Origin of the sequence: Candidatus Planktophila lacus (genome assembly GCF_002287925.1) — a bacterium.
GTDB classification, from domain to species: domain Bacteria; phylum Actinomycetota; class Actinomycetes; order Nanopelagicales; family Nanopelagicaceae; genus Planktophila; species Planktophila lacus.
Map to the genome: position 1 here is coordinate 287,130 of NZ_CP016769.1, position 55,968 is coordinate 343,097.

At 47.4% G+C, this 55,968-nt stretch carries 59 protein-coding genes, 1 tRNA gene and 1 other RNA gene (2 of these 61 running past the window's edge); 43 read left to right on the forward strand and 18 right to left on the reverse strand.

Annotation, left to right across the window (positions count from 1 at the left end; genetic code table 11):
- The 15 genes from prmC (A1s21148_RS01420) to A1s21148_RS01485 all read left to right on the forward strand — a co-directional run.
- Positions 1-41, forward strand: partial view of a peptide chain release factor N(5)-glutamine methyltransferase gene (gene prmC, locus A1s21148_RS01420; protein ID WP_095670719.1) — the 3' end only. Its footprint begins 772 nt before the window's first position; 41 of the gene's 813 nt are visible here — the last part of the coding sequence; its start codon lies off the left edge, out of view; its stop codon occupies positions 39-41.
- Positions 4-891: a peptide chain release factor N(5)-glutamine methyltransferase gene (gene prmC / locus A1s21148_RS01425; RefSeq protein WP_095670720.1), complete on the forward strand. Its 888-nt coding sequence runs from the start codon at positions 4-6 to the stop codon at positions 889-891. The genes prmC (A1s21148_RS01420) and prmC (A1s21148_RS01425) overlap by 38 nt, the downstream gene beginning before the upstream one ends.
- Before the next feature lie 5 nt (positions 892-896).
- A complete protein-coding gene (locus A1s21148_RS01430) occupies positions 897-1,538 on the forward strand; it encodes an L-threonylcarbamoyladenylate synthase (RefSeq protein ID WP_095670721.1) in 642 nt (213 codons plus the stop codon).
- A gap of 17 nt (positions 1,539-1,555) precedes the next feature.
- Positions 1,556-2,821 carry a serine hydroxymethyltransferase gene (locus A1s21148_RS01435; protein ID WP_095670722.1) on the forward strand — a complete coding sequence of 422 codons (1,266 nt, stop codon included), beginning with the start codon at positions 1,556-1,558 and terminating at the stop codon, positions 2,819-2,821.
- Positions 2,822-2,837: 16 nt separating this feature from the next.
- On the forward strand, positions 2,838-3,941 hold the full coding sequence (locus tag A1s21148_RS01440; RefSeq protein ID WP_095670723.1) for a glycosyltransferase family 4 protein: 1,104 nt from the start codon (positions 2,838-2,840) through the stop codon (positions 3,939-3,941).
- Entirely contained in the window at positions 3,934-4,359 is a 426-nt protein-coding gene (locus tag A1s21148_RS01445) for a Cg1360 family ATP-synthase-associated protein (RefSeq protein WP_095670724.1), read from the forward strand. Before A1s21148_RS01440 ends, A1s21148_RS01445 begins: the two co-directional genes overlap by 8 nt.
- A 20-nt stretch (positions 4,360-4,379) precedes the next feature.
- Positions 4,380-4,583, forward strand: coding sequence for an AtpZ/AtpI family protein (locus tag A1s21148_RS07460; protein WP_125932378.1), 204 nt, complete (start codon positions 4,380-4,382; stop codon positions 4,581-4,583).
- 128 nt (positions 4,584-4,711) lie between these two features.
- Positions 4,712-5,500 (forward strand): F0F1 ATP synthase subunit A, encoded by a 789-nt coding sequence (atpB, locus tag A1s21148_RS01450; protein ID WP_095670725.1) that lies wholly within the window; start codon positions 4,712-4,714, stop codon positions 5,498-5,500.
- Between the two features lie 23 nt (positions 5,501-5,523).
- Positions 5,524-5,727 carry an ATP synthase F0 subunit C gene (atpE, locus tag A1s21148_RS01455; RefSeq protein ID WP_018206788.1) on the forward strand — a complete coding sequence of 68 codons (204 nt, stop codon included), beginning with the start codon at positions 5,524-5,526 and terminating at the stop codon, positions 5,725-5,727.
- 28 nt (positions 5,728-5,755) lie between these two features.
- Positions 5,756-6,289, forward strand: a complete 534-nt coding sequence (locus A1s21148_RS01460) for a F0F1 ATP synthase subunit B (protein WP_095670726.1) — start codon at positions 5,756-5,758, stop codon at positions 6,287-6,289.
- 5 nt (positions 6,290-6,294) lie between these two features.
- Positions 6,295-7,131, forward strand: a complete 837-nt coding sequence (locus A1s21148_RS01465) for a F0F1 ATP synthase subunit delta (RefSeq protein ID WP_095670727.1) — start codon at positions 6,295-6,297, stop codon at positions 7,129-7,131.
- A gap of 59 nt (positions 7,132-7,190) precedes the next feature.
- The gene (gene atpA / locus A1s21148_RS01470) at positions 7,191-8,831 is read left to right on the forward strand and encodes a F0F1 ATP synthase subunit alpha (protein ID WP_095670728.1); all 1,641 of its coding nucleotides are present in this window, start codon (positions 7,191-7,193) and stop codon (positions 8,829-8,831) included.
- Positions 8,832-8,834: 3 nt separating this feature from the next.
- Entirely contained in the window at positions 8,835-9,749 is a 915-nt protein-coding gene (locus tag A1s21148_RS01475; protein WP_095670729.1) for a F0F1 ATP synthase subunit gamma, read from the forward strand.
- On the forward strand, positions 9,749-11,167 hold the full coding sequence (gene atpD, locus A1s21148_RS01480) for a F0F1 ATP synthase subunit beta (protein WP_095670730.1): 1,419 nt from the start codon (positions 9,749-9,751) through the stop codon (positions 11,165-11,167). Before A1s21148_RS01475 ends, atpD begins: the two co-directional genes overlap by 1 nt.
- A 4-nt stretch (positions 11,168-11,171) precedes the next feature.
- Entirely contained in the window at positions 11,172-11,423 is a 252-nt protein-coding gene (locus A1s21148_RS01485; protein WP_095670731.1) for a F0F1 ATP synthase subunit epsilon, read from the forward strand.
- Positions 11,424-11,491: 68 nt separating this feature from the next.
- Here A1s21148_RS01485 and murA read toward each other — a convergent pair whose 3' ends face one another.
- Positions 11,492-12,766, reverse strand: coding sequence for a UDP-N-acetylglucosamine 1-carboxyvinyltransferase (murA, locus tag A1s21148_RS01490; RefSeq protein WP_095670732.1), 1,275 nt, complete (start codon positions 12,764-12,766; stop codon positions 11,492-11,494).
- Between the two features lie 28 nt (positions 12,767-12,794).
- Here murA and A1s21148_RS01495 point away from each other — a divergent pair, with 28 nt between their 5' ends.
- Positions 12,795-13,367 (forward strand): cob(I)yrinic acid a,c-diamide adenosyltransferase, encoded by a 573-nt coding sequence (locus tag A1s21148_RS01495; RefSeq protein ID WP_095670733.1) that lies wholly within the window; start codon positions 12,795-12,797, stop codon positions 13,365-13,367.
- On the opposite strand, the gene A1s21148_RS01500 is transcribed toward A1s21148_RS01495, so the two are convergent.
- From A1s21148_RS01500 to A1s21148_RS01515, 4 genes are read right to left on the reverse strand one after another with little or no spacing between them, the layout of a single operon-like run.
- Positions 13,364-13,684 (reverse strand): hypothetical protein, encoded by a 321-nt coding sequence (locus A1s21148_RS01500; protein ID WP_095670734.1) that lies wholly within the window; start codon positions 13,682-13,684, stop codon positions 13,364-13,366. The two genes, A1s21148_RS01495 and A1s21148_RS01500, sit on opposite strands and share 4 nt — an antisense overlap.
- 2 nt (positions 13,685-13,686) lie before the next feature.
- Positions 13,687-14,328 carry a hypothetical protein gene (locus tag A1s21148_RS01505; RefSeq protein WP_125932379.1) on the reverse strand — a complete coding sequence of 214 codons (642 nt, stop codon included), beginning with the start codon at positions 14,326-14,328 and terminating at the stop codon, positions 13,687-13,689.
- Positions 14,310-15,128 (reverse strand): ABC transporter permease, encoded by an 819-nt coding sequence (locus A1s21148_RS01510; RefSeq protein ID WP_095670736.1) that lies wholly within the window; start codon positions 15,126-15,128, stop codon positions 14,310-14,312. Before A1s21148_RS01510 ends, A1s21148_RS01505 begins: the two co-directional genes overlap by 19 nt.
- The gene (locus A1s21148_RS01515; protein WP_095670737.1) at positions 15,115-15,975 is read right to left on the reverse strand and encodes an ABC transporter ATP-binding protein; all 861 of its coding nucleotides are present in this window, start codon (positions 15,973-15,975) and stop codon (positions 15,115-15,117) included. The genes A1s21148_RS01510 and A1s21148_RS01515 overlap by 14 nt, the downstream gene beginning before the upstream one ends.
- Positions 15,976-16,022: 47 nt before the next feature.
- On the opposite strand from A1s21148_RS01515, the gene A1s21148_RS01520 reads away from it, so the two are divergent.
- On the forward strand, positions 16,023-16,334 hold the full coding sequence (locus A1s21148_RS01520) for a hypothetical protein (protein ID WP_095670738.1): 312 nt from the start codon (positions 16,023-16,025) through the stop codon (positions 16,332-16,334).
- A gap of 33 nt (positions 16,335-16,367) precedes the next feature.
- Here the strand turns inward: A1s21148_RS01520 and A1s21148_RS01525 are convergent, their stop codons facing one another.
- On the reverse strand, positions 16,368-17,846 hold the full coding sequence (locus tag A1s21148_RS01525; protein ID WP_095670739.1) for an aldehyde dehydrogenase family protein: 1,479 nt from the start codon (positions 17,844-17,846) through the stop codon (positions 16,368-16,370).
- Between the two features lie 23 nt (positions 17,847-17,869).
- Here A1s21148_RS01525 and A1s21148_RS01530 point away from each other — a divergent pair, with 23 nt between their 5' ends.
- A complete protein-coding gene (locus A1s21148_RS01530; protein ID WP_095670740.1) occupies positions 17,870-18,580 on the forward strand; it encodes an alpha/beta hydrolase in 711 nt (236 codons plus the stop codon).
- Here A1s21148_RS01530 and A1s21148_RS01535 read toward each other — a convergent pair.
- Positions 18,577-19,692 (reverse strand): AI-2E family transporter, encoded by a 1,116-nt coding sequence (locus A1s21148_RS01535; RefSeq protein ID WP_095671786.1) that lies wholly within the window; start codon positions 19,690-19,692, stop codon positions 18,577-18,579. The two genes, A1s21148_RS01530 and A1s21148_RS01535, sit on opposite strands and share 4 nt — an antisense overlap.
- A gap of 31 nt (positions 19,693-19,723) precedes the next feature.
- On the opposite strand from A1s21148_RS01535, the gene A1s21148_RS01540 reads away from it, so the two are divergent.
- Genes A1s21148_RS01540 through A1s21148_RS01550 form a run of 3 tightly spaced genes read left to right on the forward strand, consistent with a single transcriptional unit; the run spans position 19,724 to position 23,000 of the window.
- The gene (locus A1s21148_RS01540) at positions 19,724-20,956 is read left to right on the forward strand and encodes a DUF4032 domain-containing protein (protein ID WP_095670741.1); all 1,233 of its coding nucleotides are present in this window, start codon (positions 19,724-19,726) and stop codon (positions 20,954-20,956) included.
- Complete coding sequence (locus tag A1s21148_RS01545) at positions 20,953-21,813, forward strand: tetratricopeptide repeat protein (RefSeq protein WP_095670742.1); 861 nt, start codon at positions 20,953-20,955, stop codon at positions 21,811-21,813. Before A1s21148_RS01540 ends, A1s21148_RS01545 begins: the two co-directional genes overlap by 4 nt.
- Positions 21,813-23,000 (forward strand): MFS transporter, encoded by a 1,188-nt coding sequence (locus A1s21148_RS01550; RefSeq protein ID WP_095670743.1) that lies wholly within the window; start codon positions 21,813-21,815, stop codon positions 22,998-23,000. Before A1s21148_RS01545 ends, A1s21148_RS01550 begins: the two co-directional genes overlap by 1 nt.
- Here A1s21148_RS01550 and glgB read toward each other — a convergent pair.
- Genes glgB through aceE form a run of 3 tightly spaced genes read right to left on the reverse strand, consistent with a single transcriptional unit; the run spans position 22,997 to position 29,637 of the window.
- Positions 22,997-24,934 carry a 1,4-alpha-glucan branching protein GlgB gene (glgB, locus tag A1s21148_RS01555; protein ID WP_095670744.1) on the reverse strand — a complete coding sequence of 646 codons (1,938 nt, stop codon included), beginning with the start codon at positions 24,932-24,934 and terminating at the stop codon, positions 22,997-22,999. The genes A1s21148_RS01550 and glgB overlap by 4 nt on opposite strands.
- Positions 24,935-24,943: 9 nt before the next feature.
- Positions 24,944-26,908, reverse strand: coding sequence for an alpha-1,4-glucan--maltose-1-phosphate maltosyltransferase (locus A1s21148_RS01560; RefSeq protein ID WP_095670745.1), 1,965 nt, complete (start codon positions 26,906-26,908; stop codon positions 24,944-24,946).
- Positions 26,909-26,916: 8 nt separating this feature from the next.
- Positions 26,917-29,637 carry a pyruvate dehydrogenase (acetyl-transferring), homodimeric type gene (gene aceE / locus A1s21148_RS01565; protein ID WP_095670746.1) on the reverse strand — a complete coding sequence of 907 codons (2,721 nt, stop codon included), beginning with the start codon at positions 29,635-29,637 and terminating at the stop codon, positions 26,917-26,919.
- A 137-nt stretch (positions 29,638-29,774) separates the two neighbouring features.
- Between aceE and A1s21148_RS01570 the strand changes: the two genes are divergently transcribed.
- The 3 genes from A1s21148_RS01570 to A1s21148_RS01580 all read left to right on the forward strand — a co-directional run bounded on the left by A1s21148_RS01570 (position 29,775) and on the right by A1s21148_RS01580 (position 30,739).
- Positions 29,775-30,155 (forward strand): DUF3052 domain-containing protein, encoded by a 381-nt coding sequence (locus A1s21148_RS01570; protein WP_095670747.1) that lies wholly within the window; start codon positions 29,775-29,777, stop codon positions 30,153-30,155.
- 10 nt (positions 30,156-30,165) lie between these two features.
- The gene (locus A1s21148_RS01575; protein ID WP_095670748.1) at positions 30,166-30,639 is read left to right on the forward strand and encodes a peroxiredoxin; all 474 of its coding nucleotides are present in this window, start codon (positions 30,166-30,168) and stop codon (positions 30,637-30,639) included.
- Between the two features lie 28 nt (positions 30,640-30,667).
- A tRNA-Val gene (locus A1s21148_RS01580) sits at positions 30,668-30,739 on the forward strand.
- A gap of 7 nt (positions 30,740-30,746) precedes the next feature.
- Here the strand turns inward: A1s21148_RS01580 and A1s21148_RS01585 are convergent.
- Both A1s21148_RS01585 and A1s21148_RS01590 read right to left on the reverse strand, forming a co-directional pair.
- On the reverse strand, positions 30,747-31,973 hold the full coding sequence (locus A1s21148_RS01585) for a hypothetical protein (protein ID WP_095670749.1): 1,227 nt from the start codon (positions 31,971-31,973) through the stop codon (positions 30,747-30,749).
- 263 nt (positions 31,974-32,236) lie between these two features.
- Positions 32,237-32,593 (reverse strand): iron chaperone, encoded by a 357-nt coding sequence (locus A1s21148_RS01590; protein ID WP_095670750.1) that lies wholly within the window; start codon positions 32,591-32,593, stop codon positions 32,237-32,239.
- Positions 32,594-32,688: 95 nt separating this feature from the next.
- Here A1s21148_RS01590 and A1s21148_RS01595 point away from each other — a divergent pair, with 95 nt between their 5' ends.
- Genes A1s21148_RS01595 through A1s21148_RS01605 form a run of 3 tightly spaced genes read left to right on the forward strand, consistent with a single transcriptional unit; the run spans position 32,689 to position 35,387 of the window.
- Positions 32,689-33,417 carry a zinc ribbon domain-containing protein gene (locus tag A1s21148_RS01595; protein ID WP_095670751.1) on the forward strand — a complete coding sequence of 243 codons (729 nt, stop codon included), beginning with the start codon at positions 32,689-32,691 and terminating at the stop codon, positions 33,415-33,417.
- Complete coding sequence (locus tag A1s21148_RS01600) at positions 33,418-34,503, forward strand: bifunctional RNase H/acid phosphatase (protein WP_095670752.1); 1,086 nt, start codon at positions 33,418-33,420, stop codon at positions 34,501-34,503. It begins immediately after the preceding gene.
- Positions 34,500-35,387: a TerC family protein gene (locus A1s21148_RS01605; protein WP_190276899.1), complete on the forward strand. Its 888-nt coding sequence runs from the start codon at positions 34,500-34,502 to the stop codon at positions 35,385-35,387. Before A1s21148_RS01600 ends, A1s21148_RS01605 begins: the two co-directional genes overlap by 4 nt.
- On the opposite strand, the gene A1s21148_RS01610 is transcribed toward A1s21148_RS01605, so the two are convergent.
- Positions 35,376-36,497 (reverse strand): Gfo/Idh/MocA family protein, encoded by a 1,122-nt coding sequence (locus A1s21148_RS01610; RefSeq protein WP_190276900.1) that lies wholly within the window; start codon positions 36,495-36,497, stop codon positions 35,376-35,378. The two genes, A1s21148_RS01605 and A1s21148_RS01610, sit on opposite strands and share 12 nt — an antisense overlap.
- Before the next feature lie 42 nt (positions 36,498-36,539).
- Between A1s21148_RS01610 and A1s21148_RS01615 the strand changes: the two genes are divergently transcribed.
- The 5 genes from A1s21148_RS01615 to hutH are packed head-to-tail and all read left to right on the forward strand — an operon-like array spanning position 36,540 to position 43,112.
- Entirely contained in the window at positions 36,540-37,823 is a 1,284-nt protein-coding gene (locus A1s21148_RS01615; protein ID WP_095671788.1) for an amylo-alpha-1,6-glucosidase, read from the forward strand.
- Between the two features lie 3 nt (positions 37,824-37,826).
- Entirely contained in the window at positions 37,827-38,702 is an 876-nt protein-coding gene (locus A1s21148_RS01620) for a sugar phosphate isomerase/epimerase family protein (RefSeq protein WP_095670754.1), read from the forward strand.
- Positions 38,703-38,744: 42 nt separating this feature from the next.
- Positions 38,745-40,406 (forward strand): urocanate hydratase, encoded by a 1,662-nt coding sequence (gene hutU / locus A1s21148_RS01625; RefSeq protein ID WP_095670755.1) that lies wholly within the window; start codon positions 38,745-38,747, stop codon positions 40,404-40,406.
- Positions 40,403-41,578, forward strand: coding sequence for an imidazolonepropionase (gene hutI, locus A1s21148_RS01630; RefSeq protein WP_095670756.1), 1,176 nt, complete (start codon positions 40,403-40,405; stop codon positions 41,576-41,578). Before hutU ends, hutI begins: the two co-directional genes overlap by 4 nt.
- A complete protein-coding gene (gene hutH / locus A1s21148_RS01635; protein ID WP_095670757.1) occupies positions 41,559-43,112 on the forward strand; it encodes a histidine ammonia-lyase in 1,554 nt (517 codons plus the stop codon). The genes hutI and hutH overlap by 20 nt, the downstream gene beginning before the upstream one ends.
- On the opposite strand, the gene A1s21148_RS01640 is transcribed toward hutH, so the two are convergent.
- Positions 43,105-44,004, reverse strand: coding sequence for an agmatinase family protein (locus tag A1s21148_RS01640; RefSeq protein WP_190276901.1), 900 nt, complete (start codon positions 44,002-44,004; stop codon positions 43,105-43,107). The two genes, hutH and A1s21148_RS01640, sit on opposite strands and share 8 nt — an antisense overlap.
- A gap of 44 nt (positions 44,005-44,048) precedes the next feature.
- Between A1s21148_RS01640 and rnpB the strand changes: the two genes are divergently transcribed.
- Positions 44,049-44,402: RNase P RNA component class A (gene rnpB / locus A1s21148_RS01645), an RNA gene on the forward strand.
- 496 nt (positions 44,403-44,898) lie between these two features.
- Complete coding sequence (locus tag A1s21148_RS01655; protein ID WP_223299406.1) at positions 44,899-45,933, forward strand: SDR family oxidoreductase; 1,035 nt, start codon at positions 44,899-44,901, stop codon at positions 45,931-45,933.
- Positions 45,934-45,957: 24 nt separating this feature from the next.
- On the opposite strand, the gene A1s21148_RS07540 is transcribed toward A1s21148_RS01655, so the two are convergent.
- Entirely contained in the window at positions 45,958-47,412 is a 1,455-nt protein-coding gene (locus tag A1s21148_RS07540) for a response regulator transcription factor (RefSeq protein ID WP_223299407.1), read from the reverse strand.
- A gap of 258 nt (positions 47,413-47,670) precedes the next feature.
- Between A1s21148_RS07540 and A1s21148_RS01665 the strand changes: the two genes are divergently transcribed.
- From A1s21148_RS01665 to A1s21148_RS01675, 3 genes are all read left to right on the forward strand, one after another.
- Entirely contained in the window at positions 47,671-47,883 is a 213-nt protein-coding gene (locus A1s21148_RS01665; RefSeq protein ID WP_095671791.1) for a DUF4287 domain-containing protein, read from the forward strand.
- Between the two features lie 25 nt (positions 47,884-47,908).
- Complete coding sequence (locus A1s21148_RS01670; protein ID WP_095670759.1) at positions 47,909-48,235, forward strand: DUF2200 domain-containing protein; 327 nt, start codon at positions 47,909-47,911, stop codon at positions 48,233-48,235.
- Between the two features lie 180 nt (positions 48,236-48,415).
- Positions 48,416-49,417 (forward strand): TerC family protein, encoded by a 1,002-nt coding sequence (locus A1s21148_RS01675; protein WP_095670760.1) that lies wholly within the window; start codon positions 48,416-48,418, stop codon positions 49,415-49,417.
- A gap of 16 nt (positions 49,418-49,433) precedes the next feature.
- On the opposite strand, the gene A1s21148_RS01680 is transcribed toward A1s21148_RS01675, so the two are convergent.
- On the reverse strand, positions 49,434-49,796 hold the full coding sequence (locus tag A1s21148_RS01680; protein WP_190276903.1) for a TipAS antibiotic-recognition domain-containing protein: 363 nt from the start codon (positions 49,794-49,796) through the stop codon (positions 49,434-49,436).
- 64 nt (positions 49,797-49,860) lie between these two features.
- On the opposite strand from A1s21148_RS01680, the gene A1s21148_RS01685 reads away from it, so the two are divergent.
- From A1s21148_RS01685 to katG, 3 genes are all read left to right on the forward strand, one after another.
- A complete protein-coding gene (locus tag A1s21148_RS01685; protein WP_095670762.1) occupies positions 49,861-50,184 on the forward strand; it encodes a YciI family protein in 324 nt (107 codons plus the stop codon).
- Between the two features lie 14 nt (positions 50,185-50,198).
- Positions 50,199-50,366 (forward strand): hypothetical protein, encoded by a 168-nt coding sequence (locus tag A1s21148_RS07500; protein ID WP_190276925.1) that lies wholly within the window; start codon positions 50,199-50,201, stop codon positions 50,364-50,366.
- 100 nt (positions 50,367-50,466) lie between these two features.
- Positions 50,467-52,632 carry a catalase/peroxidase HPI gene (gene katG, locus A1s21148_RS01690; RefSeq protein ID WP_095670763.1) on the forward strand — a complete coding sequence of 722 codons (2,166 nt, stop codon included), beginning with the start codon at positions 50,467-50,469 and terminating at the stop codon, positions 52,630-52,632.
- 1 nt (position 52,633) lies between these two features.
- Here the strand turns inward: katG and A1s21148_RS01695 are convergent, their stop codons facing one another.
- Entirely contained in the window at positions 52,634-53,707 is a 1,074-nt protein-coding gene (locus tag A1s21148_RS01695) for a transaldolase family protein (protein ID WP_095670764.1), read from the reverse strand.
- Positions 53,708-53,753: 46 nt separating this feature from the next.
- On the opposite strand from A1s21148_RS01695, the gene A1s21148_RS01700 reads away from it, so the two are divergent.
- Positions 53,754-54,221 carry a GNAT family N-acetyltransferase gene (locus A1s21148_RS01700; protein WP_095670765.1) on the forward strand — a complete coding sequence of 156 codons (468 nt, stop codon included), beginning with the start codon at positions 53,754-53,756 and terminating at the stop codon, positions 54,219-54,221.
- On the opposite strand, the gene A1s21148_RS01705 is transcribed toward A1s21148_RS01700, so the two are convergent.
- A complete protein-coding gene (locus A1s21148_RS01705; RefSeq protein ID WP_095670766.1) occupies positions 54,214-54,927 on the reverse strand; it encodes a DNA alkylation repair protein in 714 nt (237 codons plus the stop codon). The two genes, A1s21148_RS01700 and A1s21148_RS01705, sit on opposite strands and share 8 nt — an antisense overlap.
- 69 nt (positions 54,928-54,996) lie before the next feature.
- Here A1s21148_RS01705 and A1s21148_RS01710 point away from each other — a divergent pair, with 69 nt between their 5' ends.
- Together A1s21148_RS01710 and A1s21148_RS01715 are read left to right on the forward strand one after the other, a co-directional pair.
- Positions 54,997-55,827 (forward strand): undecaprenyl-diphosphate phosphatase, encoded by an 831-nt coding sequence (locus A1s21148_RS01710; protein WP_095670767.1) that lies wholly within the window; start codon positions 54,997-54,999, stop codon positions 55,825-55,827.
- A protein-coding gene (locus A1s21148_RS01715; RefSeq protein ID WP_095670768.1) for an FAD-binding protein crosses the window boundary here: on the forward strand, positions 55,824-55,968 show its 5' end (the start). Its footprint extends 1,091 nt past the window's final position; only the first 145 of its 1,236 coding nucleotides appear in the window; the start codon lies at positions 55,824-55,826; its stop codon lies beyond the right edge, outside the window. The genes A1s21148_RS01710 and A1s21148_RS01715 overlap by 4 nt, the downstream gene beginning before the upstream one ends.

Here is a 55,968-nt window from a genome sequence, read left to right on the forward strand (position 1 = left end):
TTGATGCGGTCTTGTCTCGCGATTTCACCGAGCGAGATTAAGAGCCTGCTTCGATCAGCTAAAGAGAAGTTAGCTGCGGCCGATATTGCCGAAATTGATGCTGAACATTTATTTGCATATGTCATCGGCATCTCCCGAATGGATCTCCATAATTCGGTTAAGTTGGATGCAACCCTTAAATCACTTGGCGACTTTGGCGTAATTGAAGATACCTTCGCAAAGTTGATTTCTCGTCGCGCAGGACATGAACCTCTGCAATATCTAACTGGCACCGCTTACTTCCGACATCTGGAAATCGAAGTTGGCCCAGGCGTATTGGTACCACGTCCGGAAAGCGAACTACTGGTTGAAGCCGTACTCACACATGTTAAAAACTTAGAAGAAAAAGTCACGGGAGAGATTTCAGTAATTGATCTTGGATCAGGCTCTGGCGCGCTAGCACTTGCAATTGCAACCGAAGCGCCAAGAACCAGAGTCATCGCAGTAGAAAAAAGTCCTGAAGCTACTGAGTGGCTGAAGAAGAATGTGGCGAAGATTTCCGAGAACGTACGCGTTGTTGAAGGCGATGTGGCTGATGTATTGCCGGGCGTTAAATGCGACATCGTTATAGCTAATCCACCATATATTCCTAACACTCAATCGCTTCCTCGCGATGTTGCCGAGCATGAGCCACATATCGCGCTCTTTGGCGGTGAAACTGGGATGGAACTCCCAAAACGTTTTATCGATGCCGCCGCTCGATTGTTAAAGAGCGGAGGAGTCTTAGCGATCGAACATACTGATGAACAAGGCGCCGCCATTGATGCGGTCTTGTCTCGCGATTTCACCGAGATATTTCTACATAAGGATTTAACTGATCGCCCACGTTGGACTTCTGCGGTGAGAAAATAACAGCTATGGCAACGATCGATCTCAATTCAGGTTCGTTAAGCGAGCATTTAGCCAAAGCTACAGCCGCCCTTAAGGATGGCTATGTAATCGTGGCGCCCCTTGAGAATTCATATGCACTAGTTGCAGATGCTTTCTTTCATGATGCGGTGCGCGCACTGCATGTACTTCGTGGAGATGAACTCGGAATATCTGCGCAAGTAATGATTGGTTCAAGCGCTGCAGTAGATGGCATTGCCCGTGAGATTAGCGAACCAGTACGAAAGTTGATTAATAGTTTCTGGCCAGGACAGCTATCAATTAATTTAAAGCCACAGCGCGGACTTAATTGGGATTTAGGTGATGGCCAACAATTAGATTCATTTAGCGTACGAGTGCCAAGTGCGGATTTCATTTTGCAGCTAGCGAAGATGCACGGTCCACTTGCCGTAGCCTCTGCAGCGCCTGCAGGTAATTCTCCAATTACCGATCCATTTGATTTAACATTTACCGAACTTGAAGTGGCGGCAATCTTTTCAGTTGGGTCAATCACCCAAGGACCGGCCACTACGGTGGTATCGGGTGATAGTGAGCCAGCCCGCATCGTGCGCGTCGGGGCGATCTCGGCTGAGCAAATCACAGCGATCGCACCCGACATTTCTGCGCCATAAGGCTTAGGCTTGCCCGCATGAGCGCAGAGACTTTCTATGGCCCGGATTTTGCACTGCTGAGTAAGCAGGATCCAGATATCGCAGCAGTTCTACTTTCCGAGCTAAAGCGTCAGCAGACCAATCTGCAGTTAATCGCATCTGAAAACTTCACATCGCGCGCAGTGTTAGCAGCGCTTGGTTCAACCCTCTCCAATAAATACGCGGAAGGTTATCCAGGCAAGCGTTATTACGGCGGCTGCGAAGAAGTTGATAAGGCCGAAATAATCGCAATTGATCGTGCTAAATCTTTATTCGGTGCAGAACATGCCAACGTACAACCACACTCTGGAGCCAGCGCAAATGTCGCGGTCTATCAAGCATTTACCAAGCCAGGCGATACCGTCCTTGCGATGTCACTTGCTCATGGTGGCCACTTAACGCATGGTTCGCCTGTTAACTTCTCTGGAAAGTGGTTTAACGTCGAGTCATACGGTGTGCGCCAAGATAACGAGTTAATTGATTACGACGAGCTGCGCGATATCGCGATCCGCACTAAGCCAAAGATGATCTGTTCTGGCGCAACCGCTTACCCATCACTAGTCGACTTTGAAAAGATTCGCGCAATCTGCGATGAAGTCGGAGCGATCATGTGGGTCGATGCGGCGCACTTCATCGGACTAGTTGCCGGTAAGGCAATTCCATCACCAGTTCCTTATGCAGATGTTGTTTCATTTACAACTCATAAAGTTCTGCGCGGACCTCGCGGCGGAATGATCTTGACTAAGGCCGAGCATGCGGCAGCGATTGATAAAGCGGTATTTCCAGGTATGCAGGGTGGACCAATCATGTCGGCGGTCGCTGGCAAAGCGATTGCGCTCGCCGAATGTGCCACACCTGCCTATCAAAAGTATGCCAAGGATGTAATTGTTAACGCCCAGGCGCTTGCAGCAGCTCTTGAAAAAGAGGGAATGCGCGCAGTCTCTGGCGGAACCCAAACCCACTTAGCGCTGATGGATATTCGCAGCACTGGCGTAACAGGAAAAGTTGCAGATGAGCGTTGCGGTTTAGCCGGAATTGTTATGAATAAGAATTCAATTCCTTTCGATCCAGAAAAGCCAGGTATCACAAGCGGTATTCGCGTTGGAACTCCTGCGACAACAACTCAAGGAATGGGCGTTGCAGAGATGCAGCAGATCGCAGCCTTTATCGCGCGCGCCATTAAGACTGATGATGAGAAGGCACATGCGGCAATCAAATCTGAAGTACACGCACTTACTGCGCGTTTTCCGATCTACACCGCATAAAGGCAGCGATTAGCGCATGCGTGAATATCTCGTAACGCTCTTACTTGCAGCAGCGCTCTGTTACATCATCACTCCCTTTGTAAGAAAATGGGCTTTGCACTTTGGCGCAGTGGCACAGATTCGAAAGCGCGATATTCACGTCATCCCGACTCCACGTTGGGGCGGGCTTGCGATGTGGCTTTCGATGTCAGCTACCTTCTTAATTGTCGGAAATTTAGAACTCGTTGGAAAATCTTTCGGTAATGATGCGCAAGGAATTTTCTTAGCCGGAACCTTCTTGGTTCTACTGGGAATGGCAGATGATCGATTTGAACTAGATGCGATTACCAAGTTGGCAGGCCAAGCACTTGCTGCCGGAATCTTGTTGTTATACGGAATTCAAATCTTATGGTTGCCGATAAATGGCGTAACCATGTTGCCACCGAGCGTTGGCCAATTGCTTACCGTGCTTATAGTTCTCGTAACAATCAACGCCGTTAACTTTATCGATGGCCTAGATGGCTTAGCCGCTGGAATAGTTGCAATTGCGGGCTCTGCCTTCTTCGCCTTCGCATATTTATTGGCAGTTGTTTACGGCTTTAACCGCGCAGGTGCACCATCGCTTATTACCGCGATCGCAATCGGTGTTTGCTTAGGTTTCCTGCCACACAACTCGCATCCCGCCCGCATCTTTATGGGGGATTCGGGGTCAATGTTCCTTGGCTTAATGCTGGCAGCCTCTGCAATCACTTTAACTGGCCAGGTAGATCCAAATGCAATTAGCGAAGAGAAACTTGGGCCTGCCCTATTGCCGCTACTTCTTCCTTTTGCAGTTCTTGCAATTCCACTTGCTGATTTAACTCTGGCGATCTTTCGCCGTATTCGCGCCGGCAAATCTCCGTTTTCATCCGATAAAGAACATCTACATCACCGCATTATGCGCGCTGGCAATACGCAAATCCGCACGGCTGCGATTATGTATTTGTGGACCGCAACGATTGCCTTTCCTGTCACCGTTTCAGCATTTGCTCCACTTTGGGTGGCGGCGATATTTGCAGGGGCTATGTTGGCGTTCACGATCTTCTTTAGCCGCGGTAAATCTAAGTCGTTACGAATTACAGAAAGTGTGAGCCATGTCTGATACGCAATCAAATGAATCACAACTTCTGCGAGGTGCGGTAAAGCCAACTCTGATTGTTGGCGCAATCGCGATAGTGCTATTTACTTTAACTCGCGGTCTTGCTGGTTTCTATGGCGCCTTGCTTGCGCAATTTATAGTCGCTATTTACTTCATCGTGCATATCTTGGTATCGCGCCTAACTAGAAATCTTGATCCGATAAGCACCATGGCTATGGCGCTATTTTCTTACTTTGCAAAACTTTTCTTCCTCGGCCTCTTCTTATGGGCGCTAGCCAAATACACCGATCGCGATGTAATCGATCGTTTGAGCTTCGGAGTCGCAGCCTGTGCGCTTACGGTCGCCTGGCTCGGGGGAGAGATCGCTAGTTACCTCAAGCTCAAAACTCATCTACCATTACCCCCTCAAGCAAAACCGTAATTACGGCCACGGAGGTCCCAGTGAGTAACAGCAGTCAGAACAAGCGCGATGAAAACGCAATGTGGACCATCTTCGGTTACCTCCTTTCTGGACTACTTTTCTGGGGCGGGGTTGGCTATGCCGCAGATAAGTGGTTCGACACCAGTTACCTAACCTTGGCCGGTCTGCTCGTGGGTATGGGCGGGGCCATTTATTTGGTCTGGCTACGATTCGGCCGCGAATAACGCCTAGATAAGTGACCAGCCCCACCCCTGGAGATCGGTTTTTGGATTTCACAGGTAGAGCCTTTTACCCATAAGGTTGCCCCGTTACAGGCAATTCCCTTATCTCGTCTAAGTAAATTGGAGTTCGTGTGCTCGCGTTAGTTCGTTCAAGCGCTGAAGGCGAAGGCTTTGTCCCGCCAAGTACCAAAGACTTCGAACTTCCTCCCATTTTTGGCGATAACCCTTATACGACTAAACCAATTTTCTTAGTTCTACTCTCTGTAGTTTTGATCTCAGTCTTCTTTATCGCCGCATCACGTAAAGCGGCAGTCGTGCCTTCCAAGCTCCAGTTCGCCGGCGAAAGTGTTTACGCCTTTGTGCGAAATGACCTTGCAAAAGATGTAATCGGCCACGAATTCCTTCGCTTTGTTCCGTACCTATTTACACTCTTTACCTTTATCTTGGTCAATAACTGGTTCGGAATTATTCCGCTTCTCCAGTTCCCAACGATGTCGCACGTTGGCTTCGCATATGTCTTAGCTGCATTTACATTCTTCGTCTTCCACTACATCGGAATTAAAAAGCACGGTGTTTTCAAATACCTCAAGGACATCATGTTCATGCCTGGCGTTCCAAAGGCTGCATACATCTTGATTACCCCGCTTGAAATTCTTACCTTCTTCTTAGTTCGTCCATTGACGCTCTCACTGCGTCTCTTTGCAAATATGTTTGCGGGCCACTTACTGTTGCTCGTATTTATCTTGGGCGGAGAACACCTTGCCCAGGGTGCACTTGCTTTGAAGTTGGTTAGCCCGTTTGCCTTCGGTATCGGCATCGTGTTGACCTTCTTCGAGTTCATGGTTCAATGTCTTCAGGCGTACATCTTTACCCTGTTGACCGCTCTCTACATCGCCGGCGCCCTTGCCGACGAGCACTAACACCTAACGAAAGGCAGTAAAAAATGGAAGGCACACTCAACCTGGTCGGTTTTGGCCTCGCAGCAATCGGTCCTGGTATTGCAACCGGACTTATCTTCGCCGCATATATCAACGGCGTTGCACGTCAGCCTGAAGCACGTAGCGTTCTACAGCCAATCGCGTTCCTTGGATTCGCGCTCGCTGAAGCTCTCGCACTCTTCGGTCTCGTTCTAGCTTTCGTTCTCTAATTAGCCCAGAAAATAATCTGAACTAATTATGAATAAATTCTATTTTGCCGCCGAGGGAGAGACGCTAAACCCTTTGATTCCGCATACATCGGAAATCATCGTTGGTGCGGTTGCGTTCACACTTCTCTTCCTTGTTCTGCGCAGCAAAGTGGTGCCAATGTTCGAAAAGGCATTCACTGCACGCACTGAGGCGATTCAAGGTGGAATGGAGCGCGCCGAAAAGGCGCAGCTCGAAGCGCAACGCGCGCTTTCCCAATACAACGAGCAGCTTTCAAAGGCGCGCGAAGAAGCACAAACTCTTCGTGAAGAAGCTCGCGTACAGGGCGTATCTATCGTTGAAGAACTTCGTGCGAAAGCACAAGAAGAAGCAGCACGAATCACTTCTGCTGCACACGCATCCATTGAGGCAGAGCGCCAACAAGCAATCACATCACTTCGCAACGAAGTCGGTGCGCTTGCAGTTGAACTCGCTTCAAAGATTGTCGGGGAATCTTTAGATGACCAGGCTCGTCAATCACGGATCGTTGACCGTTTCTTGGATGATCTAGAGAAGAGCAAGTAAGGAAAATGAGAATTCACCTCGGAGGCAGTAGCCGTCAGTCACTCGTGGCTGCACGTGCTGCACTCGATGTTGCAGTCAAGGGCGCAAGCGCGGCATCGGCTTCAGAGTTGTCTTCTCACCTCTTCGCAGCAGCAGATCTCTTTGCCGATAACACTTCTGTGCGTCGCGCAATTACAGATCCAGCACGCGATAAGGCAGCAAAGGCTGCACTTGTTAAAGATCTATTTACAAAATCAACCGGAACGCTCGCTGTATCACTTCTCAGCGAACTCTCTGGTCTTCGTTGGTCAGCAACTAAGGATCTGGTCTATGCAACAGAGCAGTTAGCAATTGAGGCAGAAGCATCTGCAGCAAATATTGCTGGCGAACTCGATCGCGTAGAAGATGAGTTCTTCGAAACTTCACGCCTGGTTGCCGATAATTTCGAGCTCCGCAAGGCGCTCGTAAGTGTTGGTTCAACTGAGGCCAAGTCAGCGTTAATCGCTGAAGTACTTGGCAAGAAGGCATCTGCCTCAACAATCAAGATCGCTAGCGCACTTGTTGCCTCCCTTCGCGGACGCAGCATCGAAGCAGCCTTCGCTGATTACCTCTTTGGTTTGGCAAATCGTCGCAACCGCTTAATCGCAGTTGTGCGTACAGCAACTGCTCTAACTGATGCACAGTCAAAGCGACTTGCAACAGTTCTTGAGAAGAACGTCGGTCAGCCAATCCGCATTAACGTACAAATCGACCCAACAATTCTGGGTGGAGTTTCAATCAAGTTCGCAGATGAGTTAGTCGATGGAAGCGTTGTAAACCGCCTGGCAAATGCTGGGCGTGCACTAGTTGGTCAGTCCGCGTAAAAAAAGTAACAAATCAGTAATAGAGAAGATTTAAGAAGAAACGAAAAAGGGAGAACGACATGGCAGAGCTCAAGATCCAACCGAATGAAATTCGGGATGCCTTAGCGAATTTCGTTAAGTCATACGATCCAGGCGCCGCAGCTCGCGACGAAGTAGGAACAGTTAGCCAGGCAGGCGATGGAATCGCTCGCGTTGAGGGACTTCCTTCAACAATGGCAAACGAACTTCTACAGTTCGAGAACGGAACACTAGGTCTTGCACTTAACCTCGATGTGCGCGAGATCGGCGTTGTTATTCTCGGAAGTTACGCAGGAATTGAAGAAGGAACATCAGTACGCGGTACTGGTGAAATTCTTTCTGTACCAGTTGGTGATGGCTTCTTGGGTCGCGTTGTTGATCCACTTGGTCGCCCAATTGATGGCAAGGGTGAAATCAAACCTGACGCACGCCGTGCACTTGAACTACAGGCTCCCTCTGTAGTTGAGCGCCAGCCAGTTAAGGAACCACTTGCAACAGGTATTAAGGCGATCGATGCGATGACAGCGATTGGTCGCGGACAGCGCCAGTTGATCATCGGTGACCGTCAGACCGGAAAGACTGCGGTTGCTGTAGATACGATCATTAACCAGCGTGAAAACTGGCTAACTGGCGATAAGAAGAAGCAAGTTAAATGTATCTACGTTGCTATTGGTCAAAAGGGTTCAACGATCGCTTCCGTTAAGGGTGCGCTCGAAGAAGCTGGCGCAATGGAGTACACAACAATCGTCGCGTCCCCTGCATCAGACCCAGCGGGCTTCAAGTACCTCGCTCCATACACCGGTTCTGCAATTGGTCAGCACTGGATGTACAACGGCGAGCACGTTCTAATTGTTTTTGATGATTTATCTAAGCAAGCTGAGGCTTATCGTTCAGTCTCACTTCTACTACGTCGTCCACCAGGCCGCGAAGCGTACCCAGGAGATGTTTTCTACTTACACTCACGTTTGCTAGAACGTTGCGCAAAGCTTTCCGATGAACTCGGTGGCGGTTCAATGACTGGCTTGCCAATCATTGAAACAAAGGGAAATGACGTTTCTGCTTTCATTCCTACCAACGTAATTTCTATTACAGATGGTCAGTGCTTCCTTGAAACAGATCTATTTAACGCCGGTGTTCGCCCAGCGATCAACGTAGGTGTTTCTGTTTCTCGCGTTGGTGGTTCAGCTCAGACAAAGGCGATGAAGAAGATCGCTGGTCGTTTGCGTCTTGACCTTGCACAGTTCCGTGAACTCGAAGCCTTCGCTGCTTTCGGTTCTGACCTTGATGCGGCATCAAAGGCTCAACTCGAGCGCGGTGCACGTATGGTGGAACTTCTAAAGCAGGGTCAGTACTCACCATATTCACTAGAGCGTCAGATTGTTTCAATCTGGGCCGGAACTTCAGGAGAACTTGATTCTGTTGCAGTCGCAGATATCCGTCGCTTTGAATCTGAACTTCTCGACTTCATCGGTCGCGAACGTAAAGATATCTTCACCGTAATTTCAGAGACCAAGATGCTCGAAGATGACACCGTTGCCAAGATGAAGACAGCAGTTGCTGACTTCAAGAAGCAATTCAAATCTTCTGCTGCAGGAATCGTTAACGATGCACCTGCTGAAGCACTTGATTCAGAAGGCGCTGAAGCGATTACAAAGTTTGTGCCACCGGCGGTGAAGAAGTAACTCATGGGTGCTCAACTTCGCGTTTATCGCCGACGGATGCGATCCGTTAAAGCGACTAAGAAAATTACGAAAGCAATGGAGTTAATCTCTGCTTCTCGTATTGTCAAAGCGCAGCAACGAGTCGCAGCCTCAACTCCTTATGCAAATGAGTTGACCCGTGCCGTATCCGCAGTTGCCACTTACTCTTCAACAAACCACCCTTTGACTACACCTTCCGAAAACCCAAAGCGCGCAGCGATTTTAATTATCTCTGCCGACCGCGGTATGGCTGGTGCTTATTCAAATAACGCGATCAAGGAAGGCGAACAACTCGCCGCCATGATCCGTGAACGAGGTCTTGAAGTTTCTAACTATCTTGTAGGTCGCAAGGCGGTTAACTATTACAAGTTCCGTAACCGCGACATTGCAGGTTCTTGGTCAGGATTTTCAGATAACCCAACATATGAGAACGCTAAAGAAGTTGCCGAAGCTTTGATTGCTGCATTCATTGCAGATGCCCAAACCGATAACGCTGGCGTGGATGAAATCCACATCATCTTTACCGAGTTCAAATCAATGTTGACTCAAAATGCAATGGCCAAGCGCATGTTGCCACTGGAAGTTATTGAGAGCGATACACCAGCACCATCTGGCTTGCTTCCAATGTACGAGTTCGAACCAAATGCAGGTGAAGTACTTAACGCACTTCTACCTCGCTATATCGAAGCCCGAATCTTCAACGCGATGTTGCAATCAGCTGCTTCCGAGCATGCTGCACGACGTCGCGCTATGAAGTCAGCGACTGACAACGCTGATGATTTAATCAAGTCGCTAACCCGACTTGCGAACGCGGCTCGTCAGGCCGAAATTACCCAAGAAATCAGTGAAATTGTGGGCGGCGCAGACGCGTTAGCCTCAGCTAGTGCAGGGAGTGAATGATGTCATCAACAGGTAAAGGCCGCGTTGCCCGAGTTATTGGACCGGTCGTGGATATTGAATTCCCAGCGGATTCAATGCCATCGATCTTTAACGCGCTCCACGTAGAGACCACCATGAGTGGCACTACTCGTACCTTGACCCTTGAAGTTGCACAACACATTGGTGACAACCTTGTGCGCGCGATTTCTATGCAGCCAACAGACGGAATGGTCCGTGGCGCAGAGGTAACAGATACTGGTGCAGCTATCTCAGTGCCAGTCGGTGACGTTACAAAGGGCCACGTATTTAACACACTTGGCGAATCACTCGATGTTCCAACATCATCACTTGATATTAAAGAGCGTTGGCCAATCCACCGCGATGCACCAGCATTCGATCAACTCGAGTCAAAGACAGAAATGTTCGAGACCGGTATCAAAGTTATCGACCTTCTAACACCCTATGTAAAGGGTGGAAAGATCGGTCTCTTCGGTGGTGCAGGTGTAGGTAAGACTGTTCTTATCCAGGAAATGATCTACCGCGTAGCGGAAAACTTCGGTGGTGTATCTGTATTCGCCGGCGTTGGAGAACGTACTCGCGAAGGTAACGACTTGTTCCTCGAAATGACTGAAACCGGCGTTATCAATAAAACAGCCTTGGTCTTCGGTCAGATGGATGAGCCACCTGGCACGCGTCTTCGCGTCGCACTTTCAGCGCTAACTATGGCTGAGTACTTCCGCGATGTTCAGAAGCAGGATGTATTGCTCTTCATCGACAATATCTTCCGCTTTACTCAGGCAGGTTCTGAAGTATCAACGCTGCTCGGCCGTATGCCATCTGCTGTGGGTTACCAGCCAACACTTGCAGATGAAATGGGTCAGTTGCAGGAACGTATTACTTCAACTCGTGGTCACTCAATTACATCTATGCAGGCAATTTACGTTCCTGCAGATGACATTACCGACCCAGCCCCACACACAACATTCGCGCACTTAGATGCAACAACAGTGTTGTCTCGTCCGATTTCAGAGCTTGGTATCTACCCAGCCGTGGATCCACTTGACTCAACATCACGCATCTTGGATCCACGCTATATCGGTGAGCATCACTTCCGTGTTGCAAACCGCATTAAGCAGATTTTGCAGCGCTACAAGGATCTACAGGACATCATCGCAATTCTCGGTATCGATGAATTGTCAGAAGATGACCGCGTACTAGTTGGCCGCGCACGTCGCATCCAGCGCTTCTTGTCACAGAACACATTCGTTGCAAAGGTCTTTACTGGTATCGACGGTTCATTTGTTCCGCTATCAGAGACCATCGCGGCCTTTGAAGCACTTGCCGATGGCAAGTACGACCACGTTCCAGAACAAGCATTCTTCATGTGCGGTGGCCTCGACGATGTCGAGCGCAGAGCTGCAGAGTTAGCGAAGAGCTAATCACGTGGCACTTAACGTCGAACTAGTATCGCCAACACAACAGGTGTGGTCCGGGCAGGCAACTTTCGTTTCTGCTCGCACAACTGAAGGAGACCTCGGTGTCCTTCCAGATCACGCACCTTTGTTTGGCGTACTAGTCGACGGTGCCGTGAGCATCAAAGCAATCGATGGAACAACAAAAGAATTCAACGTGCAAGGCGGCTTCTTATCTGTCGCAAATAACCGCGTTTCCATTCTGACCGAAACGGTCAGCTAGTCCAAAATTTCAGCTTCAGAAACATGAAAAGCAAAGGCACAGTTTCTTCCACTGAAAATCTCTAGAAATTACTCTCGGGTGACGTTGGCGCCGAGTGCGCGCAGATCTTCAGCAAAGTTTGGGTAGCCGCGATCGATGTGGAAGGCGCCATCGACGGTGGTTTCACCTTCGGAGACAAGGGCCGCAAGAACTAGTCCGGCGCCGGCGCGGATATCGGTAGCTTCAACGGGTGCGCCAGATAGCTGGGCAATACCAGTGATTGAGGCATGTTTTCCGTCGACAGTGACGTGTGCGCCAAGGCGAGCAAGTTCATTAACAAACATAAAGCGTGATTCAAAGACATTTTCGGTAACCATTGAGTGGCCGTCGGCAACTGCATTCATCGCGATGATAAATGGTAAGAGGTCGGTGGCAAATCCTGGATAGGGAAGTGTTGCAACATCAGTTGCACGTGGACGCTGGTTCATCTGCACGCGAATACCGTCGGCAGTTGAAGTAATGATTGCGCCAGCATGCGCTAACTTTTCGAGCATAACTTCCATGTGGTCAGCGCGACCGCCGTGGATTGTTATATCGCCCTGTGTCATAGCCGCAGCAAATGCCCATGTGCCAGCGATGATGCGATCGGTAATTGTGGTGTGATCAGTTGGGTTTAACTTAGAAACACCAGTGATCTTGATTAGCGGTGAACCAAGTCCTTCGATCTTTGCACCCATTGAGATTAAGAACTCGCCGAGATCAACTAAATCAGGTTCGCGCGCTGCGTTATCGATTGTTGTAACGCCCTTTGCCAGAACTGCTGCGGTCATTAGGTTTTCAGTCGCGCCAACGCTTGGGAAATCTAATTCGATAGTGGCGCCAGTTAAACCATTAGGTGCTTCAGCAATTACATAACCATGTTCCACGTGTGCGGTCGCACCGAGTGATTCAAGGCCCTTGATATGAAAATCTAAACCTCGTGAACCAATTGCATCGCCGCCAGGCAATGCGACTTCGGCTTTGCCAACGCGAGCAACAAGTGGGCCAAGTACATTGATAGATGCGCGCATCTTGCGCACGAGATCATAATCAGCGCGATGTGCTGGCGCTTCGGGAACAGTAATTGAGAGATTAGAACCATCGCGTGAAACTTCACATCCCAGGCGCTTAAGTAAATCGGCCATGATGTCGACATCGGCAATATCCGGAACATTGCGGATAGTTGATTTACCAACGGCCAAGAGCGATGCCGCCATCAGCTTTAGGACCGAATTCTTAGCCCCGGTGACCGTTACTTCGCCCTTTAGGCTGCATCCGCCGACGATGCGAAAGCGATCGTTGGTCGAACCTTGCGAAGATGCCATATCCGAAGTCTACTTATAGGCTAGGGCCATGGTTAATTTAACGCGTATTTACACCAAGACAGGCGATGACGGATCTACCTCCCTCGGAGATATGAGCCGAACTTCCAAGAACGATTCACGCCTTGAGGCATATGCCACCGTTGATGAAGCAAATTCAACTATCGGTGTTGTTATTGCAACCGATGAACTCAGCGATGATATCCGCGCGCTCTTAGTTCGTATCCAAAACGATCTCTTCGATGTTGGCGCCGACCTTTGTACTCCAGTTGTAGATTCACCAGCCTTTGAACCGCTGCGCGTTCTTGAATCTCAGATTACATATCTGGAAGAGCAGATCGATAAGTACAACGCTGATCTGCAACCACTTCGCTCATTCGTTCTGCCATCTGGAACACCTGCAGCTGCGCACTTGCACGTTGCCCGCACAGTTGTTCGTCGCGCTGAGCGCCGCACCTGGACAGCAATTCATGGCTTTGGCTCTGGCGTAAATCCACTTACAGCGAAGTATCTAAACCGCTGCTCTGATCTTCTCTTCGTGTTGGCACGCGTTGCCAATAAAGAGATTGGCGATCAACTTTGGGTACCCGGAGCAAACCGCTAACTTTTTAGAACTGCGCGCGCTATCTTTTCATCGCGCTCAAAGACATATAAACGAGGACCATCTTTAGTTTGGGCCAAGTTTGCCTTTATCTCTGCGGTCGCAAGCTTTAAGCGCAGCAGCTCGCCTTCGATGTAGTTATTTGGTGATGCGATAACAACTAGCGCGCCGTAATCATCTTCACCGCCAACTTTTGGCGTGCGCTCTACAACAGATTTTCCGCGCTTAAATGCCCAACGCAGAATTAGCGAGAGAATTGCCACAGCGAAGAATCCACCGAAACTAGACAGAAAGAGCCCGTTATTAATTCCGCCAAGCATCTTTAATTGGCGCTTACTTGGTAATCAGTATTTGGAAGAGGCCCTGATGGATCGCCTTGGTTGCAATCCACATTGATGTTGGAAACTATCTGGCCGGCACCAATTGGTTCAGTTGTAACTAATAGAACTGTAACGACTTGCTGAGGGGCGCTTCGTCCCACATCTGCAGTAATTTTTCCGAAGGTTTTAGTCGTGCGATTCTCAGGTGAAGTTGCACCAACTACATCGGCAGTAACTCTCCACCAGCGACAACCTATTTCGGCGGCTACTAAAACCGCTCCACAAGTGAATTGTGTACAGGATTTAACCTGCGAAGCCAGCGCTGATTTGGCCGAGAGAAGCCCCACCAACTCTTTTGCATTTGGAACCTTTAGATACAACTTTGTTTCACCCAATGGATCGGTCTTAAAGCCAACTGGCGGCCACTTCGGTGATGGAGAAGGTAACTTCTTAGCAACTTTCTTTTTCTTCTTTACCGGGGCTTTCTTAACTGGAGCCTTCTTTACCGGCGCCTTCTGAGTGGCACTCGCCTTCGGTGTTGGCGTAGGGCTCTTAGTTGCCGCAATAGTGGAAGTCAGCGAGAGCGATAGAAAGAGCGCTGAGAAGATTGCAATTAACTTAATTCTCATCGCTCTTGCTCCCATTTAAAAGTTTTAATCGAAATTACCAGACCGGCAATCAACCACGCCAGAATAATCCAGAAAGTGCGGCCGGTCTCCCAAGTACCGGCAACTTCTTGCGCAGCAAATGAATCTGGAAGGAATACCGAACGCATACCTTGGGTCATCCACTTAAGCGGGAAGATCGCAGCGACTTGCTGCATCCATCCTGGCAAATCAGTGAAGACAAAGAAAACGCCGCTAAAGAATTGCAGAATGATTACTACGGGTGAGACAACCGCAGATGCGCCGCGACCGCTCTTTGGAATGACAGAGAAAGCAATGCCGAGCGCAGTTGACGCGGCGCTTCCCAAGATAATTAACCAGGTAAAGGTAAACCACTTTGCGGGATCAGTCGGAAGATTCACGCCGAAGAATAAGACCCCCGCAATTAGAAGCAGGGCTATTTGAATCACCATTGTTACAAATACAACGATCGATTTACCTATGAAATAACTAGATGCTGGCATCGGAGTGCCACGCAAGCGTTTTAGCGTTCCAAAGTCACGTTCTACGGGGATCATGATCGCGAGCTGTTGGAAGCCGGTATTAACAAGGCCCGAAGCGATCATTCCGGCGACAAAATATTGGCTAAAAGTAACGCCATCAGTAAGTTCGTTGGTAAAGACTGAACCAAAGATAGCGAGCAACATAATTGGAAATGCCAGGGTAAAGACTACGGATTCGCGCTGGCGCATAAATTGTTTAACTTCTAGGCCACCACGTGCAATACCAATTGCTAAGGCGTTGGGCACTTTATTGGCCTGTACTTTATTGACTGACATCGGCGCCTCCAATCATTTCCAAGTAAATATCCTCAAGTGAAGCGCGCTTGACGGTGAGTTCAGGGATCTCATCTTTATAAGTCTCGGTGAGTTTGCGGATCAGCGCAGTTGGGTTATCGGTGCGCTCAGTTTGAATACCGTTGGCACCCTTCCAAGAAACTGTTGCAAGCGAAGTCGCGCGGCCACCCAACAGAGCAGGGGTTGCAACTTCGATGATCTTGCCTTGATTAATCACGGCAACTCGATCGGCTAACGCTTCAGCCTCATCTAGATAATGGGTAGTAAGCAAGATTGTTGCGCCAGACTTTCGCAGATCTTGAATCAGCGCCCAGAATGCGCGACGCGCTTCAGGATCAAAGCCGGTTGTCGGTTCATCTAGAAAGAGAAGTTCGGGGGATCCGATAATTCCGAGCGCTACATCAAGGCGGCGGCGTTGTCCGCCAGAGAGCGTTCTGATTAGCTCCTTAGATTTATCAGTTAAGCCAACTGCGTTGATTACCTCATCAACACCGCGTGGATTTGAGTAGTACTTTGCAAAGTGTGCGACAGTCTCAAAAACAGATAGGTCGCCAGCATCGTTAGTTGATTGCAGAACTATGCCGATACGGTTGCGCCATTTGCGGGCTTGTTCGCCTTTAACTCCTGGGTCGGTGCCGAGCACTGAAACTTCACCACGGTCGCGATCGCGAAAGCCTTCCAGGATTTCTACGGTGGTCGTCTTACCTGCTCCATTTGGACCAAGGAGGGCAAATATCTCGCCAGGTTGGATGGTTAGATCAATGCCGGCCACCGCTTTATTGGGGCCATAACTTTTTTCCAGGCCACGGACGTTAATCACGCTGCTCATATGGCAACCATGCCACATTCAGGGCAAAAGTGCGAGAAAATGAATCCATGAGCCCACGACGCAACTATCCAAAGGGGCGTCGCCCAAAGGATGAAGAGCGCGATATCGCGACTTCTAATCAAACTATCGAAGAACATACAGATGGCGATTTTATTGTTCGAAAGATCACCGGATCTAGTTCAAATAAACCTTATCGCTGTCCCGGTTGCGATCAAGTAATTCCAATGGCAACACCGCACACTGTTGCATGGATGATCGGTGATGAAGATGGTCGTCGCCATTGGCACAATGCATGTTGGGCAAAGCGCAATAATCGCAAGCCAAATACAGAGCGCACACGTAATGCGCCACGATTTTAATTAGCCCAAGCGGCTAGTTATATGGGCCGACTTTTAACCAAGTCGGCCATTCAGTAAACGAGTCAAGGTAACAATCAACTTATCGTTTCCTTTAGTGCGCTTAAAGCTAGTGAATGCAATTGGTAGTTGGAATCGCGCGCGAACAACGGTGCGCGGGTAGGTAAATTCAAGAATTCCTTCTGGGCCATGGATACGTCCGTAACCACTATCTTTCACGCCACCAAATGGCACTGATGCAATTGCTGCAAATGAAATAGTTGAGTTAATGGCAACCATTCCGCAATGCAATTGGCGGGCAATCTTCTTGCCTTGACGTTTAGACCAGATAGATGAGCCAAGACCATATCTAGAGGCATTTGAAAGCGCGATCGCTTCAGCCATTGATTTCACGCGATTGATCGCGATAGTTGGCCCAAAGGTTTCTTCCAACATCGCAGTGGAATTTTCAGGAACATCGAGCAAGATAACTGGCTCAACAAATGGCGCTTTAACTGAATCCGAACCGCCTAGTGCAACCTTGGCACCCTTAGCGATCGCGTCATCGATATGTCCTTGAATAACGTTTATCTGCGAAGGCATTGTTGCAGGCCCGTAGTTGCCAACTCCGGGAGCGCCCGGGTGAATTGATTTAGCAACCTTGATCGCTTCTTCAATAAATTTATCGGCCACCTTTTCATGAACATATACGCGCTCTGCACCGATACATGTTTGCCCAGCGTTAGACATGGAAGACCAGATAGTGGCATCAGCTGCGCGCTTGATATCGGCATCTTCAGCAACGATTACTGGATCTTTGCCACCACATTCGAGAACAACTGGTGTCATATTTGCAGCACATGCTGCAGCAACTAACTTGGCGGTGCGAGTAGAACCAGTGAACGCCAATTTATCGACGCCGCTTTCACATAAATCTTTTCCGGTAGCGCCAAGTCCTGTAACGCAGGTGAAGATGTCGGCAAATGGTGCAACTTCTGCAAAAGTCTTAGCCAGTATCGCGCCAACACCTGGTGTGTATTCACTTGGCTTAAAGACAACGGTATTTCCAGCAGCGAGTGCGTAGGAGATAGAACCCATTGGAGTAAAGATCGGATAGTTCCAAGGGCCAATCACACCGACTACTCCAACTGGAGAACGTTCTACGGTTGCTGACATATTTGCCATAAGTGCGCCAGGAGAACGATGTGTTGTGCGCATTGCATCTTCGGCATGACGTGCAGCCCAACCTAAGTGGCCAACAGCAAGAGATGCCTCAAGTTTGGCATCGCTAACTGGCTTTCCAGTCTCTCTTGATACAAGTTCGGTAATTTCATCAAGTTGTGAAATAAGTAAGTTGCTCCATTTAAGCAATACTTTACGACGGCCTTTAAATCCAAGATCTTGCCAAGCACTTGATGCACTGCGAGCTGCAACAACTGCGTTAAAGACAGTCTCGCGATCTGCGATTGGATAATTGGCGATTACCTCACCAGTTACGGGATAGTGCGAGGCAAATGTGTTTGTAGAAGTGGACATGGGGAAAGACTAGACTCTCCTGCATGTTGCAGCCAGTACGTCCAAGCACTGTTCTACCGGCGCTGCGCACTCCATTTACCGTTACAACAAGCGATGGCCAAGCGCTGATCGGCGAAAGCGCTGCACCACTTGATCGTTACACCAGCGCAATCCTTTGCTTGCATCCCTTGCCGACAGCAGGCGGCATGATGGATAGCCATGTTTATAAAAAGGCCGCTAATCGCTTGCCAGATATGGCTGGCATACATGTTGTTCGTTTTAACACTCGTGGCACAACTAGTGAAGCAGGTAGCAGCACCGGAACATTTGATAACGGTGGCTTAGAAAAATTCGATGTCGAGGCGATGATGACCTACTGCTTAGATACTTTGAAGTTAGAAAATCTCTGGGTAGTCGGATGGTCGTTTGGAACTGATTTAGCGCTTCGACATGCAAAAGACCCACGAATCAAGGGTTTAATTCTTTTATCACCGCCACTTCGCACATCTGAAGTTAGCGATCTTGAGTATTGGGCTAAAGATGGACGCCGCGTTATTGCCCTTGTTCCAGAATTTGATGATTATCTACAACCACCAGAGGCGATTAAAAGATTTAAACCGTTGACTCAAATAGAAATAATTCCCGTTGCTGGTGCGAAACATCTCTGGGTAGGAGAACCCGCCGTTCATACCGTTTTGAGTGAGATCACTAAAGTACTTGCGCCAGAGCGCTTGCCGCTGCCTACTGAGATTTAAGAGTTATCTGCGCGCGGGAAGACGACTTCATCAAGTATCAAAATCACTGATGCGGCAATTGGCACTGCAAGTAATCCGCCGATTAGGCCAAGAAGTGATGATCCAATTAGCGCCGAGATGATGGTTACTGCGCCAGGAAGAGCAAGTGTGCGCTTCATTATTCGTGGCGTCACCACGTAGTTTTCAACTTGTACATAAACAACGTATGCCAGAAATGCTATTAAGCCAATTGATACCGATTGGGTTAGGGCAATGATTGTCACGACGGAGCACCCTATGAAATGGCCAATGAGTGGAATCAAACCACAGACCAAAACAATCATCGCAATTGCAATTGGTGATGGAAGTGCCAAAACAAGCGAAAGGGCAAAGACAAATGTTGCAGCCATAAATGCAATTGCAATTTGGCTTCCAACGAATGATCCCACTCTAGAAATAACTGCGTTAACAAGAAGAGTTAAGCGTTCTCTGCGGCTAGCAGGTGCGAAGCGCACTCCAAGTTCAACCATTTGTGGAAGTGAGGTAATGAAGTAGAGGGTCAGAATTAGAATTGTTAGAGCAGAGAATGCACCCGAGAGGACAGACTTTCCAACACCAATCACGCCACCAAATGCAGAGATAATCAACGATCCATCCGCGGTGACTTCTTTTAATTGAGCCTGCAAAGTATCAATAATTCCGAATTGGTCATTTAAGTCTGCGATCGTCGCATTGTTTTCTAGATCAGCCAGTAAGGTCGGCGCCGAATTAATTAAGTTTGTGCCTTGTGAAAGTACGGGCGGAACGACCACGGCGATAAAGAAACCCGTGAAAAGAATTACTGAAACGAAAATAATGGCTACAGAATTTGCTCTGGAAAGACCACGCCGTTGAATCGCTACAACTGCCGGATTTAACCCTGTTGCTAAAAAGAGGGCTACGACAATCAAGACAAATATCTGGCTGGTACTGGCAAGTGCGCGCATCAAGACGATTGCGACTAAGGCTCCGAGCGTTGCGACAAATCCAAAATAGAACGGATGTGATCTATCTATCGGATTTCCTTGAGTACCAAAATCTGTTGGTGCAGTGTTTGGCTTAGGTTTACGTTTAATGCGATCTGCGATTGCCATGTGACCTATTCTAAAGCGATATCCTTCATACATGGCGTTACGCATTACGGGATTAGGCGAAGAAATCGCCGCCGTTACTGGCTTGCCTTGGCATATCAATTTGGAGGAGTGGCCGGAAGATCCCGCGCTGACCGAAAAGCGCGGTATTTCGCGACATATCGTTCGCTTGGTTCGATCCACCGATGATCCCGATGCGGAAGTCTATGCAGTTAAAGAGACGGTCTCTGAATTCGCAAACCGCGAATATAAAGCGCTGCGCGAACTGGCACACCTCGGAGCGCCAAGCGTTCAGCCGATCGCGGTTATTGAAGGGCGCACAGATGAAAGTGCAGAAGAGCTTCCTTGCGCTCTTGTAACGCGCTTCTTGCCATATTCGCTTCCGTACCGCGTTTTACTTAGCGGTAAAGATGTAACTGCCAATGACATCACCATGATGGCCAACGCCCTTGCGCTGTTATTGGTACAACTTCACTTACTTGGTTTCTGGTGGGGCGACTGCTCGCTTTCCAATACTTTATTCCGCCGCGATGCGGAAGCCTTCGCCGCTTACTTAGTGGATGCCGAAACTGGTGAGTTCCAGAAAACACTAAGTGATGGACAACGCGAACATGATTTAGAGATCGCGCACTTTAACGTTGCCGCCGAACTTGAAGATTTAGCGCTTTCGGGTGTTCTTTACCCAGGTATGGATCCGATCCGCGCTAGCGAGGCGGTAATCAAGCGTTATCACCGAATCTGGAAAGCGCTTAAAGAGCGTCAGGTTTTAGATCCAAAAGATCGCCTTGCCGTAGAACGTGCGATGCGTCAACTACATGATTTAGGTTTTGCGGTAGAAGAAGTTTCAGTTTCACTAGATGGTGAGTCACAGAAACTTTACTTCCAGCCAAAACTTGTTGCACCCGGATATCACCGCAATCGTCTGCGCGAGTTAACAGGGCTAGAAACTGAGGCGTTGCAAGCAAAGCGTTTGCTGGCTTCGCTTGATCGTTTCCGTGGTCGCGAAGAGAGTCCGAAACCACCAATGCAAGATTCCGCACGACGTTGGCTAAATGAAACTTATATGCCGATCGTTGTGATGATTCCTGATAATTTAAAGGGCCGAATCGAAGAAGCCCAGTTCTTCCACGAAGTTCTCGAACACCGTTGGTATTTAAGTGAACGCGAAGGCCACGATGTTGGGCTAACCTTTGCAGCACAGTCATATATTGAAGATGTACTGCCATTTCGGCGTGATTCTGGAGTAGAAGCGGGGGCGCAAGCATGAGCCTTCCACCTAACTTTGGACGTGCAGTCGATCTAAGTTCGCTTGGAAAACCAAAGGCGGAGCCTGCAGGGCCCATGCCCGGTATTGAGATAACCCCTGAGAATTTAACTAATGAATTTCTCTCACTCTCTAAAGACAAGCCCGTTGTTCTAATTTGTTGGTCGCCCCGCTCGCCTGAATCACAAGAGGTCGTAGCAATCCTTGGAAAGTTAGCGTTAGCTGATCAGGGAAGTTGGGTACTTGGCCGAGTTGATGTTGATGCTCAACCACAGGTTGCACAAGCGTTACAAACTCGCGCTGTTCCATTTGCTGTTGCAATCATCAATGAGCAAATGGTTCCGCTCTTTGAGCAGCCTTATCCAGAAGAACAGATCCGGATGGTGATCGATAAAGTCTTAGCACTTGCATCCGAACAGGGCGTGGGTGGAGCACCCACTGAAAAAATTGAACCCGAAGAGGAAGAAGCTATCGCGGCGCTAGATGCTGGCGATTATGCCAAGGCAGAGGCGGCGTACAAGAAACTCTTGGCGCGCAAACCAAACGATAACTTTGCAATTCTTGGCCTTGCGCAAACTCAGTTGATGGCGCGCACGGATGGTATTGATGGAGCTAATGTCATGAAAGAAGCTTCGGCTCATCCAGATAACATAGATATTCAATTGCAATGTGCCGATATTGAAATCGTTAGCGGTTATTTAGAGCCAGCCTTTGCGCGATTACTGAGGTTAATTCCACTCTTTGATGGCGCTGAGAAGAAGCTAGTTAAGGATCGCCTGATTGAGCTATTTGCTCTAGTAGATCCAGCTGATCCACGAGTTATAAAGGCGCGCGCTGCCTTAGCGAATGCGCTTTTCTAATGAATACCGTTAAACCAAGTACCGAATTTAAACTCTTACAAGCGCTCTTTGGCGTATATGCCATGTTGATCATGTCTTGGATTCCCCGTTTTCCTGAAGTAAAAGCCAATCTCGGATTAAGTAACGGTCAATTTGGAACTCTTATTAGTACTGGATCATTCGGAGCTGTAGCCAGTCTCTTCTTAACCGGCCATATGGTTCATAAATTCGGCGTAAAGCGCGTGATTTTGACCAATATCTGGATTATGGGGCTGGCATATTTCTTTATTGTTCGTACCGAATCTTCTGGAATTTTCTTAATCTGTAACGTTGCAATTGGTTGGGCAACATCGGCTTATCACATCTCGATAAATGCCCAATCATTTAACGCAATGGAGCGAGTTTACGGTTTAACTATTGCGCGCCTTCACGGTATGTGGGCGCTCGGGACGCTAACTACAGCAATTATTTCAGGGTTAGTCGTTGATCATATTCCGATCACGTGGCATGTAGGTGGGTTAGCTGTATTTGTCACCCTGTCGCTAACTGCAATGATAATTCGTTTAACTCCAGTTTTGATGAAACCAAATGAAGATGAAGAAGAACATCTCCCACTTCGAACTTTGATCACTTCATTTAGAGTTGATTGGCTAATCAGTGGCGGCCTGGTCTGCGCGGTTTTTCTAGAATTTGCGACCGGAGACTGGTCGGCAATCTTTGCTAAAGAGCGTATTGGCGTAAGTTCTGGAATGGCGGCTCTGCCATATGTCTTTTTCATGACCGCGATGATCATCGGGCGTCTAAATGCAGGATCAATTGCCAAGCGTTTTCAAGTTGATCAAACTGTTCGACTTTTTGCGCTACTCGGTGGTGGGGGATTTCTAACCTTCTTAACTATTACAGTTCAAATTCCCGCCGAGCATAAAACTATTGCCTTTGTAACAACTTGCCTGGCATTTACCTTTGCGGGAATGGGCTCATCGCTGATGGCGCCATCCTTCTACACCGCTGGAAATCAACGCTCGCCACTTCCGAGCGCGGTAGTTGTTGGGCAGATTGGCGTCGTAAATATGATTGCGGTCTTTATCTTGAAAGCTTCGATTGCATGGACTGCGCAATTCACCGGCTCTTTAGCAATTGCTTTAACGATTCCTGCGCTGATGCTGATGGCTACAGCGTTTTTTGCGCGCGCCCTAAAAGTCAGTTAAACGCGCTCGAGCCAGACTGTAGAAAGTGGCGGGACTCGGAAACTCCGCTTTAAATCTGTATCTACATCAACGGCAAAAGAATCATTGGTTATTCCGCTACCTCCAAAGGCAACGGCATCGGTATTTAGAATTTCCCGCCAAACCCCTGCTGTAGGTAGTGGCAGTTGGTAATTCTCATGCGGAACTGGCGAGAAGTTAGTTATACAAACAAGTGGCTTTCCATCAACAGACCAGCGAGTAAAGGCCAAGACATTGCTTGCGCCATCATCACCCACTAACCAAGAGAAACCTTCTGGGTTTGTATCCTTCTGCCAAAGCGCAGGTTGAGATTTATAGATGGCATTTAACTCGGCAACAACTTTCTGCACTCCGTTATGTTCGGCAAATTCAGTTAAATACCACTGCAGACCAGCGCTCTCGCTCCACTCATCATTCTGTGCAAATTCAGATCCCATAAAGAGCAACTTCTTACCTGGGTGGGCCCACATAAATCCATAGAGCGCACGCAACGTTGCTAACTTCTGCCAACGATCGCCAGGGAATTTATTTACTAATTGGCCCTTACCGTGCACAACTTCATCGTGTGACAGTGGAAGCATAAAGTTTTCAGACCAGGCATAAAGAATTGAGAAAGTAATCTCGTTGTGGTGGTAGACGCGATGAATTGGATCGTGCTGCAAATATTCCAAGGTGTCGTGCATCCAACCCATATTCCATTTAAAACCAAAGCCGAGTCCGTTAGATGAAGTCTCTTTGGTGACACCCGGCCACGCCGTTGATTCTTCCGCGATCATCATGATGCCGGGATGAGTTTTATATGCAGTCGATGTTGCTTCCTGCAAAAGTTGAACTGCTTCGAGGTTTTCGCGACCCCCAAATTTATTCGGTAGCCATTCGCCTTCTTTACGTGAATAATCTAGGTAAAGCATGGAAGCAACGGCATCTACACGAAGGCCATCGATGTGGAACTCGGTAAGCCAATAAAGAGCGCTAGCAACTAAGAAATTACGCACTTCATTGCGACCGAAGTTGAAGATCAAGGTGCCCCAGTCAGGGTGTTCACCTAGACGCGGATCGGCATGCTCATAAAGTGCTGTGCCATCGAATTTCGCAAGCGCCCATTCATCTTTGGGAAAGTGAGCAGGAACCCAATCCAGGATTACGCCAATACCCGCAGCATGAAGCGCATCTACTAAGAATCTAAATTCATCAGGGGATCCAAAGCGCGAAGTCGGTGCAAAGAAGGAAGTTACTTGGTAACCCCAAGAAGGTCCATATGGATGCTCGGTAACTGGCAAGAATTCAACGTGGGTGAAGCCTTGTTCTGTTACATAGTTAACGAGTTCGGTTGCAAGTTCGCGATAAGAAAGCCCTAACTTCCAAGAGCCTAAGTGAACTTCGTAGACCGCAACTGGGCTGCGCCAAGGTTGAAATTTAGAGCGCTCAGCAATCCATTTTGAATCTTGCCATTGATAATTTGATTCGTTAACAATCGATGCGGTGTGTGGGGGAGTTTCGGTTTGGCGTGCAAGTGGATCAGCATGATCTACCCAGCGACCGTCGATGCCGCAGATGGCAAACTTGTATTTAACTCCTGCGCCTATATCTGCAATAAAGATCTCCCAGATACCGGATGAACCTAAGCGAATCATCGGATGGGTGTTCTTATCCCAGTAATTTAAATCGCTGATCAAACTAACTGCGCGTGCATTTGGCGCCCAAACAGTAAAGGCAGTTCCAAGCAGTTCTCCGCTTTGATCACGCCGCACATGCGCACCAAGGACTTCCCATAATTTCTCATGGCGACCTTCGGCAAGTAGATGAAAATCTAACTCGCCTAAAGTTGAATTCGGATTTAAAAATGTTGCCGGCGCTATGTAGATCTCTTCCTTTGCATCTTTACTCTTACCGAATAGCTTCTGGAAGAAAGACATGATCTGAGGTTAGAGCCTTACCTGGCAAATGTGTGCAACTTTGCCAGTTGGTCTTGCTGGATCAAGGCGGATAAAGGTATCTGGGCTCCATGTAAAGCTCTGGTTATCCAGTAAATCTTTGACCTCGAATGAATGTGCCGCAATTCCGAGCGCCTTCATATCCCAATGAACTGTGGTCTCTTGAGCATAAGTTGGATCAAGGTTTACGACCACCAAAATCAAATCATCGCCTGTGCGCTTTGAATAAGCGATGATCGAATCAGAATCGGTGTGATGAAAGCGCAGATTGCGAAGTTGCAGCAACGCCGGGTGCGCGCGACGGATCTGGTTTAACTTAGTAATAAAGGGTGCAAGGGTTATGCCTTTTTTAGCCGCTCCATCCCAGTCACGTACCTTAATCTCGTACTTCTCTGAATCTAAATACTCTTCGCCACCTTCTTTAAAGCGGCGGTGCTCATAGAGTTCATAGCCGGCATACATTCCCCAAGAAGGAGTTAGTGTTGCTGCAAGCACTGCACGAAGTGCAAACATTGCAGGGTTTCCAGATTGCAAATGGAAAGGCAAGATATCTGGAGTATTCACCCAGAAGTTTGGTCTAAAGAATGCACTGGTCTCTTGCGAAACTTCGCGGCCGTACTCCATAAGTTCGGCCTTGCTCGTGCGCCATGTGAAATAGGTATAAGACTGATGGAAACCAGCTTTGCCAAGTGCGTGCATCATCGCTGGTTTGGTAAATGCTTCCGCGAGAAATACAACGTCTGGGCTTTCCTTTTGAATTACTGACATAACTTCTTGCCAGAAGTGAACCGGTTTGGTGTGGGGATTATCAACGCGGAAGATGGTTACACCCTTAGAAACCCATACACGGATAATGCGAAGTACTTCAGCGAGAATTCCGGCATAGTCATTGTCAAAGTTAATTGGATAAATATCTTGATACTTCTTAGGCGGATTTTCTGCGTATGCAATCGTGCCGTCAGGGCGAGTTGTAAACCATTGCGGATTTGATTTAACCCAAGGATGATCAGGTGATGCTTGTAGCGCTAGATCTAAAGCAATTTCCACGTTGTTCTTCTTGGCTATCGATACAAAGGTTTCAAAATCGGCCATAGTGCCAAGCGCTGGATTAATCGCATCGTGGCCACCTTCCACATTGCCGATCGCCCAAGGAACACCTGGGTCAGTATCGCTTGGAGTTAAAGTGTTATTGCGCCCCTTGCGATGTGCGGTGCCGATTGGATGAATTGGTGGCAGATAGAGAACATCAAAGCCCATCGCAGCAACGGCTGGAATTCGCTTTGCCGCAGTTGCAAAATTGCCGCTTGTAATACGGCCGTGCGCATCAACAATCGCGCCTTCGCTGCGAGGAAAGAATTCATACCAAGCACCGACAAGTGCGCGATCACGATCTGCACGCACAGGAATTAGTTCAGAACGACTTACTAAGCGACGCAGTGGGTTAGCAGCAAAGTAAGCGCGAATTTCAGTGGTTGTTGCCTGCGAGAAACGATTGGCTGGTGCAAGTGAAGTATCAGTTAGCGCCTTGATTGCAGGGGAGAGCAACTTCTTTACAGATGGATCTTCGTTTAACTTCTCTTCGAATATTAACTTGCCGATGGTGCAGCAGAGTTCGGCATCGATATTGGCTGCGATCTTTATTTCAGAGTCATGTTCCCATGTTGCAAAGGGGTCATCAAAGGCTTCGATGGCGTAACTGAATTCTCCGCGTGCCGGAATTGTGATCGTTCCGTCGAAGCGATCGCCACCGCGCCAGATTTCGCGCATCGGAGTGCGGGAAATTTCTTTACCTTTGTCATCAAATAACAGAGCATGCGCACCAAGTGCATCATGGCCTTCGCGAAAGATCGTTGCAGTAACTGCAATTACTTCACCCGCAACCGCCTTTACAGGAACTAACTCGCCTCCGAAATTAACCGCAGGAGAGATATCTGTAATGGGGATGCGAGTTATCAAGAGTTACCTCAGCCAGAGCCTTCGGTATTTCCCGGATCTGCAGCGTTAATGTCATTAATCTGATACTTATTGATCGCTTCTTGCACAACACCAGCCTTTACATCTCCGCTCTTAGCAAGAGCTGCAAGTGTTGCGATAACGATTGATTCGGCATCGACCTTGAAGTGGCGACGCAGTGCACCGCGAGTATCGGATAGACCAAAGCCATCAGTTCCAAGTGAAACAAAGTCTTGGTTAACCCATGGTGCGATCTGATCTTGTACTGCGCGCATGTAATCGCTAACTGCGATGACTGGACCTTCAGCGTTGGCAAGTTTCTTGGCAACGTATGCGGTGCGTTGATCAGATGGATTTAAGAAGTTGTGGCGATCTACAGCCAGACCGTCGCGGCGTAGTTCATTCCATGATGTAACTGACCAAACGGATGCTGAAACTCCCCAATCAGATTCAAGAAGCTTTGCTGCCTTTAGCGCCCAGTTCATACCAACGCCAGATGCCAAGATCTGCGCAACTTTCTTACGCTGCTTTGGACCTTGCTGGAATAGATAAATTCCCTTGAGCAAACCTTCGACATCCAAGTTCTCAGGTTCTGCTGGCTGAACATATGGCTCGTTGTAAACAGTTAGGTAGTAGTAAATGTTCTCGCTGTTCTCGCCATACATACGACGTAGACCATCTTTAACGATGTGGCCGAGTTCGTATGCAAATGCTGGGTCGTATGCAACAACTGCTGGGTTAGTTGAAACAAGAAGTGGTGAGTGACCATCTTCGTGTTGCAGACCTTCACCGTTAAGAGTTGTGCGACCTGCTGTTGCACCGACTACGAATCCGCGTACCAACTGATCGGCAGCAGCCCAGAAAGCATCTCCAGTGCGCTGGAATCCAAACATTGAGTAGAAGATGTAGATCGGAATCATTGGTTCATCGTGCGTTGAGTATGAAGATCCAACTGCAGTAAATGAAGCAACTGAACCGGCTTCGTTAATGCCTTCGTGAAGGATTACGCCCGCAGTTGATTCTTTGTAGGAAAGCATTAGCTCGCGGTCGACTGCGGTGTATTGCTGACCGTGTGGTGAGTAAATCTTTAGCGTTGGGAACAATGAATCCATACCGAAGGTACGAGCCTCATCAGGAATGATCGGCACTAAACGCGCACCAAGTCCTGGATCCTTAACGAGATCCTTCAACATACGAACAAATGCCATGGTGGTTGCAACTTCTTGCTGACCAGATCCGCGCTTTACAGATTCGTATGCTTCATCGGCAGGTTGTGCCAATGGGCGTGAAACGCTGCGACGACGTGGAATTGATCCACCAAGTGCGGCGCGACGTTCTTCCAGGTACTTAGCTTCTGCAGAATCCGCAGCTGGCTTGTAATAAGGAGGTGTGTACTTATCCAACTTCTCATCTGCAATTGGAATACCCAAACGATCGCGGAATTCGACGATATCTTCAAGTGACATCTTCTTCATCTGGTGCGTTGAGTTGCGCGCTTCGAAGTGCGAACCAAGTGTCCAACCCTTAACGGTCTTCGCCAAGATAACTGTTGGTCGACCATTTGGTTGTGATGCAGCAGCGTAGGCAGCATAAAGTTTGCGGTAATCATGTCCGCCGCGCTTTAGGTTCCAGATTTGATCATCTGACCAGTTTGCAACCATTGCTGCAGTGCGTGGATCGCGGCCAAAGAATTTTTCGCGAACATAAGCGCCGCTCTCGCCCTTAAATGTTTGGTAATCACCATCGAGAGTGGTGTTCATAATATTTACAAGTGCGCCTTCGCGATCTTGGGCAAGCAGTGGATCCCACTCGCGGCCCCAGACAACCTTGATTACATTCCAGCCGGCTCCACCGAAGATTGATTCAAGCTCTTGAATAATCTTGCCGTTACCGCGCACAGGTCCATCAAGGCGCTGCAAGTTACAGTTAACAACGAATGTTAAGTTATCGAGATTTTCGCGTGATGCGAGTCCAATCGCGCCCAAGGTATCTACTTCATCGACTTCACCATCGCCAAGGAATGCCCAGACATTTTGCTGGCTCGTATCTTTAATCCCGCGGTTATGTAGGTAACGGTTAAAGCGCGCTTGATAAATTGCATTGATCGGACCGATACCCATAGACACAGTTGGGAACTGCCAGAACTCAGGCATCAAACGTGGGTGCGGATAAGAAGAAAGTCCGCCGCCCTTATGTGAAAGTTCCTGACGGAAACCATCTAGTTGGTGTTCGCTTAAGCGGCCTTCCATAAATGCGCGTGCATACATTCCGGGAGATGCATGTCCCTGGAAGAAGATCTGATCTCCGCCGCCTGGGTGATCTTGTCCGCGGAAGAAGTGGTTGAAACCAACTTCGTAAAGTGCGGCAGATGATGCGTAAGTAGAAATGTGTCCGCCGACTCCGATGCCGGGGCGCTGTGCGCGGTGCACCAACATCGCAGCGTTCCAGCGGATGTAAGCGCGGATGCGACGTTCGATCGCTTCATCGCCAGGAAATGCTGGTTCGTTTTCTGGAGTAATAGTGTTGATGTAATCGGTATTGCGAAGTGCGGCAACGCCGATATTTTTTTCATGTGCGCGCTGTAGCAACTTCAAGATTAGGTAACGAGCGCGTACGGGACCTGCGCCATTGAGTGCGGCATCGAAGGAGGCTTGCCATTCGGCGGTCTCACTTGGATCGATATCTACTAGCTGGTCGATGATCTGGTCTGGGACGCCGAAGTTCTCGCTCATGGGCTTATTCTCGCGCTTACGCGGTAGTAGAGCAAAATCCGACCACTTTCTGTCTCAGAAAGGCGCCGATAAATGGACCACCCGAAACCCTTGTCAAAGCGCTCGCAATTCGGTGGACTTATCCCGTGGCAAAGGGGATGGGATTTGCTCAAGGAGAGATCGTCCTTGAAGTTGGCTATGACTCTGATTGCGATGACGCACTTCGCAAAGAGATCGCTGCCACAGTTGGTACCAAATTTCTAGAAGGATCTGCAACCGAAGTCGTCGATGCAGTAATTCTCTGGTGGCGCGATGGTGATGGCGATCTCGTCGATGAATTAATGGATGCCCTCACCTATTTAAGTGAGACCGGACCGATCTGGGTGTTAACTCCAAAAGTTGGTCGCGATGGACATGTTGAACCAAGTGATATTCAGGATGCGGCACCAATTGCGGGGATGAGCCAAACATCAACCCTTGTCGTAGCAAATGATTGGACGGCAACACGTCTAGTGGCGCGTAAGGCTGGCAAGCGATAAGTTTGGCGGCATGAGCCAAACACTTACTGGAATTTCTGTTGGATCGGTTGCACCTGACTTTGAATTAAAAGATCAGCATGGCGCCAAGGTTTCACTTTCATCGTTTAAGGGAAACAAGAACGTAGTCGTTCTCTTTATTCCCTTTGCATTCACCGGAACATGTACTGGCGAACTCTGCGCAATTCGTGATGACTTAGCCGCATTCCAAAACGACAACGTTCAGGTAATTGCTGTCTCATGCGATTCGCCTTACACACAAAAAGTTTTTGCAGAACAAGAGGGTTACAAGTTCCCAGTGCTTGCGGATTTCTGGCCACATGGCGCAGCAGCAAAAGCTTTCGGGGTATTTAACGAAGATATTGGTTGCGCAATGCGCGGCACATTTATCATCGATAAAGTAGGCGTAGTTCGCTGGTCAGTCGTAAATGGCCTCGGCGATGCGCGTAATAACGGGGATTACAAGGCCGCAATCGCTGCCCTGTAGTTGAGGTAGTATTTGCCTCGCAACAATCGGGTGCTTAGCTCAGTGGTAGAGCGTCTCGTTTACACCGAGAATGTCGGGGGTTCGAAACCCTCAGCGCCCACAGTTCTTTACTTCTTATTCTCTTTGTAAACTTTCGACGCAGTTTTTGAAAGCGCTATTGAAGCTTCTTCCCAACTGATTCCGTAAACTTTTTTAAACGAATCTTCGAATGTCTGACCATCAGCTCTCCCAACTTGAACATCGAAAGTCTTATCCACCCCACCAACTGCAATTAGGGCGTCCATGACGATGTATCCAAGACTGAAGAGCATTGAATATGTGTTAGAGGGGCATGGTGCCTGCATATTCTCTTTCAGAAATGCCTGAATGGTCTCTGGTTCATAGTCTTTAAGAACCCACCTATTGTCAGTTATCCAGCCTTTTCGAATTCTTACGTAGTCCTCAGCGCTTTTTGCAAGCGTTGGAATTGAGATTGCTTGCGGCTGACCTTCTGCAAACCAACAGGGCATTTGCATTGATGGTGGAACTTTTGTTTTTCCTTTAAAAATCATGCCTTGAACAGCATGTGTATATTCATGTAAATCATTCTGACCATTAAATTTCTGAATGTTGAATCGGTTCACGGGATTGGAAACACCAACAAGTACAAGCCCAATATCGGTCGTGATGTTGGTGACCGCCCCATCGCAATCAATCCCGGAACATTTCTCGGACGCCTGATCTGCGTAGTTAATTCCTAAATTGAAGGGGCTTGTATATTTGTTTGCTTCATTTCTAGCCCATGAAACATCTTCTTTGTTGAACTGAATGAATTTGATTTCAGAAGGTTGTTTTTGGCTACCCATAACCCGAGAGCCCAATGTCACAGCATTGATAGTCCATTGATCCGGATATCTCTGAGGTGTATTAGGTCCGAAGAGAAACGAAATTTTTAGTTCGGAAGATTTATGTAGCTCCAAATTGGTTTGAATCTTGTCCCACACTGCGTAAGGGATGCCCTGATAACGCTCCTCTATATTCGCAAATGAAGTCGGCAACTCAATAACTTTTGAATTTATCGGTTCTTGTGACGAAGACGTTGATCCTGATGTCCCTTGTGAGGGTGATGAACTGGCTGCTGGTGCGGGCTGCTTTGAAGGTTTTGAAATCAAGACTCCCTTATTCCAAACTAACAGCTTCCCAGTCTTTACGCAGGTGTACTTCTTGCCAGAGAAAGTGGAAGTCGCTCCCGCTTTAGTACAAGCACTACCCGCCTTAACCGCTCCAGAGGCAGGGTTTGTTAGGGAAGCACCAAAGAATGCGATGGCAATTATCAAGGCATAGGACCTCTTCATGGCAAAAAGAATACTGACGCCTATGAGATTTGTCTGCAGTAGCCTCAAAAATCTGAGGTGATTCAAGTAGATGAAAAGAAGCTCCTGCAGGTTGCGAGAGAGTAATCAAAGATAGATTACGAAACCCTCAGTGCCCACCTTTACTGATTTAAATACGCAACCTTAATTGCAGCTAAATCAATCTTCTTCATCTCCAGCATCGCTTTAGTAGCGTGCTGAGAACCTTATTGATCAGATCCTTCAATGGCGACCTCTCGAAGCAATTACTTGGCTTGAGTCAATCTCGCTTTGATTAGCTTCTTCATGAGAGTTTTTGTAAGTGGCTTATCAACTGGAACATGAATAGCGCTGATTGTTTTTGAGAATCCCGCTAACTCTTCAGGGAATAACTTCAAAATTGATCCACTAAAAGGGTAGTAACCAACGTGCTTCTTATTGGCTAGCAATCCGGCCACGATCGTTTCATCCACTTTAAATGCCGGCATTCCGTAGCTAACTACTTCTTGCGCATCTGGAACTATCTCCAAAATTCGCTTGCGCATCTCGAGCATGGTTTCTTTATGTGGCGACGAGGCCGATTGATAATGTGCGCGAACTGCGACAGGTAACTGTTTTGCCACGGAGAAATAGTACAACTGGCCCTAATCAAGTAAGGTTCTCCATAGAATTCAATATCCGGTGCGCGACGAAGAAGTGCAGTTATAAGGAGCGAGTTGTGAAGGCTAGCGTTAGCGATCAGCGCTCCATTCTCGACATTCAGAACTTCGATTTCACTACAACTTCCCTAAACGCCAAAGCCTCTGGCCTTCCAGAGATACCGGCGATTAATTCACTCACAATCAAGCAGAACAATGCTCGCGATCTACGTATCGCCGCTGAAACAGAGTTAAACGATGTAAAGCGCGAGTTAAACCGGGCCGAAACAGATGTTGAACAAGTTGTCTCACGAATCAATCGCGATGAAGCCCGCCTTGCCTCTGGCACAGGGGCTGCCAAAGAGTTAGAACAACTCCAACATGAACTTGTTTCCCTCGCTGCACGCCGTGCTGAACTCGAAGAAGTAGAGCTCGAGATCATGATGCGCGTTGATGGAATTAAAGAGCGCATCGCAGAACTTGGTGCCGAAGAAAGCGCTCATGCAGCAGAGATTGCCAACCTAGAAATTTCCAAGGAAAACGCGCTAACAATTATCTTTGCAGATCTCAAAGCAGCGGCTGATGATCGCGCGAAGACTGCAGCCAGCGTTAACCCCGAACTAATGGCGCTGTACGAGAAAATTCGCACCAGCAATAATGGAACAGGAGCAGCAGCCTTGGTTGGAAACCAATGCAAAGGTTGTCACTTAACTTTAAACACCATCGAACTACAGCGCATTGCAGGTTTGCCGGAAGATGAACTAGTACGCTGCGAAGAATGTCGGTGCATTTTGGTGCGTGGTCTATAAATGGTGCGCAATTTTAAGTTAACTGCCGATGGTGGTTCACGTGGAAATCCAGGCCCTGCTGGTTACGGCGCAGTGGTTACTGAAAACGGCAAAATCGTTGCCGAACTCTTCGATGTCATCGGAATAGCAACTAATAACGTTGCTGAATACAGCGGACTTCTTGCTGGCTTGAGCCATATAAATAAATTGGATTCCGCAGCGACGGTTGAAGTTGCCATGGATTCAAAGTTAGTTGTTGAGCAGATGTCTGGTCGTTGGCAGATTAAGCATGCGGATATGCGCGATCTGGCAAAGCAGTGCCGAGCAGCTCACGATCCTTCGCTCGTTAAATACTCATGGATTCCACGCGATGAAAATTCTCATGCCGATCGCTTAGCCAATAAGGCTCTAGATGGCGGCTCCGCACATAAGCCTGAACCACAAGTGCAACAGAACTATTTATCTGAGCGACTTCGCAGTAGCGAAGTTCCAACCATGCTGTACATGGTTCGCCACGGTGAAACAATCTTAACCCCGCTGCGAAAGTTTTCGGGAACTGGGCCAATCAATCCAGAGTTAACGGAGAAAGGTTTATCTCAGGCTGCTGCTGTTGCCAAAGAGATTGCCAAGTTAAAGCCAGAAGTTTTAATTGCTTCTCCTCTAATGCGCACCACCCAAACAGCGCAAGCAATTGCTGCTGCCACAGGACTTGAAATCAACTTTGATGAAATTTGGTTCGAACTTTCATTCGGAGATTGGGATGGCCTCTCCTTCGAAGAGGTAAAAGAGAAGTTCCCTGATGAATATCAAGCCTGGCTAAATTCATCTTCCTACGCACCTGCCGGTGGCGAGTCTTACGATCAGGCAGGTATTCGCGTTGAAGAAGCGTTAGAAAAAGTAGCAGCTGAATATCCAGGTCAGCGCGTCGTCGTAGTAACTCACAATGGAGTCATTAAATTAGCGGCACAGATCGCAACCGGGGCACCCACCGAAGCGGTCTTTCATATAGATGCAGCACCTTGTTCAATAACATCAATATCAATTTGGCCATCAGATGGACTGCGCGCCCTGCGTAGCCTTAACGAGACAGGACACTTCCGCCCATGATTAGTTCAACCGAGTGGCTATTAACTATTGGTGGTCTTGCCGCAGTAATTATCTTTGATTTAGCCCTGGCTATTGCTCATCGCAACAAAGAGACCAGTACAAAAGAGGCTCTCGGATGGACGCTCTTTTATGTGGCGGCGGCTATAACTTTTGGTTTGCTAATGCCACGTTGGACATCAGATCAACTGCGGACTGAATTCTTTGCAGGCTGGCTAACCGAGTATGCACTCTCTGTCGATAACATCTTCGTATTTATCATTTTGATTTCAACGCTCAAGGTAAAGAAAGAATCCCAGCAACTTGTTCTTCTCTTCGGAATCCTTATCGCCATAGTTCTACGCGTGATTTTGATCTTTGCTGGAGTCGCACTTGTAACTCGCTTTACTTCAGCGTTTTACTTCTTCGGTGCGTTTTTGATTTACACCGCCTGGAAGCTAATAAATGAAAAAGAAGAGGTAGAAAAAGATGAAGGTAAGTTAATTGCCTTCCTTCGCAACCGTGGGCTAAGCACATTCGCCATTGCGCTAATTGCTCTGGGCGTTACCGATCTCGTATTTGCCCTTGATTCAATCCCGGCAATCCTTGGGCTAACAACCAGCACCTATGTTGTGATTACTGCAAATATCTTTGCGCTAATGGGTCTTCGTCAGCTCTACTTCTTGCTTCAAGGTGCAATGGATCGATTAGTTCACCTTGGCCGCGGGCTCTCATTTATCTTGGCATTTATCGGTGTGAAGATGATCTTGCACGCGTTACACGAAAATGGCGTGCACGTTGTTGATATTTCACTTGAGGTTAGCTTGACGGTAATCGTCTCCACCTTGGCGATTACAGCCCTTACAAGTCTCTATGCAACTAGAGGTAAAGAAATCTCAAAGGAGTAGTTCGCCACCTAAAGCGATATCTTCATTTTCTGCGATCTTCTTGGCGATCTTCTGCGCCAAAGCTAAATCTTCAAGGCCATCGGCAATTGGATCTGCGCTCTGCTTTCCAGTCTTAACTAGTTGATAGAACGCCTCTAATTCAACTTCAAAGGCTGGCTTATAAGATTCAAATTTATTTGATTGATGATCAATACCTTTGCGATAAGTTGAAATAAGTTGAGTAGGTACGCGCAAAATGTAAGGGCTTGGAAAGACGATGTGATGACCCTCTTCACCGCTCACCCAACGAATCTCCTCCTGGTACATCGGGTATTGATCGAGATAGAACCAACGCACCGTTACGCGAACTCCATCTGCGGTGCGACCAAAAATTATGATCGAATCACTCGCTGAACCTGCTGGCCAGCGGTCTACGTGATCGACTTCAGTTATATGAATATCAAGTGCGCGAAGGACAGAGAATTCGTGAATTACGCTGCCAAGAACCATTTCCGAATACAGATTTCCAAATGAAGCTGCACCCGCTTTACCGAGAGCGTCCTCCTGAACTGCTGTGCGAGATTTTGTAAACAATTCGATTAAGTCAGCAGATGGTTTAGGCATATTCAGCGATTCATCTGAAGTAACCAGTTGGCTATCTCCACTTGGGTGTAAGACTAAGACGTCGACTGTGCGCGGACGCGTCTTAATCGCTTTCTGCGCCTCAACAACTGCTGGATCAAAGGTCTTCATATAACCGATCATTAGATTAGATCCAGATTCCGACTTTGCTTTTTCAATTCTATTTAGCTCTGCACGAGAATAGGCAAGAGGTTTTTCGCAAAATACTGTCTTGCCGGCTCGAAGTGCCATCTCCACAATCTCGGCATGTGATCCTGAATTCAAAATTAGAACAGCATCAACTTCCTTCGAATCAATCATTTTCTTAGGATCTGAAAAACAAACATCTCTTGAAATACCAAAGCGATCGGCTAAGGCATGTGCAGCGTTAACATTTAGGTCGGCCAAAGCCACAATCTCAAATAGATCTGTGCGGCGAGTTAGTATCGGTAGATGAACTGAAGATGCAACTGATCCAGTTCCAACAATTCCAACTTTGATCGCGCTCATTGCATTCCTATTCTTAGATGTGGCTGATATCGTAGCGAAATAATGCAAATAAATGACCACACCCCAACTCCGGATGATATTTCTTGGGTGAGCGATGAAGTTGCGGCGATACATGAACGCAATCGTCAACGCGGTCACGCCGATTGGTGCGGTCATGACTTTGATTTCACCTGTCCTTCATCCGTTACTTATCCATTTCAGTGGTTCTGGGATTCTTGCTTCCACGCAATCGCGTTGAGTCATGTAGACCTTCAAAAAGCTGAGGCAGAGCTGAAGAGTCTGCTCAAGAATCAGCACTCTGATGGCTTTGTCTCTCACGTAACTTTTTGGCAGCGTGATGCTTATGAAGAGATGGTTTCGACTTATGCGATTGCATTCCGCAGTCGATACTTATCAGATGAGATGCAACCACCACTTTTGGCTGAAGCGGTAAGCGCTGTGGCAAAGCGTGGTCGTGGGGTTGAATTCATCAACGAAGTGTTGCCTGCTGTAAAGCGGTTCTACGAATGGCTTCACACTGTGCGCAATCCATATGGTGATGGCTTGGTTCGTGTAGTTCAACCAGATGAGACCGGTATAGATCACTCTCCAGTCTGGGATGAAATAATGAATATCCAAGATGAGGAGCACGAATCTTGGGATCGCGGCTGGCATTCAATCTGCGATCCATATGACAAGTTTGATCGTGATCCAAAGAAGATGATTGAACTAAATCACTTTGTCGTTGCCGATGTAATGACAAATACTATTTACATTGAAAATCTCCATGTACTTGCCGATCTCTGCCAGCAAGTTGGAGATCAAGCCGGTCACGACGAATACCAGGCCAGAGCAGTGAAAGCTCGCAAATCACTTGATGAACTCTGCTGGAACGAAGAAGACGGTCTTTATTACGGTGTAAACGGTAAGGAAAATAAGCAACTGCGCGTCAATACCTTTATGTGTTTGATGCCATTGCTTTTACCTGATCTTGAAAAGAGAAAAGCAGATTTACTCATCGCGCGGATTTTAAATCCAGATGAGTACTGGGCCAAGTATCCGATACCAAGCACTGCGATGAACCATCCCACTTACCGCCCAGATACTGTTGGTGGAAATTTAGTATGGCGGGGACCTTCATGGATCAATAGCAATTGGTATATCGCTCGCGGATTAAAGCGCCATGGTCGGAATGACTTAGCACGCCACATAACCAACCAGAGCATCGCGATGGTTCGAAAGAGTGGATTCCGTGAGTATTACAACCCGCAAACTGCACATGGTCGTGGGGCACCTGACTTTAGCTGGTCAACTATTCTTATAGATCTAATCCACGAGGTGAAATAGAAAATGAGTAATCTCTTAAAAAGCGCCAAGGTTGGAATCGTTGCCCTCAACTGGAAATTTGAGATGGCAAAGTCTGAAGATTTCTTGAGTCGCATTGCAGCCTACGGTTTCAAAGGTATTCAGATCTCAGTTGAGCAAGCAAATTCAGATAAGTTCTTATCTCAAATGAAACAGAACGATTTAGCGACTGCCGAACAGTATCTAGATATCGCCTGCGATGAGAACGGCCCACTTCCAACTGCCGATGCTCATTCGCAAGAGATAGTTGATGCAGCTATTCGTGCCAAAGTTGAAATGTTGGTATTTGCCGTTGATGGAACTTTAGAACGAGATATTTATGCAGGTCGCGCTCATCTAGGTCCGCACCTAAATGAAACCGGATATCAGTGCCTAGCTGATCACATTGCTAAATACGCGCAGTTAGCGAAAGCGGCCGGAATTCGTTCTTCATTCCATCCACACGCAGCCACTTATATTGAAACTCCTGAAGAGACCAGAAAGCTAATGGCCCTTCTTGATTCCGATTTGGTTGGCATGTGTCTTGATGTTGGACATTGGCTTGTCGGTGGGGGAGATCCCGTTGCTGGTGTAGTCGAATACGGAAAACGTGTTACACATGTTCACATTAAAGATGTTGATCCAGAGATTCTGAAAAAACTTATTACTGGTGAATACGAAGGTATGAACGTTGCAGTTGAAGATCACTATCTTTTCGTGCCAGCTGGCGAAGGTGCACTTGATCTAATTGGGCTATTTGCAGAACTTGAAAAGATTGGCTTCTCGGATTGGATGATGAGCGAACAAGATAAAGCGCGTGAGCCGGCTGAAGAAAAATCAGGGGTTTCTATGCGCAATATCGAGGCAGCTCTGAAGGGTTAGCAGCCCCTATCCATTTCCCGTACGCCCGATATTGTTCACCCCATGACTAGTACTCCGCGTATTTTGCATGCCGCAACCGGTTCAACTCTGACCGCTAAAGGCTGGGGACAAGAGGCCGCCCTGCGCATGCTTCATAACAACTTAGATCCAGCTGTTGCAGAACATCCCGAGAACTTAGTTGTTTATGGCGGAACTGGAAAAGCAGCACGAAACTGGCCATCCTTTGATGCAATAGTAAAAAGCCTCACCAACTTAAAAGATGATGAAACGCTTCTGGTTCAATCAGGTAAACCAGTTGGAGTCTTTGCAACGCACGAATGGGCGCCGCGAGTTCTGATAGCAAATTCAAACTTGGTTGGCGATTGGGCCAATTGGCCAGAATTTCGTCGCCTAGAACAACTTGGCTTAACTATGTACGGGCAGATGACTGCCGGTTCTTGGATTTACATTGGAACGCAAGGAATTTTGCAAGGCACGTACGAAACCTTTGCAGCAGTTGCACAGAAGAGATTTAACGGAACCTTGCAAGGCACGCTAACCCTGACCGGCGGTTGTGGCGGAATGGGCGGCGCGCAGCCACTTGCTGTGACCATGAATGGCGGCGTCTGCTTAATTATCGATATTGATAAGTCACGTTTGGAAAAGCGAATTCAGACTCGTTACTTAGATGAAATTGCCGACAACATCGACGATGCAATTGAGAGAGTTCTTAAAGCGAAGAATGCGCGAGTTCCGCTATCTGTTGGGCTTGAAGGTAACGCCGCTGAGTTATTCCCGCTCTTGCTCAGCATGGATGTACCAATTGATATCGTCACAGATCAAACTTCTGCACACGATCCTTTCTCATATATACCTGCTGGCGTTGATGTTCACGCCGCAGCACAGATGGCGAAAGATAACCCCGAAGATTTCACTAAGCGCTCACAAGCATCGATGGCAAAGCACGTTGAAGCAATGGTTGGCTTTATGGATAAAGGCGCAGAAGTTTTTGATTACGGTAATTCAATCCGGGATGAAGCCCGCCAAGGTGGCTATTCACGAGCCTTTGCCTTCCCAGGCTTTGTTCCCGCATATATCCGCCCACTTTTCTGCGAAGGGAAAGGACCGTTTCGATGGGTAGCGCTTTCAGGAGATCCAAAAGATATCTATCGCACAGATAAAGCTGTTCTAGATCTATTTCCAGAAAATGAAGGTCTACATCGCTGGATCACAATGGCGCAAGAGAAAGTCGCCTTCCAAGGCTTGCCAGCACGTATCTGTTGGTTGGGTTATGGCGAAAGAGATAAGGCCGGACTTGCCTTCAATGATTTAGTTGCACGTGGTGAAGTCTCTGCACCGATTGTTATTGGTCGCGACCATTTAGATTGCGGTTCTGTCGCATCTCCATATCGCGAAACTGAAGCGATGCTCGATGGTTCAGATGCAATCGCAGATTGGCCGCTGCTAAATGCGATGGTCAACATTTCATCTGGCGCTTCATGGGTTTCACTTCACCACGGTGGTGGCGTTGGTATGGGACGTTCAATCCACTCTGGTCAAGTCTCTGTTGCCGATGGCACAAAGCTGGCGGCACAAAAACTAGAGCGCGTATTAACAAATGATCCAGGTATGGGAGTTATTCGCCATGCAGATGCTGGTTATGACATCGCCATTGATACTGCCAAGGAACGCCATGTTCATGTACCGATGCTGGATATTGAATGACCAGCACGCTCCTTTTCAATATCGGGCAACTAGTTACAAATGATCCGCAGCACGATGGTACCAAGCTCGGGGTAATTAACGATGCCGCGTTGTTGATTGAAGATGGCGTTGTTGCTTGGGCTGGGCCTAACGCCGATGCACCAACGCATCACATCAAACGTAAGATCGATGCTCACGGCAAGGCAGTTATCCCTGGTTTTGTAGATAGCCACACACATATGATCTTCGCGGGAGATCGCAGTAAAGAATTTCGCGCACGGATGCTGGGGGAGAGCTACACAGCAGGCGGCATCGCCCACACCGTTGAACAAACTCGCAGCGCTAGCGATGAGGCGCTCACAAACAATGCGAAATCACTATTAAATGAGGCTTATTCATCAGGCACCACAACTATCGAATGTAAATCAGGTTACGGGTTAACTGTTGAAGATGAGCGGCGCTCACTTGAAATTGCCCAGAGTTTTACCGAAGAGACAACTTTCTTGGGTGCACATGTTGTTCCAGTTGAATATAAGAAGAACCCAAAAGATTATGTGGATTTAGTAACCGGTCCGATGTTGGATGCAGTGCTTCCATACTCAAAGTGGATCGATGTATTTTGCGACAAAGGCGCATTTTCAGTAGATGATGCCCGCACAATTCTTAAGGCCGGCATGGCGAAAGGTTTGCAACCACGCCTACATGCCAACCAACTTCAAGAAGGCCAAGGAGTTCGCCTCGGAGTTGAACTAGATGTTGCTTCCGTTGACCATGTCTCGCACCTAAGCGAGAAAGATATCGAAGCGCTTTCAACATCAAATACTGTGGCAACACTTTTGCCTGGCGCAGAGTTTTCAACCCGATCGGCTTATCCAGATGTTCGCCCGCTTTTAGAAGCGAGCATCACCGTGGCACTTGCCTCTGACTGCAATCCCGGAAGTTCTTACACAACGAACATGCCATTCATTATCGCGATCGCAGTTCGCGAGATGCATTTCTCACCAGAACTAGCTTTATGGTCGGCAACGATGGGAGGCGCAAAGGCGCTACGCCGCGACGATATTGGACATCTCTTTGAAGGTGCGCGCGCTAACTTTTCGATTCTTTCTGCAGATTCGTATATCCACTTGGCATATCGCCCGGGTGTTAACTTAATAGAACAGGTGTGGCGCGATGGCCTCCAAATCAAATAGAACAGTAACTCTTTCAACCTCAGGAGTAACTTTCGCCGATGTTATTGATGTTGCCAGATACGGCGCCAAAGTTGAACTTTCAAAGCAATCTATCGATGCCATCAACGCTTCCAGAAAATACATTGAAGAGTATGCAGCTGGAGGAATCCCGGTTTATGGCGTATCTACTGGGTTTGGAGCTTTGGCTAACCGCCATATTGATGTGGCAGATCGTGCACAATTGCAGAAATCGCTAATTCGCTCGCATGCCGCAGGCGTTGGCCCAGCAGTTGAGCGCGAAGTTGTCCGGGCACTTATGTTCTTGCGACTTAGAACAATGGCTTCCGGCCGCACCGGTGTTCGCGTTGCGCTAGCGCAGAGTTATATCGATTTCTTAAATCATGGAATCACTCCAGTTGTTCCAGAGTTTGGATCACTGGGATGCAGTGGAGATTTAGCGCCGTTATCTCATTGTGCACTTGCGCTAATGGGTGAAGGAAAAGTCCATGATGCAAACGGTGTTGAAATGCCAACGATGCAGGCGCTTGATGCTGCAGGAATTAAACCGATCGAACTTCAAGCTAAAGAAGGTCTTGCGCTAATTAACGGCACCGATGGAATGCTCGGAATGTTGATCATGGCATGTGCTGATCTCGAACAGCTTTGCGCAGTTGCCGATATAACAACTGCCATGAGCATCGAAGGGTTACTCGGTACTGATCGAGTGTTTGCCCCCGATCTACATGCACCGCTGCGTCCGCAGGTTGGCCAAGCGGTAAGTGCTGCAAATATCTTTGCAATGCTTAAAGGCTCGGGCATTGTTGCCTCACACCGCGAAAATGATTCACGCGTACAAGATGCTTATTCGCTTCGCTGCGCACCTCAAGTTGCGGGCGCTGTCCGCGACACTATTTCCTACGCTTCAACTATCGCCGAGCGCGAACTCGCATCAGCGATTGATAATCCTGTCGTACTCCCTGATGGACGCGTTGAATCCAACGGAAACTTCCACGGAGCACCTGTTGCTTATGTATTAGATTTCCTTGCAATTGCCGCTACAGATTTGGGCTCAATTGCAGAACGTCGCACCGACCGCGCACTTGATCAACATCGTTCTGCCGGTTTGCCACCATTTTTAGCGCACGATCCTGGAGTTGATTCAGGGCTAATGATTGCGCAATACACACAAGCAGGTTTAGTTAGCGAGAACAAACGCCTTGCAACTCCTGCCAGCGTTGACTCGATTCCGTCATCTGCAATGCAAGAAGATCATGTATCTATGGGTTGGTCGGCTGCGCGTAAATTACGCAAAGTTGTTGATAATCTCGCTCGCATCTTGGCTATCGAACTCGTTACTGCAGCGCGCGCCATTGAACTTCGCGAAGGTTTGAGCCCATCACCTGCAACAGGTCGAGTTGTTAAAGAGTTGCGAAAAGTAGTTCCGGGAGTTGGGCCAGATCGTTTCTTATCTCCAGAACTTGAAGCGGCGACAACGTTGGTTAATTCAGGATCAATCGTTAACGCTGCAAGAGAAGTTGTTAAAGAACTTATCTAGTAGCAAATCCTGCGGCTGCCTCAAGAACCAAGAGAGCAGCTAAGCGCAAGGTGCGTTGATCATCTGAATCAGCGGCAGCATCGATTTCCGTAATGTCGATTGCGCGAACTCGCTTATCAGCACCTAATAGAAGCGCTGCTTGGCGCAGTTCATCTGCAGATATTCCACCAGGCATTGCCGCTGGGCACGCCGGAACGACGCTGCGATCACATACATCGACATCTAGATCAACATAAATCTCACGCCCGTCAGCGCCAGCGATTTCTAGCGCTTTCTTTAATACATCAGCAATGGTCATCTCACGCAATTGCCCACGAGAAAACACAGTTATGCCATTTTCTTTAGCACGCTGGCTGTACTCGGCGCTATTAGCAAAGTCGGCAATACCAATTTGCACAATGTTTTTTCCTGGCAAACCAGCCTGAATCAATTGCCAAACAGGAGATCCATTTGATTGGCCATCACGAAGATCGTGGTGTGCATCAAAAGTGATCAAGCCGATCTTTGATAAGTCTGGCCATAAACCAGATGCAACTGAGTAGGTAATGGAGTTATCGCCACCAAGTGCAATTACTAACTTGTGTTTTGCCAATAATCCACTCACAAAAGCACCAACTCGTGCGACGCCTTCAGGACCATCTGGTGAATCAATATTGCCTAAATCAATAAATGATTGACCGCTTAAATCAACGCCTTGCGAAGTTGAATAAGTTGAGTAGCGAGCCAGCGCACTTCTAATTGCATCTGGAGTTTGATCTGCGCTAGTCGGCGAAATAGAACCTTTATGTGCCGGTACTCCAACTAATGCGATATCTGAGCTCGGGTCAGACGACATTAATAAAGTATTGGCGCGCTTCCACTTTGGATCATGCGGCAGATTTGCGCTCATCATTTGCTAATCGTAAGGCTTTATTCTTGGACTACAATCATGCACGAAGAGTCGCCCGGATCACCGCGTTGTAGCAATACACCGAGGAAAGTCCGGACTTCGCAGAGCAAGGTGGTGGGTAACGCCCACCCGGAGAAATCCGCGGGATTAGTGCCACAGAAAATAGACCGCACATGCAAATGTGTAAGGGTGAAACGGTGGTGTAAGAGACCACCAGTATTTGTAGTGATGCAGATAGCTTGGTAAACCCCACCTGAAGCAAGACCACGCAGATGGCGTTTGAGAACTGCTCGTTCGAGCCATCGGGTAGGTTGCTTGAATCTGTAAGTAATTACAGATCTAGATGGATGGTGATCCGTTCGCAAGAACGACAGGATCCGGCTTACAGGGCGACTCTTCTTTACATTTAGTTACTACGAGTAACTTCATTAATGTGTCATAATTCAGTAACGCTTGTTTGGTAGCAAAAGGGACTTGGTTAAATACCAAGTCCCTTTTGCTTTACTGCAAATGGCCTAGTTCTATGCAATAGTTCGAGCACGGTGGTTTGGTAGTAAATGGGAGTTGGCGTCATGCCGGCTCCCTTTTGCTTTTTATAAAACTTTATACACAGGTGACTTACTCACTTCTCTTTAGCGCCAGCTTTAGATCTAACTTCGCTCCCGTGTTGGGGGCGTGTTGTAATTGGCAGCCTGGTCGTTTACCAAACAAGCGGAGCGGGTTCGAATCCCGTCGCCTCCACCACAGTCTTAACTGTTTCAATTCGATCTATTGGTAATGGTCAAATGAGTTGGAGTAGATTTGCATGGGAGGGCCTCGAGAGATCGGGGCCTTTTCCAATTTCCCGACTTTTAGGCCGACTCTTCTTTATTAGTGATTTGTGGAATGATTTCCTATATGACCAGAGTTCTTCTTACAGGTGCAAGTGGCTATATTGGCAAACACATCACACTCCAGCTTCTCAATCAGGGATATGAAGTTCGTGCTTCAGTCCGCAAGCTTTCAAAGTCATCAGAAGTTCGCGATGCAGTCGCGCCGCATCTTTTAGAAATTTCATACCTAGATTCTCGTCTAACATTTATTGAACTCGACCTTGAGAAAGATTCGGGTTGGAATTCTGCCCTCAAAGATATTGATGTGTTGATGCACACTGCATCGCCCTTTCCACTCACTTCGCCCAAAGACGAGAATGATTTGATCCGCCCTGCAGTCGAAGGCACTTTGAGAGCACTACGTGCTGCAAAAAATTCTGGAGTCAAGCGAGTAATTCTGACTTCATCGGTCGCGGCAATCTATGGCCGTGAGTTAACTTCTGGCGCTTTGGCCTATGACGAAACAATGTGGACAGATGTTGAGCATCCAGTTGGGCGTGTGGCTTATACAAAGTCTAAGACTTTGGCTGAAAAGGCAGCTTGGGATTTCATCAAAAGTGAAGCTCCTGAAATTGCCCTGACAACCATTAATCCAGTTCTAGTGCTTGGTGCACCTTTAGATAAGAACTTTGGTTCATCAATTTCGCTTGTGGAAAGAGTATTAAACGGAAGTGATCCGATGTTGCCAGATCTAAAATTTGCAATCGTAGATGTACAAGATGTTGCCAAGATGCATGTTTACGCAATCAAGAGTGAAAATACAAAAAACGAACGCATAATCGCTTCCTCAGAAACCAGATCATTTGTTGAGATAGCGAAGTTTTTAAAGAGCTTGTATCCAAAGAGTAAGGTCAAGTCAGCGCAGGCGCCCACATTCATTATTCGCTTGCTTTCACTATTCGATGGTTCTATAAAGCCGATTCTGCCTCAACTAGGAAAGCCCATGAATGTTAGTGGGTCCAAGGCTCAGCGCTTGTTGAACATTAGCTTTATTCCTGTTGAAGTCACCTTAAAAGAATCTGCGGATTATTTGATTAAGAATGGCTTTATCAAAGGCTGATCCGGCCTAAAGGGCGACTCTTCTTTAGATAATCAGATTTTCTTTGGCCTTCTTGGCGGCTTCACCTCTGCCACTTACGCCTAATTTTTTATAAATATTTCGCAGGTGAGTTTTCATCGTGTTCTTCGAGATGTGCAGAATTTGGCCAATTTCTGAGATCGAATTCTCCGATACTAGGTATCTCAAGACTTCAATCTCGCGCCCTGTTAGTTGTTCTCCAGTAAATTTCATTAACCGGTTACGTTCTTGAATCCGGTCAATCGCCAACCTGCTTAAGGACTCCAACCAGATTGACTTCTTCGTAGAAGATAAATCGATGATTGCTTCCAGAGTTGAATTCTCTTGCCGTAGGAAGATTTCTTGCGCCCCGACCTCTTCGCCTTTGGCAAGAGCGATCTTGAGGTACTCACGCTGTTTCTTTGCACCTTCATCTTTTATTTTAGCCAGAGCCAAATTCTTCCTAATTACCTCGTGAGGCGTATTTTCTGAGAGTTTCTTTATCTCGCTCACATCACTGAGTTTTGAATTTCTTAAAACACTTTTACCCAGCTGTTGTAAGTATTGAATTTCTGGATTTCGCTTAACAATCGTGTCGATTCTGCCCAGATCCTTTGACTGATTCTTTGCTAGTAATTCTCCCAAATCGACTAACCAGGTCATCGCCTTTAGATCTGGATCAAGTAGAAGTTCATTCCTCAATCGAGCGACCTTTGTTGAAATTTTATCTTGGCTATTAGGAATACGTGACAAAATTCTAATCTCACCAACTAGGCAAAGATAGTTGATAAAGATCATCCTATTTTCCTGAGCCTCTTTTCCTAACTTCACCATTTCATCAAGTGCTTCGTCAATCATTGAAAATTCATATAGGCAGCGGATTAATACAAATCTACAATCAAACGGTGATGCGATTCCAACTCGACCAGAAGCCTCTTCAAGTGCAATTGTGGATTTGGCTAACTCGTAGGCTTTCTTATACTCACCTTGCGAGAGTAATTGCATAGATTTAATCGCAGATTTGGCTTGATCTAAAACACTTAAGTTATCGGGATTATCGATGTGCAAAATATCTTCAGCGCATTCATTTAGCTTATTAGTATCAGATGTAACCAGAGCGATACAAGCAACTAGCCGAATCAATCGGCCCCTATCCATCGGATCTAACGTTCCACTTTTAATTGGAGAATTGATTGAAATTTCGGCGTGTTTTAGCGCTAATTGATGGTTACCGCTATGAAAATTCACATATGCTCGACAGAGATTGCTTATCTGATCTACCCAGACTTCAATCGGATTACCTTTAGTACTTTTCTCTAGTTCATCGAGCAAGGTGGTGCATTTTCTAAAATCCAAATCAATCAAATTGCCAATGGCTTCAAATCCCCTTGCCATGAACAAGCTATTTTCTGATTCATCAAGAGAGCTCTTTGCATACTCGATGAATTCTTTTCCTTGTCCAGTTAGCGACAACTCCGCCATTCGGGTTAAGTAGAGGCGATAGAAAAAATCTAAATCATTCTTTTCAATCGCAGTCTCAATAATTTTTTGGACGCTGCTGGCAAAGCCCGGGAGGGGTGATTTGGAAGCGTCGCTACTCACCCTCCTAGGGTGAGGCATTTAGGGAGTTTTTTATAGGTGATTCTCAGCGTAGTGGGGTGATAAAAAGGGGCGATTTGTCAGTCACCCCGCTGGGTGAGGCTCTGGCTTACGGAGCGAGAGGTCTTCTACGATTTAGCAATGGCTGAGAAAAAGGTAATGGGTCCGGCATCTTACTTTCCATCCATAGAGAAGAAGTATGGAAAGCCGATCGAACATTGGATGAAGGAACTCAAGAAGGTTTCCAAGCTTGCTCACATGGAACAGGTGGCGCACCTGAAGGAAAAGTTTGAAATGGGACACGGCCATGCAAATGCAATCGTGGCGGTATTTCGACAAAAGAACGGCCTGTAATTAATTGACTCACAAGATCTACGAGATGCCAGTGGCGTCGGTTTATGTTCACTATGTAAACAAGGTAGTCCGAAAAGATCGGACTGAGGATGAGCTAATTGAGGTTATCAAGTGGCTGACAGGGTTCGACAAAAGAACTCTGAAAAAGCATCTTAAAGATGAAATTACATTTAGAGAGTTCTTCAAAGAGGCCAAGATTAATCCGAAAGCCAAACTGATCACAGGAAGTATTTGTGGCGTAAAAATTGCTGAAATTGAAGACCCACTGATGAAGAAGATTCGCTACATGGATAAGTTGGTCGATGAACTAGCCAAGGGCCGACCAATGGAGAAGGTCCTTCGCCAAGTTTGATAGCCGAGTGTTTAATTTGCGAAGCTTTAAATATCACCATAGACTTTCGCGAAGTTAAGGGGAGTACCTCGCTAACGCACCTTCGTCAATACGGATAGAAGTTATCCCGGAGTTGCGACCACATTGTGGTGAGGGAGACCTTGGCAGTATCTGCCCCTTTAACGAATAGGTTTAATAAACATGGATGTAACACTTTTAACTTGGACTGTAGTTATTGGCGTAATCACTGCGCTGATCGTTATTGATCTACTCACCGTAAGTCGCAAACCCCACGATGTAATGTTCAAAGAGGCGGCAATCTGGTCGATCTTCTACATCGGCGTCGCCATTGCTTTTGGAATCTGGGTCTGGCAAAGTGCAGGTTCGCAATTTGGAACTGAGTACTTTGCCGCTTATCTCGTTGAGAAATCGTTATCTGTAGATAACTTGTTTGTATTCATAATCATCTTGGCTCAATTCAAGGTGCCATCAATATTCCACCAAAGAGTGTTGATGTTTGGCGTCATTCTTGCGCTCGTTCTCCGCGCAATCTTTATCGCAGTTGGTGCAGCAGCGCTAGCCGCCTTTAGCTTCACATTCGTGATCTTCGGTGCAATTCTTATCTGGACCGGCGTTGGCTTATTCAAGCACTGGGATGAAGACCCTTCACCTGAAGATAACGGCATGGTGCGCACCATCAGAAAACGTATTGCTATGACTGATGAATACGACGGTTCGAAGATATTTACGCGTCAAAATGGCAAGCGCATCGCCACACCTATGTTCTTGGTGATGATCGCTATCGCATCAACCGATCTACTTTTTGCGCTGGATTCAATCCCAGCGACTTTCGGTGTTACACAAGAGCCATTCTTGGTCTTTGCAGCTAATGCATTCGCGCTTTTGGGCTTACGCGCCTTGTACTTCTTGCTCAAGGGGCTGCTAGATAAGTTGGTTTACCTATCTCTTGGTCTGTCAGTAATTCTTATGTTTATCGGAATTAAGTTGATCCTGACTTATTTGCACGAAACCTGGACTGAGATTCCTAAGATCCCAACCGTTGGCAGCTTGGCTGTAATCGGTTTAATTCTGCTGGTTTCAACGGTGGCGAGCTTTATAAAGGTAAAGCGAGATCCACAGGCGCAGGCTCATGCTGGTCGCGTTACTTCAGGAAAGCATCCCGAAGTTAATAACCAGGAGTAGTTTCGAATGAGAGAATTTACTGAGCCATTATGGCGTCGTGAACGTATTGCGCTAACCCGCGCACGCGGCCGTCGTAATACTCTTTAAATCTCTTATCCTCAAGATACATAACAGCCAGATTTTTTTGCATTTCAGGAGAGCATTCGTAGAACCATTTTGAAATCGCATCTCTATGGGCGATAACTGCAGCTTGTGTTTTTTCAGATTGAATATCTAGCCCATTGCCAAAGGCATACACAAAGAGTTCGGTGGCAGCTTCTTGGTCTATCTTGGCTTTTCTAAAATCTTCTTTTGAGTATTTCGAAGTTTTCGCTTGGGACTGTTCATATGCGGCGGTAGTTCCCCATCGCGCTTGCACTTCATCATCGTATTCAGACATGCCTAATTCTAACCTCAACTCGTTTTTCGTAGCCTTTCTCTTGGGGTATATGTAAACTCGCGCCATGAAGTTTATAATTTTTGTAATTGATGATTTAACTAATTCTGGAACTCCGGCTGAGATGGTCGAAATAAATGCATTCAACGACAGTCTGCGCGCCAATGGCCAATGGATTTTCGCTGGGGGATTAAGTGCGCCCGAAAATGCGAGCGTGATTGATAATCGCGGCGATGCAGGTATCGATACGGGCAAACCTCTATTCGATGCAAAGGAAAATTTCAGCGGCTTCTGGTTGATTGAGGCGGCAAATCTGGAAATTGCTAAAGATTTGGCTTTCGCCGGTTCCAAAGCTTGCAACCGCAAAGTCGAACTTCGCCCACTTCTTTAGCGCATCGGATACAAATGAACATGCTTAGAAAGATTCTTCCAATACTTGGATTGGTAATTGGAGCGCTAGCGCTAGTTTCTGGCGAAGCCGATGATTCACCTGGACTACAGGGTCTGGGTTTGGCGCTGATACTTTGGATTAACTATCGATTTTGGAAGAAACGCCAGCAATCAAAGGGGTGAAAACACCCATTCTCGTATCAGTTGCTGAGACTCAAGGATCTGGCCTGGTAGAAGTTTTGATAGAGTCCAAATCATTAAGCGTTAGTTAGAGGAGTGCAAAATGTCTGAAAATTCAGGTAAGTGTCCAGTTGTTCACGGTTCAAATACCAAAGTTGGCGCATCTAATGTCAACTGGTGGCCAAAGAATTTAAATCTAGATATTTTGCATCAGCACGATACAAAATCTAATCCGCTCGGTGAAGATTTTGATTATCACGAAGAGCTAAAGACGCTCGACTTTGCAGCGCTCAAAAAAGATCTTCACGCGTTAATGACAGATAGCCAACCTTGGTGGCCTGCGGACTGGGGACATTACGGCGGCTTAATGATTCGTATGTCATGGCATGCCGCCGGTACTTACCGCACGACCGATGGTCGTGGTGGTGGCGGAACTGGAAACCTTCGCTTTGCACCACTTAACTCTTTTCCAGATAACGTAAACCTCGACAAAGCTCGTCGTATTCTCTGGCCGATTAAGCAGAAGTACGGAAACAAAGTTAGCTGGGCAGATCTATTGGTTCTCGCCGGAACAATCGCATACGAGTCAATGGGTCTAAAGACATTTGGTTTCGGTTTTGGACGTACTGATATTTGGCACCCTGAGAAAGATATTTACTGGGGTCCTGAGACCGAATTCTTGGCGCCAAGTGATGCGCGCTATAAGGATGTTAAAGATGCCAGCACAATGGAAAATCCATTAGCAGCAGTTCAAATGGGTTTGATCTACGTAAACCCTGAAGGCGTAAACGGAAAGTCTGATCCATTGCTGACTGCTCAACATGTTCGCGAAACATTTGCGCGTATGGCGATGAATGATGAAGAAACAGTTGCGCTAACAGCAGGAGGTCACACCGTAGGAAAAGCACATGGAAACGGTGATGCTTCACGACTCGGACCAAGCCCAGAAGGTGCAGACATCTCTGAAGCAGGTCTTGGCTGGATGAACCACACAACTCGCAGCATTGGCCGCGACACTGTTTCAAGTGGAATTGAAGGAGCTTGGACTACGCACCCAACTAAATGGGATGGCGGATACTTCGAACTTCTCTTTAAGTACGACTGGGAGTTAAAGAAATCTCCAGCGGGAGCAACGCAATGGGAGCCAATCAATATTGCCGAGGAAGATAAGCCGGTAGATGTTGAAGATCCATCAATTCGCTATAACCCAATGATGACTGATGCCGATATGGCGATGATCAAGGATCCGATTTATCTTGAGATCTCAAAGCGTTTCCACGCAGATCCTGCCTACTTCAGCGAAGTCTTTGCGCGCGCTTGGTTTAAGTTAACCCACCGCGATCTTGGCCCAAAGGTGAATTACTTTGGACCAGATGTTCCAAAGGAAGATTTAATTTGGCAGGATCCAATTGCTCCTGGCTCAACTTCTTACGATGTTGCAGCAGTTAAAGCAAAGATTGCAGCGACAGGAATTTCCGTTTCTGATCTTGTTGCAACCGCCTGGGATAGCGCTCGCACATTCCGAGGTTCAGATAAGCGCGGAGGCGCAAATGGATCTCGTATCCGTCTTGCACCTCAGAAAGATTGGCAAGGCAACGAACCAGCGCGTTTGGCGAAGGTACTTGCAGCTCTTGAACCAATTGCAAAAGAATCAGGTGCGAGCATCGCCGATGTAATTGTCTTGGCCGGAAATGTTGGAGTTGAAACTGCAGCTAAGGCTGCTGGCTTTGATATCACCGTTCCATTTGCAGCAGGTCGTGGAGATGCAACAGCAGAACAGACAGATGGTCATTCATTTGCACCACTTGAACCAATTCACGATGGATTCCGTAACTGGTTGAAGCAGGAGTACTCAGCTAAGCCTGAAGAACTACTCCTTGATCGCGCTCAACTTATGGGGCTAACTGCGCCAGAGATGACCGTGTTAATGGGTGGCATGCGTGCACTTGGAACAAACTACGGTGGAACTAAGCATGGTGTGTTCACGGAAAAAGTTGGAACGCTTAATACCGACTTCTTTAGCGTGCTAACCAGCATGACCTACATCTGGGAGCCAGCAGGCGAAAACATTTATAACTTACGCAATAGAACAACTGGCGAAGTTAAATTCACTGCAACTCGCGCTGATTTGGTCTTCGGATCTAACTCAATCTTGCGTGCATACGCTGAGGTTTATGCCCAGAGCGATGGCCAAGCGAAGTTCGTTAAGGACTTTGTAAAAGCCTGGACAAAGGTGATGAACGCCGACCGCTACGACCTAAAGAGATAAATTACTTATCTGGATTAGGAACAGTTACATCTCGAACAAATGCTTCGAGATCGTTTACTGATTGTAAGAAGCCTCGCAAAGTTCGAAGAGTTGCACCGAAGTTGGTGAACTGATCGATCTTAAGTCCGTCGACGTCATACATTTTGTTGAACTCTGGCAGCGTCTGAAGTGTCTTTAGAATCGTTGGGTCAACTGACTCTTCGATGCTATTTAAATTCGGAACAAGCTCTGCTTTATTGATCTTTACCTGCCAAGCATATGGAGGTGAGATAACAGAGTCTCCACCAAGAATTTGGCTCCAATGCATGTGATTGCGGAAGGCTGCAGATAACAAACGAGTGCGATAGCCACGCTCTTTGTAAACCTGGTGTGCGTGCTTAAAGACGGCAACGCCGGCCCACTCCATAACGCCTGGATCGATCATGGCGCCAGATTTTTCTGCTGAAACCTTTACCCAGTCATCAACGCGACCAACCATGATCGTGCAGACCGGACCCATCTGTGAGATATCTAAACCTTCTGCTTCACGGCGCTTAAGACCGCGCTCAATCGCTTCGGCTACTGCAATAGTTTGTGCAACCGAGAATGAAACAGTCGCATTCAAACTCACGCCTTGGTAGGTAGCTTCTTCAAATGCGCTAATCGCCTCTGAAGTAACCGGAATCTTCACAATAATATTCTTGGCTAACTTTGAAAACACCACTGCTTGTTCAGTTAGAGCCTTGGCATCACGGAAGTTACGTGGATCTGTCTGAATAGATAGACGACCATTTCTTCCATTTTGCTTTTCAAACTCTGGCTCAAAGATCTTTGCCGCATTGATCGAAAGTTCCTCAAACATTGCCCAACCAATTTGATCATCTGTGGCAGTCGGGTTGTTCTTGGCATATTCCTTAATGCGCCCTACCCAATATTCCTTATCGGCTTTAATCGCACTGAGTGCGATGACCGGATTACATGTCGCTCCTACGATTCCCCAAGTAAGTGCATCCTTTAGCTCTTTCGGATCAGCAGAGTCATTCCAAAGTACTGTCTTGGAATTTTCTTTCATATACAGGAAAGGTGATTGAGTCATATTTCTATCTTAGTAGATTCCGCCTTTATGCCATAAAGTTTCAACTATGAACTTTGAAATGCGCCCTTACAAGCCAGAAGAATTTGAGCGCGCCTGCCAAGTTCGCGGCCTTGAAACCAGCGAAGCGCAACAGAGATTTAAAGCGCGCTTTGATTCCTCAGGTACCTGGCTTGATCACTATCTGCATTTTGCCCTATTGCGAGATGGGAAATTGATTGGCGATATTCAGCTACGCCATTGCGACAAAACGATGCCTGACGGATCCGGTCATATTGGGCTTGATATTGCAGAAGATGAACGTGGCAAAGGTGCCGGAACTGCCGCACTTAACTTGGCGTGGGAGTGGGCTGTTGCCAATAGTTTTCATCGTCTAGAAGGATCTACTTCCGAAGAGAATGTTGCAATGCAGAAAGCCTTTGAAAAAGCTGGCTGGGAGTATGAAGGCAGACTTAAAAAGTTATTTATGCATGATGGCGTTGCCGAGGATTATTTGTCTTTCGCAAAAACTATCTAGTCAGTAGCCATCTCTTTCGTTCACTTTCCGAAAACTTCTCAATCGAATAACGCAGCGCCGTTCTGGGCATTTGAGTGCAATATTCCTGCAAGAAAGTCCTGAGTAAACCAGGATCTCGTTTACCCATCTCACGTAAAAGCCAACCGACCGCCTTGTGCATTAAATCGTGTTTGTCTCCAAGGTGGCGCTCTGCCATTTCGTAAGTTGGTTCGAGATCGCCAGCGCGAAGAAAGGCGAAGGTAAAGACGACAGATACGCGACGTTCCCAGAGAGATTTACTCTTGGCCAACTTATTTAGGACCGCCATGGGATCTTCTATCTGAAGCAGATACTCGCCCAAAGTAGGAGCAGTCACATCAACTAAATCCCAGTTGTTAATGTTGCCAGCTTTCAGCTCCTTTAGATAGAAGTTGAAGAACTTCTTCTTCTCATTTAAATCTCGAGATCTCTTAAATTGATTTGTAAGAATAATCAGCCCACAGAGTCGAACCTCGTGTATATCTGAATTGGTAAGTTTTGCGATCTCATTGAGAGGCAACTCTTTGAATCGTGCAGCGACTTTGCGAGTCTGCGGTACAACAACGCCAATGAAGATATCGCCTTCGGCGTAGTCCCCGGGGCCGGTCTTAAAGAAGCGTTGCAGCTCGGCGGCTTTTCCAACAGATGACAGGGCTTTGAGATCTGCAATGACCTGTTTTGCGCTCATATCTAGATTCTATTCGCTATTCTTTTAGTTAAGAACTTTTGGCTTTACTAATTCGGTTATGGGGTAGCGATGTTTGAGGCGATTTTTCTCGGCGCGCTCCAAGGGTTAACTGAATTTCTCCCGATCTCATCTAGCGCACATATTCGTATCGCCGGAGAGTTATTTGGAACGAACGCCGATCCTGGCGCGACATTCACTGCGATAACTCAAATCGGTACCGAACTTGCCGTACTTATCTATTTTCGCAAAGATATTGTTCGGATAATCAGCGCATGGTTTAGCCAAGTTTCTCGTAAACAGCTACTGGCTGCTGAAAAAGCTGATGCGCGATTAGGTTGGTTGATAATTATTGGCACATTGCCGATAGTTGCCTTGGGATATTTCGGTCAAGAGATAATCCGGAATGATTTCCGCTCACTCTGGCTAATCGCTACGACCTTGATTGTTTTCGGAATAATTCTGGGGATCGCAGATAAATATGGAAAGACAGAGCGCCAACTCCATCAGTTAACTCCTGTGCATGGCGTTCTATATGGATTTGCGCAATCACTTGCACTTATCCCAGGTGTATCCCGCTCCGGTGCAACTATCGCAATGGGTCGATTTATGGGCTACAGCCGTGAAGCAGCGCTGCGTTATTCATTCTTGCTTGCACTACCAGCAGTCTTTGGCAGTGGCCTTTACGAGTTAAACGGTGCGCTTGGTGAGAGTGCATCTGAGCGAGTCTTTTCACTTCCAGAAACTTTTGTGGCGACTGCAATTGCATTTGTAACTGGCTACGCAGTGATCGCTTGGTTGTTAAAATATGTGACAACTAAGAGTTTTGCCCCTTTCATTCTCTACCGAATCGCTCTGGGTTCATTATTAATTCTCCTTCTCTCACTAGGGGTTATCTCATGAGCGCTAATTGGTCGGGCACTGTAAATTTTCGAGATGCGCAGCGGGTAGCACCAACGTCAGTTGAGGAGCTACAGGAGTTTGTCTCCAATTCTGCACGAGTTCGTGCACGTGGCAGCGCGCATTGCTTCAATGACATTGCAG

Excerpts from the sequence above, each read along its gene's own strand:
- A1s21148_RS01640 (WP_190276901.1), bottom strand. The coding sequence starts at position 44,004 with ATGATGAGCGCAAATCTGCCGCATGATCCAAAGTGGAAGCGCGCCAAT.
- A1s21148_RS01445 (WP_095670724.1), top strand. The coding sequence starts at position 3,934 with ATGTCTGATACGCAATCAAATGAATCACAACTTCTGCGAGGTGCGGTA.
- katG (WP_095670763.1), top strand. The coding sequence starts at position 50,467 with ATGTCTGAAAATTCAGGTAAGTGTCCAGTTGTTCACGGTTCAAATACC.
- prmC (WP_095670720.1), top strand. The coding sequence starts at position 4 with ATGCGGTCTTGTCTCGCGATTTCACCGAGCGAGATTAAGAGCCTGCTT.
- A1s21148_RS01570 (WP_095670747.1), top strand. The coding sequence starts at position 29,775 with ATGGGATTTGCTCAAGGAGAGATCGTCCTTGAAGTTGGCTATGACTCT.
- A1s21148_RS01545 (WP_095670742.1), top strand. The coding sequence starts at position 20,953 with ATGAGCCTTCCACCTAACTTTGGACGTGCAGTCGATCTAAGTTCGCTT.
- A1s21148_RS01540 (WP_095670741.1), top strand. The coding sequence starts at position 19,724 with ATGGCGTTACGCATTACGGGATTAGGCGAAGAAATCGCCGCCGTTACT.
- A1s21148_RS01700 (WP_095670765.1), top strand. The coding sequence starts at position 53,754 with ATGAACTTTGAAATGCGCCCTTACAAGCCAGAAGAATTTGAGCGCGCC.
- atpE (WP_018206788.1), top strand. The coding sequence starts at position 5,524 with ATGGAAGGCACACTCAACCTGGTCGGTTTTGGCCTCGCAGCAATCGGT.
- A1s21148_RS01585 (WP_095670749.1), bottom strand. The coding sequence starts at position 31,973 with ATGAAGAGGTCCTATGCCTTGATAATTGCCATCGCATTCTTTGGTGCT.
- A1s21148_RS01510 (WP_095670736.1), bottom strand. The coding sequence starts at position 15,128 with ATGTCAGTCAATAAAGTACAGGCCAATAAAGTGCCCAACGCCTTAGCA.
- A1s21148_RS01505 (WP_125932379.1), bottom strand. The coding sequence starts at position 14,328 with ATGGGAGCAAGAGCGATGAGAATTAAGTTAATTGCAATCTTCTCAGCG.
- A1s21148_RS01475 (WP_095670729.1), top strand. The coding sequence starts at position 8,835 with ATGGGTGCTCAACTTCGCGTTTATCGCCGACGGATGCGATCCGTTAAA.
- A1s21148_RS01530 (WP_095670740.1), top strand. The coding sequence starts at position 17,870 with ATGTTGCAGCCAGTACGTCCAAGCACTGTTCTACCGGCGCTGCGCACT.
- A1s21148_RS01515 (WP_095670737.1), bottom strand. The coding sequence starts at position 15,975 with ATGAGCAGCGTGATTAACGTCCGTGGCCTGGAAAAAAGTTATGGCCCC.
- A1s21148_RS01675 (WP_095670760.1), top strand. The coding sequence starts at position 48,416 with ATGGATGTAACACTTTTAACTTGGACTGTAGTTATTGGCGTAATCACT.
- A1s21148_RS01655 (WP_223299406.1), top strand. The coding sequence starts at position 44,899 with ATGACCAGAGTTCTTCTTACAGGTGCAAGTGGCTATATTGGCAAACAC.
- A1s21148_RS01575 (WP_095670748.1), top strand. The coding sequence starts at position 30,166 with ATGAGCCAAACACTTACTGGAATTTCTGTTGGATCGGTTGCACCTGAC.
- A1s21148_RS01500 (WP_095670734.1), bottom strand. The coding sequence starts at position 13,684 with ATGCTTGGCGGAATTAATAACGGGCTCTTTCTGTCTAGTTTCGGTGGA.
- A1s21148_RS01460 (WP_095670726.1), top strand. The coding sequence starts at position 5,756 with ATGAATAAATTCTATTTTGCCGCCGAGGGAGAGACGCTAAACCCTTTG.
- A1s21148_RS01430 (WP_095670721.1), top strand. The coding sequence starts at position 897 with ATGGCAACGATCGATCTCAATTCAGGTTCGTTAAGCGAGCATTTAGCC.
- A1s21148_RS01550 (WP_095670743.1), top strand. The coding sequence starts at position 21,813 with ATGAATACCGTTAAACCAAGTACCGAATTTAAACTCTTACAAGCGCTC.
- A1s21148_RS01525 (WP_095670739.1), bottom strand. The coding sequence starts at position 17,846 with ATGTCCACTTCTACAAACACATTTGCCTCGCACTATCCCGTAACTGGT.
- murA (WP_095670732.1), bottom strand. The coding sequence starts at position 12,766 with ATGGCATCTTCGCAAGGTTCGACCAACGATCGCTTTCGCATCGTCGGC.
- A1s21148_RS07540 (WP_223299407.1), bottom strand. The coding sequence starts at position 47,412 with ATGGCGGAGTTGTCGCTAACTGGACAAGGAAAAGAATTCATCGAGTAT.
- aceE (WP_095670746.1), bottom strand. The coding sequence starts at position 29,637 with ATGAGCGAGAACTTCGGCGTCCCAGACCAGATCATCGACCAGCTAGTA.
- A1s21148_RS01620 (WP_095670754.1), top strand. The coding sequence starts at position 37,827 with ATGAGTAATCTCTTAAAAAGCGCCAAGGTTGGAATCGTTGCCCTCAAC.
- A1s21148_RS01705 (WP_095670766.1), bottom strand. The coding sequence starts at position 54,927 with ATGAGCGCAAAACAGGTCATTGCAGATCTCAAAGCCCTGTCATCTGTT.
- A1s21148_RS01600 (WP_095670752.1), top strand. The coding sequence starts at position 33,418 with ATGGTGCGCAATTTTAAGTTAACTGCCGATGGTGGTTCACGTGGAAAT.
- A1s21148_RS01695 (WP_095670764.1), bottom strand. The coding sequence starts at position 53,707 with ATGACTCAATCACCTTTCCTGTATATGAAAGAAAATTCCAAGACAGTA.
- A1s21148_RS01605 (WP_190276899.1), top strand. The coding sequence starts at position 34,500 with ATGATTAGTTCAACCGAGTGGCTATTAACTATTGGTGGTCTTGCCGCA.
- A1s21148_RS01680 (WP_190276903.1), bottom strand. The coding sequence starts at position 49,796 with ATGTCTGAATACGATGATGAAGTGCAAGCGCGATGGGGAACTACCGCC.
- hutU (WP_095670755.1), top strand. The coding sequence starts at position 38,745 with ATGACTAGTACTCCGCGTATTTTGCATGCCGCAACCGGTTCAACTCTG.
- atpD (WP_095670730.1), top strand. The coding sequence starts at position 9,749 with ATGTCATCAACAGGTAAAGGCCGCGTTGCCCGAGTTATTGGACCGGTC.
- A1s21148_RS01465 (WP_095670727.1), top strand. The coding sequence starts at position 6,295 with ATGAGAATTCACCTCGGAGGCAGTAGCCGTCAGTCACTCGTGGCTGCA.
- A1s21148_RS01495 (WP_095670733.1), top strand. The coding sequence starts at position 12,795 with ATGGTTAATTTAACGCGTATTTACACCAAGACAGGCGATGACGGATCT.
- A1s21148_RS01615 (WP_095671788.1), top strand. The coding sequence starts at position 36,540 with ATGCAAATAAATGACCACACCCCAACTCCGGATGATATTTCTTGGGTG.
- A1s21148_RS01670 (WP_095670759.1), top strand. The coding sequence starts at position 47,909 with ATGCCAGTGGCGTCGGTTTATGTTCACTATGTAAACAAGGTAGTCCGA.
- hutH (WP_095670757.1), top strand. The coding sequence starts at position 41,559 with ATGGCCTCCAAATCAAATAGAACAGTAACTCTTTCAACCTCAGGAGTA.
- atpA (WP_095670728.1), top strand. The coding sequence starts at position 7,191 with ATGGCAGAGCTCAAGATCCAACCGAATGAAATTCGGGATGCCTTAGCG.
- hutI (WP_095670756.1), top strand. The coding sequence starts at position 40,403 with ATGACCAGCACGCTCCTTTTCAATATCGGGCAACTAGTTACAAATGAT.
- A1s21148_RS01535 (WP_095671786.1), bottom strand. The coding sequence starts at position 19,692 with ATGGCAATCGCAGATCGCATTAAACGTAAACCTAAGCCAAACACTGCA.
- glgB (WP_095670744.1), bottom strand. The coding sequence starts at position 24,934 with ATGTCTTTCTTCCAGAAGCTATTCGGTAAGAGTAAAGATGCAAAGGAA.
- A1s21148_RS07500 (WP_190276925.1), top strand. The coding sequence starts at position 50,199 with ATGAACATGCTTAGAAAGATTCTTCCAATACTTGGATTGGTAATTGGA.
- A1s21148_RS01435 (WP_095670722.1), top strand. The coding sequence starts at position 1,556 with ATGAGCGCAGAGACTTTCTATGGCCCGGATTTTGCACTGCTGAGTAAG.
- A1s21148_RS01685 (WP_095670762.1), top strand. The coding sequence starts at position 49,861 with ATGAAGTTTATAATTTTTGTAATTGATGATTTAACTAATTCTGGAACT.
- A1s21148_RS01610 (WP_190276900.1), bottom strand. The coding sequence starts at position 36,497 with ATGAGCGCGATCAAAGTTGGAATTGTTGGAACTGGATCAGTTGCATCT.
- A1s21148_RS01710 (WP_095670767.1), top strand. The coding sequence starts at position 54,997 with ATGTTTGAGGCGATTTTTCTCGGCGCGCTCCAAGGGTTAACTGAATTT.
- A1s21148_RS01440 (WP_095670723.1), top strand. The coding sequence starts at position 2,838 with ATGCGTGAATATCTCGTAACGCTCTTACTTGCAGCAGCGCTCTGTTAC.
- A1s21148_RS01520 (WP_095670738.1), top strand. The coding sequence starts at position 16,023 with ATGAGCCCACGACGCAACTATCCAAAGGGGCGTCGCCCAAAGGATGAA.
- A1s21148_RS01665 (WP_095671791.1), top strand. The coding sequence starts at position 47,671 with ATGGCTGAGAAAAAGGTAATGGGTCCGGCATCTTACTTTCCATCCATA.